The sequence below is a fragment of the Streptomyces herbicida genome, from assembly GCF_032656585.1.
Lineage (GTDB): Bacteria > Actinomycetota > Actinomycetes > Streptomycetales > Streptomycetaceae > Streptomyces > Streptomyces herbicida.
In genome coordinates this window covers 1-55,831 of sequence record NZ_JAUYWJ010000040.1, presented here as the reverse complement: position 1 = coordinate 55,831, position 55,831 = coordinate 1, and the positions used below count along the sequence as shown (strand labels likewise).

General features: G+C 70.3%; 52 protein-coding genes and 2 pseudogenes. 27 read left to right on the top strand and 27 right to left on the bottom strand.

Going from position 1 to position 55,831, the window contains the following annotated elements:
- Positions 1-524: 524 nt before the first annotated feature.
- Together Q8A52_RS45985 and Q8A52_RS45980 are read right to left on the bottom strand one after the other, a co-directional pair.
- Positions 525-1,196 (bottom strand): enoyl-CoA hydratase-related protein, encoded by a 672-nt coding sequence (locus Q8A52_RS45985; RefSeq protein ID WP_316764057.1) that lies wholly within the window; start codon positions 1,194-1,196, stop codon positions 525-527.
- Positions 1,197-1,298: 102 nt separating this feature from the next.
- Positions 1,299-1,910 (bottom strand): TetR/AcrR family transcriptional regulator, encoded by a 612-nt coding sequence (locus Q8A52_RS45980; protein ID WP_316764054.1) that lies wholly within the window; start codon positions 1,908-1,910, stop codon positions 1,299-1,301.
- A 239-nt stretch (positions 1,911-2,149) separates the two neighbouring features.
- On the opposite strand from Q8A52_RS45980, the gene Q8A52_RS45975 reads away from it, so the two are divergent.
- Both Q8A52_RS45975 and Q8A52_RS45970 read left to right on the top strand, forming a co-directional pair.
- Positions 2,150-2,389 (top strand): chaplin, encoded by a 240-nt coding sequence (locus Q8A52_RS45975; protein WP_316764051.1) that lies wholly within the window; start codon positions 2,150-2,152, stop codon positions 2,387-2,389.
- 290 nt (positions 2,390-2,679) lie between these two features.
- On the top strand, positions 2,680-5,346 hold the full coding sequence (locus tag Q8A52_RS45970; RefSeq protein WP_316764048.1) for a type 1 periplasmic-binding domain-containing protein: 2,667 nt from the start codon (positions 2,680-2,682) through the stop codon (positions 5,344-5,346).
- Between the two features lie 212 nt (positions 5,347-5,558).
- On the opposite strand, the gene Q8A52_RS45965 is transcribed toward Q8A52_RS45970, so the two are convergent.
- The 3 genes and pseudogenes from Q8A52_RS45965 to Q8A52_RS45955 form a co-directional block, all read right to left on the bottom strand.
- The gene (locus Q8A52_RS45965) at positions 5,559-6,443 is read right to left on the bottom strand and encodes a LysR family transcriptional regulator (protein WP_316764045.1); all 885 of its coding nucleotides are present in this window, start codon (positions 6,441-6,443) and stop codon (positions 5,559-5,561) included.
- Positions 6,444-6,614: 171 nt separating this feature from the next.
- Positions 6,615-7,411 (bottom strand): annotated as a pseudogene (locus Q8A52_RS45960) (NAD(P)/FAD-dependent oxidoreductase); the annotation flags it as partial.
- Positions 7,401-7,610, bottom strand: coding sequence for a ferredoxin (locus tag Q8A52_RS45955; protein ID WP_316764043.1), 210 nt, complete (start codon positions 7,608-7,610; stop codon positions 7,401-7,403). The gene Q8A52_RS45955 and the pseudogene Q8A52_RS45960, both read right to left, overlap by 11 nt.
- A gap of 201 nt (positions 7,611-7,811) precedes the next feature.
- Here Q8A52_RS45955 and Q8A52_RS45950 point away from each other — a divergent pair, with 201 nt between their 5' ends.
- Together Q8A52_RS45950 and Q8A52_RS45945 are read left to right on the top strand one after the other, a co-directional pair.
- Positions 7,812-8,399 (top strand): RNA polymerase sigma factor, encoded by a 588-nt coding sequence (locus Q8A52_RS45950; RefSeq protein WP_263205124.1) that lies wholly within the window; start codon positions 7,812-7,814, stop codon positions 8,397-8,399.
- Positions 8,389-9,147, top strand: a complete 759-nt coding sequence (locus Q8A52_RS45945) for a hypothetical protein (RefSeq protein WP_316764041.1) — start codon at positions 8,389-8,391, stop codon at positions 9,145-9,147. Before Q8A52_RS45950 ends, Q8A52_RS45945 begins: the two co-directional genes overlap by 11 nt.
- Before the next feature lie 88 nt (positions 9,148-9,235).
- On the opposite strand, the gene Q8A52_RS45940 is transcribed toward Q8A52_RS45945, so the two are convergent.
- The 4 genes from Q8A52_RS45940 to Q8A52_RS45925 all read right to left on the bottom strand — a co-directional run bounded on the left by Q8A52_RS45940 (position 9,236) and on the right by Q8A52_RS45925 (position 13,698).
- Positions 9,236-10,060 (bottom strand): serine/threonine-protein kinase, encoded by an 825-nt coding sequence (locus Q8A52_RS45940; protein ID WP_316764039.1) that lies wholly within the window; start codon positions 10,058-10,060, stop codon positions 9,236-9,238.
- Positions 10,057-11,931 (bottom strand): ABC transporter ATP-binding protein, encoded by a 1,875-nt coding sequence (locus Q8A52_RS45935; RefSeq protein WP_316764037.1) that lies wholly within the window; start codon positions 11,929-11,931, stop codon positions 10,057-10,059. Before Q8A52_RS45935 ends, Q8A52_RS45940 begins: the two co-directional genes overlap by 4 nt.
- Before the next feature lie 369 nt (positions 11,932-12,300).
- Complete coding sequence (locus Q8A52_RS45930) at positions 12,301-12,762, bottom strand: hypothetical protein (RefSeq protein ID WP_316764034.1); 462 nt, start codon at positions 12,760-12,762, stop codon at positions 12,301-12,303.
- Positions 12,763-12,864: 102 nt separating this feature from the next.
- Positions 12,865-13,698: a hypothetical protein gene (locus tag Q8A52_RS45925; RefSeq protein WP_316764031.1), complete on the bottom strand. Its 834-nt coding sequence runs from the start codon at positions 13,696-13,698 to the stop codon at positions 12,865-12,867.
- An 82-nt stretch (positions 13,699-13,780) separates the two neighbouring features.
- Here Q8A52_RS45925 and Q8A52_RS45920 point away from each other — a divergent pair, with 82 nt between their 5' ends.
- Positions 13,781-14,599: a hypothetical protein gene (locus Q8A52_RS45920; RefSeq protein WP_316764029.1), complete on the top strand. Its 819-nt coding sequence runs from the start codon at positions 13,781-13,783 to the stop codon at positions 14,597-14,599.
- 27 nt (positions 14,600-14,626) lie between these two features.
- Here the strand turns inward: Q8A52_RS45920 and Q8A52_RS45915 are convergent, their stop codons facing one another.
- Positions 14,627-15,451: a maleylpyruvate isomerase family mycothiol-dependent enzyme gene (locus Q8A52_RS45915; protein ID WP_316764026.1), complete on the bottom strand. Its 825-nt coding sequence runs from the start codon at positions 15,449-15,451 to the stop codon at positions 14,627-14,629.
- A gap of 203 nt (positions 15,452-15,654) precedes the next feature.
- Here Q8A52_RS45915 and Q8A52_RS45910 point away from each other — a divergent pair, with 203 nt between their 5' ends.
- The 3 genes from Q8A52_RS45910 to Q8A52_RS45900 all read left to right on the top strand — a co-directional run bounded on the left by Q8A52_RS45910 (position 15,655) and on the right by Q8A52_RS45900 (position 20,194).
- On the top strand, positions 15,655-17,133 hold the full coding sequence (locus tag Q8A52_RS45910) for a glutamate--cysteine ligase (protein WP_316764023.1): 1,479 nt from the start codon (positions 15,655-15,657) through the stop codon (positions 17,131-17,133).
- Between the two features lie 177 nt (positions 17,134-17,310).
- Positions 17,311-18,249: a CorA family divalent cation transporter gene (locus Q8A52_RS45905; RefSeq protein WP_316764021.1), complete on the top strand. Its 939-nt coding sequence runs from the start codon at positions 17,311-17,313 to the stop codon at positions 18,247-18,249.
- Between the two features lie 112 nt (positions 18,250-18,361).
- Positions 18,362-20,194: a glycoside hydrolase family 15 protein gene (locus tag Q8A52_RS45900; protein WP_316764019.1), complete on the top strand. Its 1,833-nt coding sequence runs from the start codon at positions 18,362-18,364 to the stop codon at positions 20,192-20,194.
- Here the strand turns inward: Q8A52_RS45900 and Q8A52_RS45895 are convergent.
- The 5 genes from Q8A52_RS45895 to Q8A52_RS45875 all read right to left on the bottom strand — a co-directional run bounded on the left by Q8A52_RS45895 (position 20,188) and on the right by Q8A52_RS45875 (position 26,481).
- Complete coding sequence (locus Q8A52_RS45895; RefSeq protein WP_316764016.1) at positions 20,188-21,948, bottom strand: cation:proton antiporter; 1,761 nt, start codon at positions 21,946-21,948, stop codon at positions 20,188-20,190. The genes Q8A52_RS45900 and Q8A52_RS45895 overlap by 7 nt on opposite strands.
- Before the next feature lie 47 nt (positions 21,949-21,995).
- Positions 21,996-23,039 carry a cytochrome d ubiquinol oxidase subunit II gene (locus Q8A52_RS45890; RefSeq protein WP_316764013.1) on the bottom strand — a complete coding sequence of 348 codons (1,044 nt, stop codon included), beginning with the start codon at positions 23,037-23,039 and terminating at the stop codon, positions 21,996-21,998.
- Positions 23,036-24,499, bottom strand: a complete 1,464-nt coding sequence (locus Q8A52_RS45885; RefSeq protein ID WP_316764083.1) for a cytochrome ubiquinol oxidase subunit I — start codon at positions 24,497-24,499, stop codon at positions 23,036-23,038. Before Q8A52_RS45885 ends, Q8A52_RS45890 begins: the two co-directional genes overlap by 4 nt.
- 42 nt (positions 24,500-24,541) lie before the next feature.
- Entirely contained in the window at positions 24,542-25,336 is a 795-nt protein-coding gene (locus Q8A52_RS45880; protein ID WP_408649376.1) for an SDR family oxidoreductase, read from the bottom strand.
- 230 nt (positions 25,337-25,566) lie between these two features.
- Complete coding sequence (locus Q8A52_RS45875) at positions 25,567-26,481, bottom strand: cyclase family protein (RefSeq protein WP_316764008.1); 915 nt, start codon at positions 26,479-26,481, stop codon at positions 25,567-25,569.
- A gap of 254 nt (positions 26,482-26,735) precedes the next feature.
- Here Q8A52_RS45875 and Q8A52_RS45870 point away from each other — a divergent pair, with 254 nt between their 5' ends.
- Positions 26,736-27,077, top strand: coding sequence for a hypothetical protein (locus tag Q8A52_RS45870; RefSeq protein ID WP_316764005.1), 342 nt, complete (start codon positions 26,736-26,738; stop codon positions 27,075-27,077).
- Positions 27,078-27,087: 10 nt separating this feature from the next.
- On the opposite strand, the gene Q8A52_RS45865 is transcribed toward Q8A52_RS45870, so the two are convergent.
- Positions 27,088-28,179, bottom strand: a complete 1,092-nt coding sequence (locus Q8A52_RS45865) for an acyltransferase family protein (protein ID WP_408649375.1) — start codon at positions 28,177-28,179, stop codon at positions 27,088-27,090.
- Positions 28,180-28,383: 204 nt separating this feature from the next.
- Between Q8A52_RS45865 and Q8A52_RS45860 the strand changes: the two genes are divergently transcribed.
- The 4 genes from Q8A52_RS45860 to Q8A52_RS45845 all read left to right on the top strand — a co-directional run bounded on the left by Q8A52_RS45860 (position 28,384) and on the right by Q8A52_RS45845 (position 32,714).
- Positions 28,384-28,875 (top strand): peptidylprolyl isomerase, encoded by a 492-nt coding sequence (locus Q8A52_RS45860; RefSeq protein WP_316764002.1) that lies wholly within the window; start codon positions 28,384-28,386, stop codon positions 28,873-28,875.
- Positions 28,876-29,173: 298 nt separating this feature from the next.
- Positions 29,174-29,629 carry an NlpC/P60 family protein gene (locus Q8A52_RS45855; RefSeq protein WP_316763999.1) on the top strand — a complete coding sequence of 152 codons (456 nt, stop codon included), beginning with the start codon at positions 29,174-29,176 and terminating at the stop codon, positions 29,627-29,629.
- A gap of 169 nt (positions 29,630-29,798) precedes the next feature.
- The gene (locus Q8A52_RS45850; RefSeq protein WP_408649374.1) at positions 29,799-31,019 is read left to right on the top strand and encodes an esterase/lipase family protein; all 1,221 of its coding nucleotides are present in this window, start codon (positions 29,799-29,801) and stop codon (positions 31,017-31,019) included.
- Between the two features lie 147 nt (positions 31,020-31,166).
- Positions 31,167-32,714, top strand: coding sequence for a N,N-dimethylformamidase beta subunit family domain-containing protein (locus Q8A52_RS45845; RefSeq protein ID WP_316763995.1), 1,548 nt, complete (start codon positions 31,167-31,169; stop codon positions 32,712-32,714).
- A 55-nt stretch (positions 32,715-32,769) separates the two neighbouring features.
- Here the strand turns inward: Q8A52_RS45845 and Q8A52_RS45840 are convergent, their stop codons facing one another.
- The gene (locus Q8A52_RS45840) at positions 32,770-33,777 is read right to left on the bottom strand and encodes an aminoglycoside phosphotransferase family protein (RefSeq protein ID WP_316763993.1); all 1,008 of its coding nucleotides are present in this window, start codon (positions 33,775-33,777) and stop codon (positions 32,770-32,772) included.
- Between the two features lie 481 nt (positions 33,778-34,258).
- Between Q8A52_RS45840 and Q8A52_RS45835 the strand changes: the two genes are divergently transcribed.
- The 5 genes from Q8A52_RS45835 to Q8A52_RS45815 all read left to right on the top strand — a co-directional run bounded on the left by Q8A52_RS45835 (position 34,259) and on the right by Q8A52_RS45815 (position 39,554).
- Positions 34,259-34,921, top strand: coding sequence for a BlaI/MecI/CopY family transcriptional regulator (locus Q8A52_RS45835; protein ID WP_316763991.1), 663 nt, complete (start codon positions 34,259-34,261; stop codon positions 34,919-34,921).
- 223 nt (positions 34,922-35,144) lie between these two features.
- On the top strand, positions 35,145-36,350 hold the full coding sequence (locus tag Q8A52_RS45830) for a glycosyltransferase family 39 protein (protein WP_316763988.1): 1,206 nt from the start codon (positions 35,145-35,147) through the stop codon (positions 36,348-36,350).
- Positions 36,351-36,801: 451 nt separating this feature from the next.
- Positions 36,802-37,617 carry a CAP domain-containing protein gene (locus tag Q8A52_RS45825; RefSeq protein ID WP_316763985.1) on the top strand — a complete coding sequence of 272 codons (816 nt, stop codon included), beginning with the start codon at positions 36,802-36,804 and terminating at the stop codon, positions 37,615-37,617.
- 147 nt (positions 37,618-37,764) lie between these two features.
- Positions 37,765-38,796 carry a permease gene (locus Q8A52_RS45820; RefSeq protein WP_316763982.1) on the top strand — a complete coding sequence of 344 codons (1,032 nt, stop codon included), beginning with the start codon at positions 37,765-37,767 and terminating at the stop codon, positions 38,794-38,796.
- Positions 38,793-39,554, top strand: coding sequence for a TIGR03943 family putative permease subunit (locus Q8A52_RS45815; protein ID WP_316763980.1), 762 nt, complete (start codon positions 38,793-38,795; stop codon positions 39,552-39,554). Before Q8A52_RS45820 ends, Q8A52_RS45815 begins: the two co-directional genes overlap by 4 nt.
- 46 nt (positions 39,555-39,600) lie before the next feature.
- On the opposite strand, the gene Q8A52_RS45810 is transcribed toward Q8A52_RS45815, so the two are convergent.
- Both Q8A52_RS45810 and Q8A52_RS45805 read right to left on the bottom strand, forming a co-directional pair.
- Positions 39,601-40,029, bottom strand: a complete 429-nt coding sequence (locus Q8A52_RS45810; RefSeq protein WP_316763978.1) for a hypothetical protein — start codon at positions 40,027-40,029, stop codon at positions 39,601-39,603.
- Between the two features lie 20 nt (positions 40,030-40,049).
- Positions 40,050-41,348 (bottom strand): DUF6745 domain-containing protein, encoded by a 1,299-nt coding sequence (locus Q8A52_RS45805; RefSeq protein ID WP_316763975.1) that lies wholly within the window; start codon positions 41,346-41,348, stop codon positions 40,050-40,052.
- Between the two features lie 224 nt (positions 41,349-41,572).
- On the opposite strand from Q8A52_RS45805, the gene Q8A52_RS45800 reads away from it, so the two are divergent.
- Positions 41,573-42,349, top strand: coding sequence for a polysaccharide deacetylase family protein (locus tag Q8A52_RS45800; protein WP_316763972.1), 777 nt, complete (start codon positions 41,573-41,575; stop codon positions 42,347-42,349).
- A 129-nt stretch (positions 42,350-42,478) separates the two neighbouring features.
- Here the strand turns inward: Q8A52_RS45800 and Q8A52_RS45795 are convergent, their stop codons facing one another.
- The 4 genes from Q8A52_RS45795 to Q8A52_RS45780 all read right to left on the bottom strand — a co-directional run bounded on the left by Q8A52_RS45795 (position 42,479) and on the right by Q8A52_RS45780 (position 45,872).
- Entirely contained in the window at positions 42,479-43,171 is a 693-nt protein-coding gene (locus tag Q8A52_RS45795; protein ID WP_316763969.1) for a formylglycine-generating enzyme family protein, read from the bottom strand.
- 132 nt (positions 43,172-43,303) lie between these two features.
- Positions 43,304-43,735: a tautomerase family protein gene (locus tag Q8A52_RS45790; RefSeq protein ID WP_316763965.1), complete on the bottom strand. Its 432-nt coding sequence runs from the start codon at positions 43,733-43,735 to the stop codon at positions 43,304-43,306.
- Positions 43,736-44,054: 319 nt separating this feature from the next.
- A complete protein-coding gene (locus Q8A52_RS45785) occupies positions 44,055-44,951 on the bottom strand; it encodes a serine hydrolase (protein WP_316763962.1) in 897 nt (298 codons plus the stop codon).
- Between the two features lie 162 nt (positions 44,952-45,113).
- Positions 45,114-45,872, bottom strand: coding sequence for a hypothetical protein (locus Q8A52_RS45780; protein WP_316763959.1), 759 nt, complete (start codon positions 45,870-45,872; stop codon positions 45,114-45,116).
- Positions 45,873-46,071: 199 nt separating this feature from the next.
- Here Q8A52_RS45780 and Q8A52_RS45775 point away from each other — a divergent pair, with 199 nt between their 5' ends.
- The 3 genes from Q8A52_RS45775 (at position 46,072) to Q8A52_RS45765 (ending at position 47,721) form a co-directional block, all read left to right on the top strand.
- Positions 46,072-46,767, top strand: a complete 696-nt coding sequence (locus Q8A52_RS45775; protein WP_316763956.1) for a GAP family protein — start codon at positions 46,072-46,074, stop codon at positions 46,765-46,767.
- A gap of 139 nt (positions 46,768-46,906) precedes the next feature.
- A complete protein-coding gene (locus tag Q8A52_RS45770) occupies positions 46,907-47,365 on the top strand; it encodes a DUF6325 family protein (RefSeq protein ID WP_316763953.1) in 459 nt (152 codons plus the stop codon).
- A gap of 65 nt (positions 47,366-47,430) precedes the next feature.
- The gene (locus tag Q8A52_RS45765; RefSeq protein ID WP_316763950.1) at positions 47,431-47,721 is read left to right on the top strand and encodes an SHOCT domain-containing protein; all 291 of its coding nucleotides are present in this window, start codon (positions 47,431-47,433) and stop codon (positions 47,719-47,721) included.
- A 2-nt stretch (positions 47,722-47,723) separates the two neighbouring features.
- Here Q8A52_RS45765 and Q8A52_RS45760 read toward each other — a convergent pair whose 3' ends face one another.
- Positions 47,724-49,409, bottom strand: coding sequence for an IclR family transcriptional regulator domain-containing protein (locus Q8A52_RS45760; protein ID WP_316763947.1), 1,686 nt, complete (start codon positions 49,407-49,409; stop codon positions 47,724-47,726).
- Positions 49,410-49,590: 181 nt separating this feature from the next.
- Between Q8A52_RS45760 and Q8A52_RS45755 the strand changes: the two genes are divergently transcribed.
- On the top strand, positions 49,591-50,331 hold the full coding sequence (locus Q8A52_RS45755; RefSeq protein ID WP_316763945.1) for an MIP/aquaporin family protein: 741 nt from the start codon (positions 49,591-49,593) through the stop codon (positions 50,329-50,331).
- Positions 50,332-50,362: 31 nt separating this feature from the next.
- Entirely contained in the window at positions 50,363-51,832 is a 1,470-nt protein-coding gene (locus tag Q8A52_RS45750) for an aldehyde dehydrogenase family protein (RefSeq protein WP_316763942.1), read from the top strand.
- Positions 51,833-51,895: 63 nt separating this feature from the next.
- Here Q8A52_RS45750 and Q8A52_RS45745 read toward each other — a convergent pair whose 3' ends face one another.
- Complete coding sequence (locus Q8A52_RS45745; protein WP_316764078.1) at positions 51,896-51,961, bottom strand: hypothetical protein; 66 nt, start codon at positions 51,959-51,961, stop codon at positions 51,896-51,898.
- Positions 51,962-52,017: 56 nt separating this feature from the next.
- On the opposite strand from Q8A52_RS45745, the pseudogene Q8A52_RS45740 reads away from it, so the two are divergent.
- A pseudogene (locus Q8A52_RS45740) lies at positions 52,018-52,229 on the top strand (Tat pathway signal sequence domain protein); the annotation flags it as partial.
- Between the two features lie 221 nt (positions 52,230-52,450).
- Positions 52,451-53,584, top strand: a complete 1,134-nt coding sequence (locus Q8A52_RS45735; protein WP_316763939.1) for an AI-2E family transporter — start codon at positions 52,451-52,453, stop codon at positions 53,582-53,584.
- 42 nt (positions 53,585-53,626) lie between these two features.
- Here the strand turns inward: Q8A52_RS45735 and Q8A52_RS45730 are convergent, their stop codons facing one another.
- Positions 53,627-54,118, bottom strand: a complete 492-nt coding sequence (locus Q8A52_RS45730) for a DUF6174 domain-containing protein (RefSeq protein ID WP_316763936.1) — start codon at positions 54,116-54,118, stop codon at positions 53,627-53,629.
- A gap of 184 nt (positions 54,119-54,302) precedes the next feature.
- On the opposite strand from Q8A52_RS45730, the gene Q8A52_RS45725 reads away from it, so the two are divergent.
- A complete protein-coding gene (locus tag Q8A52_RS45725) occupies positions 54,303-54,986 on the top strand; it encodes a hypothetical protein (protein WP_316763933.1) in 684 nt (227 codons plus the stop codon).
- A 37-nt stretch (positions 54,987-55,023) separates the two neighbouring features.
- Here the strand turns inward: Q8A52_RS45725 and Q8A52_RS45720 are convergent, their stop codons facing one another.
- Positions 55,024-55,698: a hypothetical protein gene (locus tag Q8A52_RS45720; RefSeq protein ID WP_316763930.1), complete on the bottom strand. Its 675-nt coding sequence runs from the start codon at positions 55,696-55,698 to the stop codon at positions 55,024-55,026.
- Positions 55,699-55,831 lie beyond the last annotated feature (133 nt).

The following is a 55,831-nucleotide window of genomic DNA, read 5'->3' as shown; positions in this document are numbered from 1 at the left end:
CGAGGCCCTGACCGCCCTGCGGGGTCGGTCGGGGCCGGAGATCAAACTGTCAGCGTCTGCGCCCGGTCAGGCGCAGAGCGGCGGCAGAACGACGTGCCAGTAGGTGTTCACCCGGTGATCTTACCTGCCGGTGCCGCCCCCCGGGGACGTCGAGGCGCTAGCCGGTCCTGCTCGGCCGGTCGAGGGAGCGGGAAACTCGCGTTGGCCGCGTCGGGGCGGTCGGCCGTGCTGGTCGTTGCCCTGCTCATCGCCGGGATCGGTGAAGGGCCGCAGCTCACCGCCTTGTTCGCGGTGCGCCACCGGGAGGCTCCCGAGTATCTGCGCCGACAGATCTTCACCACGCGGGCGCTTGAAGATCACCGGGTTCGCGGTGGGAGCGGCGCTTGCCGGGCCCATCGCAGCCCGGTCCCTTCCGGGCGCACCGGTGGCAACATGCGTAGCGGGCCCTGCGGCACTCACCTTCTTCGCATTCCCGTCGGCCACCTTCGCCAACTGCGCCGCGGCGACAGTGAGTTGGCCGGGTGTCAGCCGAGAGGGTTGCTCGTGTCGCGCAGGGCGGCGAGTACGGGGGCGTACATGCGGGCCTTGATGGTGCCGAGAGTGTCGCCCGCCTTGCCCGCCTGGGCCTGAGCCAGCTCCACGGCGGCCGTCCGCACGGCGTCCTCGGCGACGGCGTGGTCGACGATGCCGGCGGCCGCCGCGTCCTGGCCGCCGTAGCGGCGGCCCGTGACCATGGCCTCATGGGCGGTCTGCGGGGCCAGACGGGCCTGGATGAGCGCGGACATGCCCGGGGTGAAGGGGATGTTGATGTCGACCTCGGGCAGGCACCAGAACCCGCGGTCGGCACGCATCACACGGAAGTCGTTGGCCAGGGAGAGCATCGCCCCGGCGGCGAAGGTGTGCCCCTGCAGGGCGGCCACGGTGATCACCGGCAGCGACAGGAACCGGGCGAAGAGCCCGTGCACGGACACGACGTAGTCCTGGTACTGGTCGCCGTGGGCCATCAGCCAGTCCAGGTCCAGGCCGTTGGAGAAGAACTTGCCCGTGGCGGCGGTCACCAGGGAGCGCGGCCCCTCCGCCTTCTCCACCTCGGCCAAGGCGCCTTCGACGGAGGCGATCCAGTCCGGGTGGAAGCGGTTCTCGCCGTCTCCGAGGTCGAGGATGTAGACGCTGTCCTGGCGGTCGAGTGTGGGCATGGTGGCTCCTCGGGTCGGGCGGGATCGGGACGGTGGGTCAGGGGCGGGGCGGCGGGTCGGCGGGGTTCGGGGCGGCGAGCCGGCGGGGCTCGGGACGGCGGGTCATGGTCGCGGACCGTGGTCCGTGTCGGGCCGGTCCCGCAGGGCGTGGACCAGCAGGTCGTCGATCTCGGCGGCGGTCGCGTCCAGCGGAGCGGTGCTCCGCTCGGCCCGGCACATGATCACCGCGCCTTCGACGGCGGCGATGATGAACGCCGCCAGCCGCCTGCCGCGCTCTTCGCGCAGGCCGTGACGGACGAACAGGGCGGCCAGCGCTTCCTGCCAGCGGGCGAACACCTCAGCGGCGGCGCGGGCGAGCTGCGGTGCCTCGTCGTTGGTCTCCACGGCCACCGCCACGATCGGGCAGCCGGCCCTGAAGTCGCTCTCCACGAGCCGGTGGCGCCACAGTGCGAAGAAGGCGTCGATCGCCTTCAGCGGGTCCTCGGCCCGCGTGGCGGCGTCGATGACACCCGCGATGAAGTCACCGGCGAGCGCCACCGCCTCGTCGATCAACTGCGTACGCCCGCCCGGGAAGTGGTGATACACCGAGCCACGGGGGGCACCGCTGTGCGCGAGGACCCGGTCGATGCTGGTCGCGCCGGCGCCGTATTCGCGCAGCAAGGCAGCGGCACTGACGACCATCCGCTCCCGGCTGTCGCTCTTTCGCCCACTCACCTCGCAGACGCCGCCCTTCTGAAGTCCTTCAGTCCTTCGAGCGATTACCTGCCGGTAACTTATGCTGTATGGCATAGAACATGCAAGACCCAACCGGACCGCGCGGCGGCCCCTCACCCGCGGTCATCGACCGCACCGTGGGCCCGAGGCCGTTCCCTCCGTCCGGCCTAACAGCGCGTGCGCGCCCGGTGGACCACCGCATGTGATGGATACACCCCACCTCCGACAAGGGAGACCACATGCGCATCCGCACCGCTGCCGTGACCGCCGTCCTCACGGGCGCCCTCGCTCTCACGGGGACCACGGCCGCCTTCGCCGCCGACCCCAATCCCGTCGGCGTCGCCACCGACAGCCCGGGCGTACTCTCCGGGAACGTCATCCAGATTCCGATCGACGTTCCGGTCAACCTGTGCGGCAACACCGTCGACATCCTCGCGTTCCTGAACCCGACGGCCGGCAACACCTGCACCAACAACTAGCGCGGCCGGACAGGCCTCCCGCCGGACCAGGCTCGGGAGGCCGCAGGTCGACATCGAAGCCCCGGGCCCGCGACGGGCTCGGGGCCTCGTTCGTCCGCCGAAGTCGCCGCGCCGGGGTGGCTGGCATTTTCGGCCAGGGGCAAGCGGCTTCCTGAGTCACGGCGTCGCCGTCGTCCGATCCGGGAGCGATCCAAAGCGTTCATTGGATTTCATTGAAGGAAATAGCATGATTTTGCGCCCGCCCTCCATGGCATGTTGGCCTTCCTTCCTTCTCCCCATGGAGGCAAAGCGTGCGCAATGTTGTGCCCGACTCCGGGACGACGCCCATTCATCCCAAATGGTCGGACCGCCTGATACGACAGATCGACACCTTCGTGGCCCGAAGGTCCAGGGCGGCGAAAGTGCCGGCTCTGGTGCTGGTCAGACAGGACGGCGGCGACGTCCGGGCACCGGCCCATCTGGTCCGGGAGTATGAGCACCGGCTGACGCGGGGCCGGGGCAACTCCCTTTTCCAGGTCCCGCACGCCGTGGTGGACGACGCCGAGTTGAGCGGCGGGTCCATCGAGGCGATGGATCAGGTGGCACTGCGGTTGGAACTGACCATGCCCTCGGGGAGCCTGAAGCTGTCGGCTTTCCATACCTGCCGGGCCGTACTCGACCTGGAGCGTGGCGCGGGAGATGTGCGGGCCCGGCAGAAACCCATTCTCGACGGGCTGCATGCCGCACTGCTCGAGCGGCGCAGGGTCCTGGGTTTCGGCGCGAAGATCGCGGGATTCTTCGGACAGCATTTCCTGACCGGTTGGATCCAAGGACTGGTCGCGGCACTGATCGTCGGCATTCCCAAGGCCTTCTACCGGTTACGTCTACGGCACTGGGGACTGCGCTGGGTCGCCGACGAACTCCACGCCTCGTGCTTTCTGGACGCCGCGCTCGCCTTCTGCCGGGAGAGCGAGCTGGACCGGGAGGACCCGCGCGTACGCCGGATCCTGCTGCGCGCCCTGCTCAGCGATCTGCGCAGGGCCACCCGGCGCCGGACGCCCCTGAGTCATCGCTGGGCCCGCCGCCGGTGGGCCTTCGTGGTCCTGATTCCCGAGATCGACGACGTGAACGGACCGGGTCGCGCGTTTCTCGGCACATTCGAACAACTCGCTCGCGACGAAGCGTCCTCGCCGCTGCTCGTTCTGGCCGCGAGCGCAGGGGCGCCACCGGACTACGCCGTCCCCCTCGGCGCCGACCCGACCCGGCCGAACGGTATCGCGGACAAGATCTTCACCTGCCTCAACGAGGGCAGCGCCGAACCGGTACGCCTCGTCACGCTGCCCGCCGAGGACGACGACGCGGAACGCTCGGCGGAGAACGGGCTGAAGGCCCATCCCGGCGTCAGCGCCCGCAAGGACAGTGGCCTCGACTGGCTCCGCCCGAGCGCGCTGCCGTTCCTGGCGACGCTGACCGCCACCCTCGTGATCCTCCCGCACTACATCTGGCCGCCACCACCCCCACCGTCGTCCGCGCCGCCCGCGTGCGTGACGGTCACGACAGGTGAGCGCGTCGGCATCACCGACGGGAGCGAGTGCGACCTGGCGGTTCCGGGAGAGCGTGGGAAAGAGCTCAGGGAGCTGGAGCGGCAGGTCGCCGAGCAGAACGCGCTGATCAAGGACGGGCGGTATCGCACCCTGGTCTTCCTGGCACCACTGAGCCTCCAGGACGGGGTCTACGACGACCCGCCCATCGGGCTGCAGATCCTGCGCGGGGCGATCGCCCAGCAGCGCAAGCTGAACAGCGAGGACCGGCAGAACAAGATGCCGATCCGCCTGCTGATCGCCAACACCGGCCAGTACTTCCGCTATGGCTCGCACAACGCGTCGGCGCCGAACGCCCCGGACGTCAGCAAGATGATCATCGAGCGCCAGAAGGGGGACCACATCGCCGCCGTCGTCGGGCTCACCCAGAGCCGGCCCCAGTCCCTCAACGCGGCTCGCGAGCTCGACCAGGCGGGCATCCCGGTCATCGCCAACGGAGTGACCGGCAGCGCCATGGTCGGCCCCGACTCTCCGCAGCGCTACTTCCAGATCTCCGCGCCCAACACACGGGTGGCGCCGATCCTGGCCGACTTCATCCGTCACTCCCCCGTGGTCCGGTCCTTCACCGCCGGCACACCGCACGCCGTGGTCGTGTACGACCCGACCGACGCGTACTTCAGCACGGACCTGAAGAACCTGTTCGTCGATGCCTACCGCGCATACGGCACGGTCGACGAGGTCACCTACAGCGAAAAGCCGGGCGCCACCACACCGGCCACCATCGCGACCGATGTGTGCAACAAGGTCACGGCAACCCAGGGCATCGTCGTCTACCTCGGCCGTTCCGGAGTACTGCCGAGCCTCCTCAACGCCATGCAGAGTGCGGGCGGCGAGTGCCAGCCCCCGCAGGGCACCACGATCCCGCTGATCGCGGAGAGCGCCCCCATCGACTTCCAGATCGATCCGCGGAAGACGGCACAGGCGTACCCGTACATGACGATCTTCTACGAGACGGCGAACGCGCCCACGCAGGACTCCCGGGACCCCTACGCCCAGTTCGCCCGGAACTTCGCCAAGGTCTTCGGTGACCGAGGAGCCGACGCGGATGCCGCGGGCGGCTACGACACCGTGGGCATCGTCACCCAGGTCATCGAGAACGTGCTGCCCACGTCCCCCGACTCCGACGTCAAACCCAACGACATCTACCTCTGGTTGACCGCCCACGGTGTGTCCCAGTACCCGGGCGCGTCCGGAGTTCTCCAGCTGGACGGCCGGAACAAATATCCCCCCGACAAGGCGGTGTTCATCCGCGAGATCATGCAGCCCGACGGCACCACCGACACGCTGCTCAGCTGCGGGCTCCTGCCCAACCGCCAGAATCCCGCCCGGTGGGGCACCGAAGGCCGGACCTTCCCCTGCCTCCGGGACCACGGCTGACCCGCGCACCCGGTACCGGGTGCGCCGGTCCCCCGGCTGCTCCTCAGGACGCGTCCACGCCCGCTTGCGCGCTCAGCCCTGACCGCGGAAGGGTGTCCCGGCGCGCACGCCGACGCGAGCCGGTGCTGACGGCACATCAGTCCGGCAGTCCGGTGCCGCAGCGGCATCGTGAGCCGATTCTCAAGTCCGTTGCGAGCAGCCGGCATTCGCTGTCAGATGTCCGATGCGACGGCCAAGAAGTCCCGGACCAACGGCTCGTGCCCGGCGGCGCGGGACACCAGGGACAGTTCGACGATGTCCGCGCGGTCCACGAGGGGCCGGTATGCGACGGACAGTCCGGTGGAGCGTGCCGTGACGTTCGGTACGAGGGTGACGCCCAGGCCGCAGGCCACCATGGCCAGTTGGGTGAGGATGGAGTTGGCGAGATGGCGGACGTCGGGACCGAAGCCGGCCCTGCGGCAGGTGGCCGTCAACTGGTCGTGATAGTCGGGTGACGCCTCACGGCTCAGCCACACCCACGGCTCGTCGGCGAAGCGGGCGAGATCGACGGCGCTCGGGGCGTCGGGCGCAAGGGGATGGTCCGGCGGGAGGGCGATCACGAACTCGTCGTGCCGCCAGGGCTGGATGCGCAGACCGCGCACCGGGGTACTGGGCCGGATTACGGCGACGTCGATCTCGTGCCGGAGCAGGGCCTGCCGGCCCGAGCCCGTGTCCACCTCGGTGATCCGCAGGTCGACCCGCGGCCGGGCGTGCCCGAAGGCCGCGATGGTCGCTAGGAGGGGTTCGCTGAGCGCGGATGCGACCGCGCCGAGGCGCAGTGTGCCCACGAGGCCGGCCTCGACCTCGTCGGCGACCTCCTGCGCGTGTTGCGAGGCCGCGACGAGCTTGCGGCACTCTGTCGCGAACGCCCGGCCCGTCTCAGTGAGGGTGACCCTGCGTCCCGTGCGGTCGAACAGCCGCACACCCAGCTGGCGTTCCAGCTGGAGGATCGCCTGGCTCAGCGGTGGCTGGGACATACGGAGCTGTTCCGCGGCACGTCCGAAGTGGAGCGTCTCCGCGACGGCCAGGAAGTAGCGGGCCTGGCGCACCTCGATCATCAGTCGCTCCGCATATCACCTGAATACGGAATCAGACCTTCACTATATGACTCTGCCTCGTTCGACTGAAGGGCCCGACAGCTGAGGCAGCCTTGGCAGCCGTCCGTGGTCAGAATTGGACCGGCAGATGGCGGGGTCCGCGGAGCATCGCGTTCTGCCGATAGGGGGGCGGCAGGCGATCCCGCGCGGGCCCGCGGCCAGGCCGGACTCCGCCGGCCACTCGACGTTGCGGACCGCCCCCAGCGCCACGACGCACACGTCCGCGTCGACGCGGCTGCCGTCGGACAGGTCCGCGCCGGTAAACCGGCCGTTCCCGTCCCCGCGCGGCGCGGTGACCGTCACCCCGCAGCGCAGATCCACGCCGTGGTTGCGCTGCATGACGGCCGCAAGCTTCGACAGCGTCCCGCCGAGCGCGCCGACCAGAGGTGCGGGGCCGCGTTCGGCGACCGTGACCTCCACTCCTCGTTCCCGGCAGGCCGAGGCGATCTCCGAGCCGGTGAAGCCGCCGCCGATCACCAGTACCCGGGTCGGGCCGGCGTCGAGCCGCTCGGCCAGTCCCGCGGCGTCGTCTCGGGTGCACAGGGTGAACACCCCGTCCAGGGAGCCTCGTCCGGGTTGGGCCATGGACGTGCCCGGGTCCCGGTGGCGATCAGCAGCCGGTCGTACGGCACGGACTCGCCGTCGGCCAGCAGCACCCGTTTCCCGAGCGGGTCCAGGCCGGTGGCGGCCACGCCCAGCCGCCACTCGGCGTCCGGGTCCCGGCGCATCGGCAGCGCCGTGGTGTCCGCGGGGGCCTTGCCGAGCAGCACCTGCTTGGACAGCGGTGGCCGGTCGTAGGGCGGATGGGGCTCGTCCCCCACCACGGTCAGTGAGCCGGTGAAGCCTTCCTCGCGCAGCGTCTCCGCGGCCCTCAGCCCGGCCAGGGACGCGCCGACGACGATGCGGCTGTCCCGCAGATCACCGGGCAGCGGCGGCCACCTCCTCGCCGACGAGGACGGCCTGGACCGGGCAGGCCGCCACCGCCTGGTGCACACGCTCGAGCTGATCGTCCGGGACGGCCGGGGCGTACAGCAGCCCCTCTTCGCCGTGCAGCGCGAACACCTCCGGTGCGAGGAAGACGCACTGCGCATAGCCCTGGCAGCCCGTGGGATCCACAACGATCTGCATGGCCGGCAACTCCCTGAGTCGTACCGGCCCCCTCCCTTGCTACGCCGGTGTCGCACCACGCGCCCGTCAGGCCCCAGCTGCACCATGCGCCCCGCCTGTTACTACGGCTTCCGGCCCAGACCGAGAGAGAATCGGAATATGGTCTTCCGTTTCCGCAGCAGCGGAGCAATCTCCTGGCGCGGACGAGCCGTATATACGGATGTGTCGAGATTTCGGTTCCCCGTGGGCCGCCTCCCGGACGAGGCTCTGCTGTCCGGGCTGGCCACTGGAGATCCGGAGCTCGCCGTCACCTTCGTCCGGAGGTTCCAGCACACGGTCTTCGGTGTGGCCATCGCCGTCACCGGGGATCCGCAGCTCGCCGAGGACATCGCCCAGCAGACGTTCGAGCGCGCCTGGCGCCATGCACAGATCTACGACGCACGGCGCGGCTCGGTGCGGACCTGGCTCACGGCCATCGCCCACAACCTCGCCATCGACGCCGTTCGTTCGCGCCAGCCGGAGCCGGTGGCGCCCGAGGATCTCGAGTCGATCCTCGGCGTTGTCAGCGACACGCCGGAGCAGCACGCGCTGGCCGACGAGGCGTCCTCACGGCTGCGGGAAGCCGTGGCGGAGCTGCCGCCCGAACAGGGCCGCGCCCTGGTGATGGCGGGCATCTACGGCATGACCGCCCAGCAGATCGCCGACTCGGAGAAGATCCCGCTGGGCACCGCCAAAACGCGCATCAGGACGGCGATGGGCAAGCTGCGGTCCACGCTCGCGTCTCCGAAACGAGGCGACCATGTCAAATGATGTGAGCTGCGAGAAGCTCCGGGAACTCGGCCCCGAGCTGGCGCTGGGCGTGCTGCCCGGCCGGGAGCGGGCCGGGGCCGTCTCCCATCTGGACGGGTGCGCGGACTGTCGGGAGTACATCGAGCAGCTGACCCTCGTGGGTGACGGACTCATCGGTCTCCTGCCGGGAATCGAACCGCCGGTCGGATTCGAGACGCGAGTAGCCCAGTCCCTGACGCAGGTGACGCCGGTGCATGAGGGGCGCACGCACGCCCGCGAGGCCACCGTCCCGCGCAAGGGCCGCCGTGGACGGGCACGGCTGCGCATCGCCTCCGCGACGGCCGCGGCCGTCGTCGCGGTCGGGTTCAGCGGCTGGGCGGTCGGCTCGGCCATCGAGAACGTCGTGGCCGGCCCCTCCACCTCCGTCAAGCCGGTCACGGACATGCTGTCCGGCGATCTGATGTCGGCCGGCGCCAAGGGGAAGGAGGTCGGCGAGGTCTATGCCCATGCCGATCCCAAGGGCTGGGTCTACATGACCCTGGACCTCCCCCACGCCGGCGGCAGTTACAACGGCAAGGTCGTCTGCTTCCTGGAGCGCAAGGACGGCAGCATGGTTCCCGTCGGCGCCTTCAGCATTCGCGACGGCAGCGGCTCCTGGGGTGCCCCCGCACCCGTCGACCCTTCGGCGCTCTCCGGCGCCCGCGTGACCACGCCCGACGGCACCGTGCTCGCGACGGCGCCCCTGGCCCCGGCCGAGCCGGAAACGTAGGGGGTGCGACGGCCCGGCGCGGTTGCGCGGCCGACGGTCCGCTGTCAGCGTGCCATGGCATGCCTTCGGGCCCGGGCGGCGCGGGCCCCTAGCCGGGGAGCGTCGTGCCGAGGGCCCGGGCCAGCTCGGGGACCGTGAGCCGGGCCGCCGGCTGCACCCTCAGACAGCCGTCGATCGCCGCGGCGAGAGCGCGGGGCAAACGCCGCCGTGACGCGACGGGCGGCACCTCGCACGTCTCCTCGGAGGGCTCGCCGGTTCCGGCACGGACGAACTCCACGTCACCCGCGGCCACCTCGTACAGCGTGATGCCGATGCCCCACACGTCGGCCGGCGTCGACAGCTCTCCGCAGCGTTCCTGTTCCGGTGCGCGGTAGCGGCGCGTGCCCAGTCCGGCGGGAGCGGGGCCGGGCGGCCGCGCCACGCTGAGGTCGAACACCTTGGCGTGCCCGCGCTCCACCACGACGTTGGACGGCTTGAGGTCCAGATGCAGCAGACCCTGGGCGTGCAGATAGTGGACCGCGGAACACAGCTGCACGCCGAGGAGCGCCACGTCCACGGCGGACGGCCGGCGCCGCAACCGGTGGACGATGTACGCCAGCGTCTCCCCGGTCAGCGTCTCCAGGACGATGAGCGGGTCCGGCAGCGTGAAGGTCTCGTACGCCCGGACCAGATGCGGATGAGTGAAATCCCGCAGCCACCGGCCCTCACGCAGCAGACGGTCGTGCAACCCTGTCTCGCCCCGGCGGTCCGGCCTCAGCGTTTTGAGCACACAGCGGCAGGCCCGCTCCTCGCTCCAGCAGTCGTACACGTCCAGCCAGCTCGTACGTGTCACATGGCCCAGGACCTCGTAACCGGGAACCGGACGGGTGCCCGGCGCCATCGGCGGGGCGGGTTCCACCTCTGCACCACTCATGACAGCACCGTCCCGGACTGGGCAGAACCCGTCTGGGCGAGACGGCCGGCCGCGGGGCTCATCCGGTGCAGCCGGGCGTAGGTGCCGTCCCGGGCGAGCAGCTCGTCGTGGGTCCCCGACTCGACGACCCGTCCGCCGTCGAGCACCACGATCCGCGTGGCGTCCCGGACGGTGAGCAGGTCGTGGGAGATGACCACGGTCGTCCGTCCGGCCATGAGGCGGCGCAGCGGGTCCATGATCCTCAGGCCGGACCGTGCGTCGAGGGCGGTGGTCGGTTCGTCCAGGAGCAGGACGGGCGCGTCCCTGATCATCGCGCGTGCGATCGCCAGGCGCTGGCGCTGCCCGCCGGACAGGGTCCGGCCGCGCTGGCCGACCACGGTGTCATAGCCGTCCGGGAGCAGCTCGATGAACTCATGGGCGTCCGCGGCGCGCGCCGCCGCGACGATCTCGGCCTCGCTCGCCCCGGGACGGCCGTAGGCGATGTTGTCCCGCACCGAGCCGTGGAAGACGAACGTCTCCTGCAGGACCACGGCGACGCTCTCCCGTACGTCGGACAGGAGCAGGGTGCGCAGATCCTTCCCGTCGAGGCGCAGTGCGCCCCGGTCGGGGTCGTAGAACCGCAGCAGCAGCTTGGCGACCGTGGACTTGCCGGCCCCGCTGGCCCCGACCAGCGCCAGGACCTCTCCCGGAGCGACGTGCAGCGACACCTCCGACAGGGCCCGGCGTCCGGTCCCGGGGTAGCGGAAGGACACGCCGTCGAGCTCGATGTCGCCCCGCGCGCGGCCGATCCGCCGCGCGTCGGCGGCCTCGACGACCTGGGGCCGCTGGTCCAGCAGCTCGATGATCCGCTCCGCGGAGGCCGACGCGGCGTAGAAGGTGTTGCCCAGGCGGGACAGGCCGCGGATCGGGCTGTACAGCTTCCCGATCAGAGCGAGGAAGACCAGCAGCCCGCCGAGGGTGAGCTGTCCCTGGGCCAGCTTCCAGGTGCCGAGGCCCATGACGGCGAGTCCTCCGGCCACCTCGATGACCTCGACGAGCGAACCGTAGACGGCGTGGATCCGCGCCGAGGCCATCGTCGCGTGGAACCTGCCGAGGCTCTCCCGCTCGAAGCGGCGCTCCTCCCAGTCCTGCCGGTTGTACGCCTGCACCAGGGTCACATTGCCCAGCGACTCCTCGGCGACCGCGCTCAGCGAACCGCTGCGGCGTCTGCGCTCCCGGGACGCCTCCTTGATCAGCCGGGAGAAGTGCCGGGCGGCGCGCCAGAACAGCGGCACGATGAAGAGCGCGAGGAGTGTCAGGTCCCAGCGCAGGTAGAAGAGCAGACCGACGAAGACACCCAGCCGGACCAGGTAGTACAGGCCGTCCGCCACGCCCGAGAGCAGGAACGTCTCGACGGCGTCGACGTCACCCGTGACACGCGACAGCAGGTCCCCGAGCCGCCGCCGTTCGAAGAACCCGAGCGACAGCCCCTGGACGTGCCGGAAGACGTCGGCACGCACGGCCAGCAGGAACCGCTCGCCCACCCAGGTGGAGGTCACGTCGTCGGCGAACCTGAGAGCGCCGGAGGCGACGATGAGCCCCAGATAGGTGGGCGCGATCCATATGAAGGGCCGCAGATCGCGTGGTACGAGCACATCGTCCACGACGATCTTGAACAGCCAGAGTTCGGCGGCGTCGGCGAGGGGCCCGATCAGGCTGAAGAGAACAAGGGGCACCAGCCAGCGCCGACGGCCGCGGGTATAGGGCCAAAAACGCCGGAACACCTCGCGCGGCGGCAACGGCGGCGCGGCCGCGACGAGGGCGCTCGCGGCATCGTCATCCCCGCCCACCGCCAGCAGGCGCCGCACAACACGCCGAGGGACAGCCACCATGGCACGGCTCCGTCGCAAACCGGCGGCGGAACGGGCCGGCTCCCCCGGTCACCGGTCCGCTCAGCCTGCTTTCACCTGTGGTGATCGCCGTGGTCACCCTCGTGGCCCTCACGACCCCCGTGGTCACGGTTCCTGTCGCCGTGCCCGTGCCCCGATTCCGAGTCCCTCCTGTGGTCACCATGGCCGCTGCTGTCACCGTGGTCGCGGTGACTGGCCGGGAAGAGCTTGCTGAAGATCGCCATGCTGTTCCTCCTGTCGAAAGATCCCTCGTATCACATACGGCGTAGGACGGGAATTGGATGGCGTTGGCGGAAGAAAAGCCGCAAATTTCTCCCTCGGTAGACCCCATGAACACACCGGGTACTGGTGTCACCAGCGCTTCGATGCGCCGGGCTCCGCCGAAACCGGCTCGCGCTCCGCCCTGGAGGGCAGTCCGGGCGCGACACCGTGGGCGGCCCTGTCGCCGTACCAGGCAAGGAAGGCGAAGACGAAGAGCCCTTCGACGAGCAGGGACAAGGGGCCGTACGGAGGCTCCCAACCGGGTTCGTAGTAGCCGGACGGCAGGCCGACGGTGCGCGACAGCGCAAAGCCGACGATCATGCCGAGGCTGACGAGCGTCCCGGTCAGCCAAGCGATCAAGGGATGTTTCATCACGACCAGCGTCAACGCCACGGCGAGCATGATCGCGCTGCCCGCGGCGAACAGAACACCGATGTAGAACATCTCCTCGAGATGATCGGGGACAAGGAGCGTGTGCAACACCGTGTTGCCAACGGCGCAGCACACCCCCACTCCCCTCAGAGTGACTTCGGCACCATGGGTGGAGTACATCGCGACTCCAGGTGTTCAGAGATTTCCTCCTGTGAACCCATACGAGTACGAGCCCCAGTTGGATTGCCCCCTCCGAAACCTGCTACAAACTTTCTCCGCAGGTCAGCCGTCCGTGCCCTGCAGCAGGTCGGCATAGGCGCGCGCCTGCTCGGAGGCATTGCGGTGCCAGTCGGCCTGCATGCGGTGTTCCTCCGCCAAAGAGGGCTCGGCCGTGACGAGTTGGTCGTACACGTCGGCGATCTCCTGGTGCACCGCCGCGATGGCGAGCCGGTTGGCGCGCACCGCATCGGCGTGTCCCCGGTAGGCCGCGATCACCAACGGGTCCCCGCCCACGGGCGCGGCAGCGGGACCCTGCTCGTGCAGGGTGCCGTACTCGTCGTTCAACCGCGTTGTCCGCGCGTCCAGTTCGGTACGACGGCTGTGCAGGGCGGAGCCGCGGGCGCGCAGACTGGCCTCGTACGCATGGGAACCGGGGAAACGGACCGCGTCCAGGCCCGACGTGACCGCGCGCGGCCGGTCCGGCCGCAGCCTGGCATAGCGGGCGTCCGCCTCCGCCGCCACCTCGAGCGTCTTCAAGTCCGGCGGCAGCGCGCTGCGTCCCGTGGCCGCCCACGCGTGGACGTCGCCGTACCACTTCTCATGCGCGGACTGCCGCGTCATGCCCGCCGCTTCACCGATCTGGTACCACGTGGTGCCCCGCTCGCGCTCGGCCACCACGGCCTCGCGTATCACGTCCTCCACCCTGCGCTGGAGACGAAGTGCCGTACGGAGCAGGTCGCCCGGCGCCGGATCCTGCTCGACCGGCACGGCATCCAGCACGGCATCGGCGAGTTGACGAAGTGTCAGAGCGAGGGCGACACGGGACTCGTCCCGGGGAGAGAGCCGGTGGAGCTCGTCCGCGGCCGGAGTGGACGGAGTGCCTGCAACGTCGGTCATTGCGTCAGGCTATCCCTGACACCCGATCATGGGCTGCGAAAACGGATGTACCGGCGCCCACCCCTGGTTCTACGCTCAACGCGTGGATTCCGTCGCTCTGGCCTGTTTCGCGCTGCCCGTCACAGCCTTGCAGTACAGGCTGCTCAGGCTGCGCGGCCGCCGCGAGGACCGGTGGTACCGGACGGCGGCGAAACGCTGCGCCGCACTCGCCCGCGACCCCTATCACGCCGCCGCCGACCGCTGGTGGCCCGAGGACGACATCCAGGCCGCGGCCGCCCGACTGCTGCTCGACGGGCTGGCCACCGTCAACCATCGCGGCAACCTGGCTCTCACTGCGGCCGGCTCCGACCCCGCGCGCGGCGCCGGGCACCCGCTGCCCGACGCCCTGCTCGCCACCCTGCGCAGACGCACCGCCTCCGCGGCCCTCGGCAATCTGCTGCTCCACGACACGGCCCTCCGTGGCGCCCGCGAGGAGTTCCACGCCGCCTACCGCGCCCGGCTGATGCCCCAACTGCCGCGCCCGCCACGCGACCTCGGCTGCCTGGGCGCCATCGGGTTGCTGCTGCTCGTCGCGGAGATGTCGTTCACCACCGCCGCACTCTTCGACCGTTTCCCCCACGGACCGGCGAACTGGGCAGCGGCCGCCGCCACCGGCCTCGCCCTGCTCGCACAGATCCACTGGCTGGACCGGTTCAGCCCACAGCAGGACGCCGGCCGACCCGACCCGCTCGCCAACTGGCTGACCCTGATGGGCCCGCACCCTGCGCTCACCGAACTGGCCGCACGGGACCCGGAGTCCGCGGCCCGACTGCGAGTCAGCCGAATGCGCACCCGCCGCCGGCGAAACCGGGGGCGGACGCGTCGCCACAGGACTCCGGCCGAGGCCGGATCCCCGGTGTGAGCCGCAACCGCGGAGTTCCGGCGTGGGTCAGAAGGCCGTGTGGGCGAACCACACGTCGAGCACCGCGGTATCTCCCGACACCTCGAAGGCATCGTCCTGGTACGCCCGCCGCCCGTACAGCAGCAACAGAAGATCCGCTGCCGGCCCCCGCACCACCGACTGCGCCGCGGACGTCGCGGCGTCGGGGTCGGTGCCGGTGTCGGTCCGCGGCAGCAGGCGGAAGCCTTCGGGGTCCAGCCGTACGCGCCACTCCTCACCGGTGCCACCCGGGTGGTCCGAGCACTGGAAGGCGATCGTCTCGCCGCTGCCGTGCAGCTTCGTCACGGCCGGGGCGAAGAGGCCCGCGTGGGGCAGGTTGACGAGGAACTCGTCCACGCCGTCCGCCGCAAGTACGGGGTCGATGTCTGAGTCCCGGCCCACGGCGCGCTCCGCGTCGACCCGGTGCACCAGCGTTTCGAACAGCATCCGCCGGGCCCAGAACCGCGCATGCTGGTCCTCGCCCCAGGCCCACATCGCCGCCAGCGGATCCGTGTCCCGCAGCACCGCCGCCACGGCGGGCACGCCCGCCGCCACCCAGTCGGGATACTCCTGCGCACCTTCCGGCAGCCCCAGCTCCAGATCACGGCTGCGCGGAGGCTCCTGGACCAGCCGGGTCAGCAGCGCGCTGAACCACCGCTGGAGCGCGCCCACGTGCCGGGTGAGGTCGGCCAGGGTCCAGTCGGGGCAGGAGGGCACGGCGGTCTCGGGGTCCACGCCGCCGGCGATGCCGGCGAATCGCAGCGTCTCCCGCTCGATCGCCTCGCGATAGCTGTCGTACGGCAGAGGGTGCCCCGCCCCGTTCGTCGTCTCCATCTGCTGCCGCCATTCCTTCCCCAGCACGGATACCGTCGCGATCAGTGTGGAGGCTGGAGTGCACTCGAACGCAAATCCGGGGGCCATGCCCGCAGTGCCCGCACACCGTACCCGTCCCGCACGCGTCCCACGTGGTCAGGGGCGCCCGGTGGTGCGACGCTGGGGGATGAGAGGTGTCCGAGGAGGGGAACCCGGGAGGGCCGATGGGACGCGACGTCCCGGCGATGGTCTTCACCCGCGAGGACCGACGCCGGTACCGGATCAAGATGCACGAGTGCCTCGACGCGTTCGCGCAGATGCTGCGCGAGGAGCGGTTCGAGTCCGAGCGGCCCCAGGTGGGGCTGGAGATCGAGCTGAACCTGGTCGACGACCGGGCAGAGCCGGCGATGCGCAACAGCGATGTGCTCGAGGCGATCGCGGACCCCGCCTGGTCCACCGAGCTGGGCCGGTTCAACCTCGAGATCAACGTTCCGCCCCGCCGTCTGACGGCGGGCGGTCCCGACGCCTGGGAGGCGGAGATCCGCGACGCGCTGAATCACGCGGAGCAGCGGGCCAGGTCGGTCGACGCACATCTGATCATGGTCGGCATCCTTCCCACGCTGCGGGAGGAGGACATCGGCGAGGCCGCGCTGTCGGAGAACCCGCGCTATCGGCTGATCAACGACCAGGTCTTCGCGGCCCGGGGCGAGGATCTGCTCCTCGAGGTGGACGGTGTCGACCGGCTGCGGACCTACGCGGACACGATCAGTCCGGAGGCCGCCTGCACCAGCACCCAGTTCCACCTCCAGGTGTCCCCGGACGAGTTCGCGGCCTACTGGAACGCGGCACAGGCCATCGCCGGGGTCCAGGTCGCGCTGGCCGCCAATGCCCCGTTCCTGTTCGGCAAGGAGCTGTGGCACGAGACCCGTATCCCGTTGTTCGAGCAGGCGACCGACACACGCCCCCAGGAGATCAAGGTGCAGGGGGTACGGCCCCGGGTGTGGTTCGGCGAGCGGTGGATCAACAGCGTCTTCGACCTCTTCGAGGAGAACCTGCGCTACTTCCCGGCGCTGCTGCCTCTGTGCGACGAGCAGGACCCCGCGCAGACGCTGGACCGCGGCGACATCCCCGAACTGGCCGAACTGACCCTGCACAACGGCACGATCTACCGCTGGAACCGCCCGGTCTACGCGGTCTCCCACGACAAACCGCATGTCAGGGTGGAGAACCGGGTGCTGCCCGCCGGCCCGACCGTCGCCGACACCCTCGCCAACGGTGCCTTCTACTACGGGCTCACCCGCGCCCTGGTGGAGGAGGACCGGCCCGTGTGGTCACGGATGTCCTTCTCCGCAGCCGAGGAAAACCTGCACACGGCGGCGCGCAACGGCATCGAGGCACTGCTGTACTGGCCCGGGATGGGCGAGGTGCCGGTGCCCGAACTCGTCCTGCGGCGCCTGCTGCCGCTGGCGCACCGCGGGCTGGAGCACTCCGGCATGGACGCGGCCTGGCGGGAACCGCTGCTGGGCGTCATCGAGCAGCGATGTGTCACCGCCCGCAACGGAGCCGTCTGGCAGAAGGAGATGTTCCACCGCATCGACGAGTCCACCCACAGCGGCCGCCATGAGGCCCTGCGCCGGATGACGCAGCTGTACATCGACTACATGCACCTCAACGCCCCTGCGCACACATGGCCGGTCGACTGAGCCTCGCAGGCGTGCGCCCTCACTCGTCCGGGGCACCGGCCGGGGCGTCTGCCCGCGTCGGAATGCGCGGGCTTCGAAGCGTGCGCAGGCTGATACCGACGGGTCCTGTGACAACAGTGAGGGGCGATGATCGTATCGGTGGTTTCGATGCCGGAAGGGATCATCACTCGCACCGACGTGTCGGAGGCACGTGAGCGACTCACCATGTCCGACTTCCTGCTCGTCGACGTCGAACTGCCGGAAGAGGAGGTGACCGACGAACAGCCCGTCGCCCACCAGCTCGGCCTGGAGGCCGAGAACATCCGCTGGTTCGGCAGGGCCGGCGAACATGCGCGGGCCGAGTTCCTCGGGGACGTGGCAGGCCTCGTCGTGCCCGTCGTGGCAGGCGTACAGGTCAGGCATTTCCATGCCCTGGTGACCGACCGGCATCTGATCACGGTTCACCGGGGTCCGCCCGGCCCGCTGGACAACCTCGCCGTGCAGCTGAGGTTCGAAAGGCCCTCCGATGCCGTGGCCATGCTGTTCCTGCTGCTCCAGGACGCCCTGGAGACCTTTCGCCGAGCCGCTGTGTCGGACCTGCTGCTGGTGGAAGAACTCGAGGACGAGATGTTCGAGCGACGACGTCCCGACCAGGTCTATCGCCTGTCACAACTGCGACGGCACTCCGCCCTGTTGCATCATTCCCTGCTCCCCTACCTCCAGGTGACGGACGAGATCCTCACCCGGCGGATGCTGAGCGGCACCTTCCCGGCGGAGCGTCAGCGCCTGGCCCGTCAGTTCCAGCACGCGGGCAGGCTGGCTCTCGCCGACATCGAGTCCCTCCAGGACGCCAGCCGTCGCGCCTTCGCCAGCTACTCCTCCCTGGTCTCGGGCGAGCAGAACGGTGTGATCAACCGCCTGGCCATCGTCTCGACGATCTTCCTGCCCCTGTCCTTCCTGACGGGGTACTTCGGCATGAACTTCACCTACATGACCGACGAGTTGGAGAGCTCGGCCGTGTTCTGGCTGCTGGCCGTCGGCCTGCAGGTCGCTGTTGTGTTCGTGGCCCTCTACGTCCTGCACCGCACCAGAATCTGGCGCCGGCTCCGGGACGACGAGGGAGTGGAGGACCGGTGAGCCGGGCCTGTAGGCGCCTTCTCCGACGGGCTCGAAGCGCCCGCCCGGCTTAGCCTGAACGGGTGGGGGGGTCAGGCATCCGGGCACCGTCGCATGCCGGAAGGGACGCCGTATGGACGACTACCCGATGATCGAGAACCATGGCCTGATCGGGGATCTGCAGACCGCGGCGCTCGTGACCACCGACGGAACGATCGACTGGTTCTGCTGCCCGCGCATCGACTCACCCAGCGTGTTCGGTGCTCTGCTCGACAGGCGCAAGGGCGGGCACTGCACGGTACGTCCCGCGCACGCCACGTACGCCACCAAGCAGCTGTACCTGCCCGACACCGCGGTTCTGGTGACCCGGTTCATGACCGAGGCGGGCGCGGGCGAGGTCGTGGACTTCATGCCGGTGACGGGAACGACGGTCACGCCCCGCCACCGCCTGGTCCGCATGGTGCGTTGTGTGCGCGGCAGCATGAAGTTCGAGGTCGACATCGCTCCACGCTTCGACTACGGCCGCCGGCCCCACAAGGTCGAGCTCGCCGACTACGGGGCGGTCTTCGCGTCGGACGAGCTGGAGCTGACCGTCCACACGGTCCGCGAACCGGACGACGAGCGGCTGCCCACGACGGTCAGCGCGGAGAACGACCTGCATCTGTCCGTGACCCTGCAGGCGGGCCAGCAGCGCGGCTTCGTCATCGAGTCGGCCGCCGACGGCCCGCCCCGGCAGATCCGGGTGGCGGAGTTCCAGCAGCTCTTCGAGGACACCATCCGGTTCTGGCGGACATGGCTCAGCCAGTCGCGGTACACCGGACGGTGGCGGGAGATGCTGGAGCGCTCGGCGGTGACGCTGAAACTGATGACCTACGCGCCGAGCGGCGGACTGGTCGCCGCGCCCACCGCAGCACTGCCGGAGCAGTTGGGCGGCGAACGCAACTGGGACTACCGGTTCACCTGGATCCGGGACGCCGCCTTCTCCGTCTACGCCCTGCTGGGCATGGGGTTCGTCGATGAGGCCAGGGCATTCATCGACTGGCTCGCCGACCGGGCCCAGGACAAGGCGGGTGGCGACACCGGACCGCTGAACATCATGTACCGGGTCGACGGCTCGGCCGACCTCGACGAGGAGATCCTGGACCACTGGGAGGGCTACGAAGGGTCCGCCCCGGTGCGCATCGGCAACGGCGCGGCGACCCAGCTGCAACTGGACATCTACGGGGAGGCGCTGGACAGCATCTCCTTCGCGCACCGGCACGGCTTCCACCTCGGGCACCGGGGCTGGAACTCCATGCGCACCGTCCTCGACTGGCTCGCCGACAACTGGGACCAGACCGAGGAGGGTGTGTGGGAGACGCGCGGCGGCCGTCAGGACTTCACCTACGGGCGGGTGATGTCCTGGGTCGCGTTCGACCGCGCACTGCGGCTCGCGCAGGAGAACGGCAGACCGGCGGCGACCGATCGCTGGAGCATCGCCCGGGACCAGATCTACGACCAGGTCTGGACGAAGGGCTGGAACAAGGAGCGTGCGGCCTTCGTCCAGCACTACGGGAGCGAAGTCCTCGACTCCTCGCTCCTGCGCATGCCGACGGTCGGCTTCGTCACCCCCGGGGACCCGGCGTGGGCCACGACCATGGACGCGATGGAGAAGGAACTGGTCAGCGACAGCCTGGTCTACCGGTACAACCCGGAGGCCTCGCCCGACGGACTGCGGGGCTCCGAGGGCACGTTCTCGCTGTGCACGTTCCTGTACGTCGACGCGCTGGCGCGTGCGGGGCGCCTGGACCGGGCCCGCCTGGTCCTGGAAAAGATGCTCGGGTATGCCAACCATCTGGGCCTGTACTCCGAGGAGATCGACCCGACCGGGCGGCAACTGGGGAACTTCCCCCAGGCCTTCACGCACTTGGCGCTCGTCGACGCGGCCATCACCCTCGACAGCGCCCTCAACGCCCGGCGTCAGTGAGGTACCGGCCCGAGGAGGACCAGGGTGTCGCCTGCCCCCGGCGTGACGGGCCGTGCCTCGGTGGCCGGCTCCAGCCGCCCGTCGGGACGTACCACGAAGAGTGTGTCGTGGCCCGGCACCGGCATGTCCGACGCGGGCCGCACCAGGAAACGGGCGCCCTGCGCAAAGCGTTCGGTCAGGGTGTGCCGGGCGAGGTGGCGGCCGAAGAGGAGGTCGCCCCCGGCGTAGGGGGCGACCACGGCGCCGCTGTCGGGTGGCGGCGCGATCCGCAGCACCGGGCCGTCGACCCCGTCCTGCACCACCAGTGAGGCGAGCACGTTGAAGTCGTCGTCGTCCGTGAGCAGGAACGCCGCCGTCACACCTTCCAGCCGGGCGCCGGGGCTCGTCGCCGTGGCCAGCAGCTCCCCCTCGGCCGGCTCGATCCCGGCTTCCCTGATCTGCTCCCGCTCCTGGGCGGGCCCGGCCCACATGAGGACGTCGAGCCCGGCCGCCCGCAGCGCACGGGCGAGGTCGATCACCCAGGGAGCGCCGCCGACCAGCAGGGGCCGGGCCCGTGCGGACCGTACGACGCCCAGCCGGGCGGCCACCGGCTTGGCCGTCAGCGCGTACACCAGGACGGTCCCGACGATCACCAGGAATGTGACCGGCAGGATCTTGTCGGCGCCGTCCAGCCCCGCGTCGACGAGGGCGGTGGAGAACGTGGCGGCCGTGGAGGCGGCCACGATGCCCCGCGGAGCCATCCAGCCGACGAAGCCGCGCTCCCCCGCCGCCAGGCCGCTCCGGGCGGTGGAGAGGACGGAGACCGGCGGTCTCACCAGCAGGACGAGTACGGCGACGAGCCCGAGGGCGGGGAGCAGCACGGGGACGACCGATTTCGGGGTCACCGTGGCCGAGATGGACACGAACAACAGTCCGATGATCAGTTGTACGAGCGTCTCGAAGAACGGCCGCCGCGCCGGCATGTCGAAGCCCGGCAGGTTGGCCACGGTCATTCCGGTGACGACCGCGGCGATGAGCCCCGTGTCGTCGAGGACCATGTCGCAGCCCGCGGCCACCGCGACCACGGTGGCCAGCTGAGCGAGCGTGCCCAGGGTCTCCCCGAGCCGGAGCACGCGGAGCGTGAACCACAGCAGCGCGCTCCCCACAAGGCCGCCCACAAGCCCGACGACAATCCCGCCGAAGAACACGGCGAACCGGAATCCATGCCCGGTCCGGAACCCTCCGGCGAGGATGGAGTGGAAGACGACGGCGCCCAGGATGCCGCCGATCGGGTCGATGAGCGAGCCCTCCCAGATCAGCACCCGGCGCACGGTGTCCGAGGGCCGCACATGGTCGAGCAGCGGTCCGACGACCGTCGGCCCGGACACGACGAGGATCACCCCGACCATGCAGGCCACGGCGAACGGCACACCGAGCAGAGCGGGCCCCAGGGCCATGACCGCCCCCCAGGTCAGAAGCACCCCCAGCACGATCAGCCGGACGACGACGCTTCTGGTCGCGCCCTGGAGGTGGCGCAGGTCGAGGCCCAGCCCCGCGTCATAGAGGATCAGCGCCACCGACAGTGACACCAAAGGGGCGAAGTCCGGGCCGACCAGCTTGTCGGGGTCGACGACGTCGGTCAGCGCTCCCGCCGCGAATCCGGCGGGCAGCAGCACAATGACGGCGGGGATCCGCAGCCGGCTCGCCAGGATCTGCGAACCCACCGCGAGCGCGACGGTCAGCCCGATGCCCAGCAGGATCTCGTTCTGGGTCACCGCCTCACCGCCTGCCGCCCGCTCCCGCGCGCGGCAGGCCCCCTGCGTCAGGCGTCGTCACCCGCACGGCCGCGCAGATCGGCGTCGGTGAGGGGTTCGAGGGCGCCATGGGTGTCCAGCCAGTACAGATAGGCCACGGCGGGGAACACCAGCACCACGGCCACGGCGGTGACCAGCATCAGCCAGCGCAGTGTGGTCGTGGCTCCCGCGCCGTCGGCGACGGTCAGCGAGACCGGGATGAGATACGGCCGCTGCGCCACGCCCCACGCGAAGACCCCCGCCGCCACCGCGACGACGGCCGTGCTGCGGGACCAGCGGGCCTCGGCCGTACCCAGCAGCAACCAGCCCGTGGCGAGTGCGGCCACGGCCGCCAGGATGACCAGGACGAGCCCGACGCCGTGCGTCAGGCCGTGCCACACATGGGGCGCGTCGCCGTGGGTGACGAACAGCATGACCACCGTCAGTACGGCGACGGCAGCGAGGGCGAAGACCGCCCGCCGCCGGAAGTGGCCGTCGAGGTCCGGTGCGCCGAAGCGGCGGGCATCCCCGGCCAGGAACACCGCGCCGAGGAACGCGGTCATGGCGATGGCCAGCAACCCGAACAGGAGGGAGGTGGGGTTGGCCCAGTTGGCCACCGACGCCGCGGTACCCGGAGAGACCCGGCCGGAGGCGATCCCGCCCACGGCGGCACCCAGGAAGAACGGCGTGAGGAGCGAGGCGATCGCGAACACGGCCCCGTACAGGCGCCGCCCGGCCAGCCGGCGGGCCGGCTTGCGCAGGGCGAAGCCCGCGCCGCGCAACACGGTGCCGACGGCGGCGAGCGCCAGGGGCAGCCACATCGCGACGAACACGGTACGGAAGAAGACCGGGAACCCGGTCCACATGATGACGAGGACGAAGATCAGCCAGACGTTGTTGACCTCCCACACGGGCGCCATGGCGTGGTCGATCAGCCACCGGGGGCGCTTGCCTCGTTCGACTCCGCCCGCGGTCAGGTCCCAGAAGCCGGCCCCGTAGTCGGTGCCGCCGGCGCAGGCGTAGGCGGCGATCGCGAGCAGCAGGACCAGGGCGACGACACCGGCGGCGGTCATGACCGGTCCTCCCCGCCGGCGGAGGGTCCGGGACCCGGTGCGGGGCCGCTGCCCGCGAGGGCGGAGCGGGGTCCGTAGGGATTGTCCGTCTCCGGTGCGCCCCGCCCCGCCGTGTCCGAAGCGTCGGCGAGCCGCCAGCGGGTGCGCATCTTCAGCAGTACGACGAGGAAGGAGCCGAACACGAACACATAGACGAGGATGACCAGGCCGAACATCGTCCACAGAGCGGGGGCACGCGTCGCGGTGACCGCATCGGCGACCCGCATGTACTGGTAGACGATCCACGGCTGGCGGCCCACCTCGGTGGTGATCCAGCCGCACTCCACAGCGACGACGGAGGCCACGCCCGCGCACGCCGCTGCGCGGTAGAACCAGACGGAGGCGGGCAGTCGGCGGCGGCGCAGCCACACCAGGCCGTACCAGAGCGCGAGCAGGATCAGCAGGGAGCCGATGCCGACCATGGTGTCGAACGCGAAGTGCGTGATGGTGGCCTGGGTGGCGGTGGGCCGGGCATCGGCCGGCACCGAGGTCAGACCGGTCACCTGCGTGTCCGGGCGGAAGCCGGCGAGGATGGAGTCGAGCTGGGGGATCTTGATGCCGCCGGAGACGGAGCCGTCGGGGTGCAGTCGGCCGTACAGGTACTCCGGCACATGGGTGTCGGTCTTCCAGACGATCTCCATCGCAGCGAACTTCACCGGCTGCTTGTGGAAGACCTGCCGGGCGATGGAGTCGCCCAGCATGAACTGGATCGGTGTGAGCACCGCGGCGAGGGTGAAGGGCACGGTGAATCCGAGCCGGTGGTACCGGTCGCGGCGCCCGCGCAGCCAGCCCGAGGCATAGACACCTGCCACGACATAGCCCGCGGTCAGCAGCATGGCGACCACGAAGTGCCAGTACTCCGGTCCGAACATCGGTGTGAAGACGGCCTTGCGGACGTCCACGCCGGTGGGGTTGCCCGCGGAGTCGAGGACAAAGCCCCGCGGCGTGTTCATCCAGGAGTTGGCCGCCAGAATGCCGAAGGCACCGAGCAGGGCGGCGGCCGGCAGGGGCAGTGCGAGCAGGAAGTGGGTACGGGCGGGCAGCCTGCGCCAGCCGTAGAGGTAGATGGCGATGAGGACGGCCTCCAGGAAGAAGGCCCAGGCCTCGATGCCGAATCCGAGGCCGAAGACATCACCCCACTGGCCCATCATGCCCGGCCACAGCAGTCCGAACTCGAAGGACAGCACGGTCCCGGTGACGATACCGATGGCGAACTGCACGGCCATGACCGCCGACCAGCGCCGGGCCAGCAGCAGCGCGGTGGGGTCGTTACGGCGCAGGCCGTAGCCGTGCATGATGAGGGTGATGAGCGGCAGCGCCACGCCCAGGGGCACCAGGATGATGTGCGCGGCGAGCGTGAACGCCATCTGCGATCTGGCCGGCAGCATCTGGGGTGGTGGGTCCGCCAGCAGGTGAATCATGGTGTGCACAGGTGCCCCCCGGGGCCGACAAGGGTGTGAGGGTCAGCCGCCGGTGGCGAAGCCCGGGAAGAGGGTCATGCCGCCGTCCACGTAAAGCGTGGCTCCCACGACGTAGTCCATGAGGTCGGAGGCAAGGCCTACGACGGCGTAGGCGATGTCGTCGGGCTCACCGACACGGTCGTAGGGGATGAGTTGCAGGAGGTCGCGTTCGGCCTCCGGAGTCTCCCAGGCCTGGCGGTTGATCGGTGTCTTGATGGCTCCGGGCGCGACCGCGTTGACGCGGATCTTCTTCGGCGCGAGTTCCTGGGCCAGGGTCTGCATCATCATCAGCACGCCGCCCTTGGAACTGGCGTAGTTGACGTGCCCGGCCCACGGAATGATCTGGTGCACCGAGCTCATGCAGATGATCTTGCCCGCCGAACGCGACACCTCGGGGACCACACCGCGGCGCAGGAACTCCTTGGTCGCCTCGCGGGCACACAGGAACTGCCCGGTGAGATTGACGTCCAGCACCTTCCGCCACTGAGCGAGAGTCATCTCCGTGATCGGGGCGTCCCGTTGCAGCCCGGCGTTGGCGACGAGGATGTCGATCGTGCCGAACTCCTCGACCATCCGGTCCATCATCGAGACGACCTGGTCCTCCTGCGACACGTCCGCCTCGTAGGCCGCCGCGTTCACGCCCATCGCCTTGATCTCGTCGACGACCTGCTCGGCATCCTCGCGGCCGGCCACGTAATTGACGACGACATCGCAGCCGGCCCGGCCCAGGCCGATGGCGGTCGCCTTGCCGATGCCCGAGTTGGCACCTGTGACCAGCGCCTTCTGACCCTTGAGCAGGTGGGCGGGAATCACGCTCCGCAACGTGCCCTCGGTGGAACTCACGATCGACAGCCTCCTCCGCTGCGTGACCCCGGGCCGGCCGGCCACCGCCCGCAGGTCGAAGGACACGGAATCACCGCCGCAGCCGAGCGGCACGCGTGACGCATCGGTCTTACGCCGCCCGGCTGATCATCTTCGTCCACCCGGACGCTGCCGCGCGTCGGCGCTCGGCCGCGCGCCGGTCCGGGTCACAGCACGGCGATCGGATTGACCGGAGAACCCGTGGCCCCCGGTAGCCGCAAGGGTGCGATCGCACAGAGGAAGGACCAACGGCCGGCGCTCTCGCAGGCCGGGGCCAACTCCTCGAACTGGAGGTAGTCCATCAGGTAGATCCCCAGCGCGTGGATCGCCAGCACATGCACGGGGAAACCGATCCCGTCGACCGCGCTGGGGGCGGTGTCGTTGTTCCCGTCCCCGCCCAGCACCGCGACCTCCCGCTCGGCCAGGAACCGCACGGCCGTCGGATGGAGACCCGCGCGTGCCTCGGCCACGTTCCACGCCCCCAGCTCCAGCCGCCTGAGCCGGTGACCGACCCGGACGAAGAGCAGATCTCCCGGCCCGACATGGACACCCTGTGCCTCCTCGGCGGCGGCCAGGTCCTCCCGTGTCACATGGTCGCCCGGTTCCAGCCAGCGGGCTCCGCGCAGCCTGGGAACGTCCAGGAGCACACCCCGCCCGACGATGCCGTTGCGGACGAGGTCCACGGACAGTGCGTCGGCTCCGTCCGGAGTCAGGCTGCGCGCCGAGACCCCGCCGAAGAGCTCACCGTCGACGATCACATGGCACAGCGCGTCCAGATGGCTGTCCACGTCACCATGAACGTTCATCGCCAGCCGGTCGCGGGCGAAGTGCAGGCCGGGCGCATCGAGGTCGCCGGCGGCCGGCCCGGTCATACGGTGGTCGGCGGGCTCGGGGCTGTCCGGTCCCCGGTGTGTCTCGATGGGGGCGGCGAGCGACACCGTGCGCCCCGAACGGACCTCGCTCGCGGCCGCCCGCACGCGCTCGGGCGTCAGATGGCGCAGGGATCCGCCGGGCGGGCCGCTGACGAGCCGTGTGTCGGCGCTCAGCCGCTCGTACAGCGCCCGGAACGCCGCTTCACTCATGTGCGGAGCGGACGGGGCCCCGGAGGCGGCACAGGGAGGCATGCTGCCCTCCTCGCTGTCGGATGGCGGCCGGTCCGCCCATTTCACCCCGGCCCATTGCAGCACGCTGCCTGCGGGGTCGCAGCCCGGGATTCCCTGCGTTTCTCACAGGAAACTGCGTACGGTCCGCATCATGGATCTCACCGGCCCGATCATCGTCGCGGGTCCCTGGTGGGCTTCGCGGTGGGACTCACCGGCATGGGCGGCGGCGCCCCATGACACCGGTCACGGTCATGGTGTTCGGGGTGAACCAGCAACGCGTCAAGTACGTCGTCGGTGCGGCGCTCGTGCTCGCCGTCGCCGTCGCCGTCGCCGTCGCCGGGATGCTCATCCGCCGCCGGCTGGACCGCCGCCGCGGACGCCCACGTACCGTCCGGCCCGTCGTCCCCCTGCTGATCGGCCTGGTGGGCGGTGTCGTCGTGGGGATGACATCGGTCGGCTCGGGCTCCCCGATCATCACTACGGCGCTCGGCGCGGTCCCCACCGTAGGCGGCCGGGCTTCCGCACCCACGAAGAGCCGGGCCGAGGAACCGAAGATCGAGCAAGCCGCCGCGTGAACAAGGGCCGTCAGCGGACCGCCACACTGGGGGCGCGGGCCGCTCCCGTGGCCTCGTGCCTGAACGCCTGCTTCAGCTCCGGCTCCATCGTGAACCGGAACACGCGCCGCACGGGCGGGGTGCACAGGACGGTCACGACCGCCGCGGCCACGGCGGTGACCGTGACCTCACCCAGCGGCCGGTGCACCCACGCCGGGCCGTACCAGCCCCAGAACTTCGATCCCTGGGCGAGGAACCCGTGCAGCAGGTACCCGCAGAGTGTTCCCGCGCCCAGCACGGTGAACCACGTGCGGCGCCCCGGCACCCACGCGAAGAAGCAGGACACCAGAGCCACCGAACAGCCGAAGGTGGCCATTGTCATGACGGGCCCGTACCAGTCGGGGGCCGCGAGTTCCGCCGCGCTGTCCCGGTGGTAGAACCAGGCCTGGGTCATCCGCGGCACCAGCCAGTACGCCACGGCGAGCGCGCATGCGAAGACGGGTACGGCCAGGATGCGCACCGACCGGCGGCGGACGAGACGGAAGTGCTCGGGCCTCAGGCACAGGCCCAGGACGAAGTACGGCAGGAACTGCAGGACCCGCTGCAGGTCGAGGTCCTTGCCGATGGACGGCGCGAGGGTGCCCAGCATGGCGAGGACGAGCGCGAGCGGCAGCGGCCACCGCACGAGCTTCCAGATCGGTGTGGTCAGGCGCCAGATGAACAGCGCGGCCAGGAACCACGTCAGATACAAGGGGTCCAGCAGGCTGATCTCGCGGTCCGGGACGCCGTCGGTCCACCGGGTGAAGTAGGTGTACGCCGTCTCGAAGAGCACGTACGGAACGGCAACGCCCGTGATCAGGCGCTTGATCCGGGCGGGGCTCGCGTCGAAGCCGCGCGAGAAGTAACCGGAGATGACGATGAACGCCGGCATGTGAAAGGCGTAGACGAACATGTAGAGCGCGCTGACGGTCCGGCTGCCGTCACGCAGCGGCTCCCAGGCGTGCCCCATCGCCACCAGCACGATCGCGAGGTATTTCGCATTGTCGAAGAACGCGTCGCGCGTGGGTCCGGGTGACGCGACCCTTGCCTCCTCGGCACTGCGCGACGACAGCGCCTCGTTCACGAGTCCTTCCTGGCGGTACCCGGACAGACCAGAACACCTCATTACAAAGTTGCCGACGGCGGTGGCGAAGCTCGCGGTGGCGAGGCTCTTCAGGCGCCACTCACCCGCACGACGCCGCGTAAACATCGGCCGCCGCGACCGTGACCCGGGCCACACGCCGAGCCTGTGCGGACGCGCTCCAGGCTTGGCGATATGTTGATCTCCATGAGCGACAACGTGTACTTCGACATCACCATCGACGACCAGCCGGCGGGCCGGATCGTGTTCAACCTTTTCGACGACGTGGTGCCCCGGACCACCAAGAACTTCCGGGAGCTGGCCACGGGGCAGAACGGCTTCGGCTATGCCGGTTCCGGGTTCCACCGGATCATCCCCGAGTTCATGCTGCAGGGCGGTGACTTCACCAAGGGCAACGGCACCGGTGGCAAGAGCATCTACGGTGAGAAGTTCGCGGACGAGAACTTCACCCTCAAGCACGACCGTCCGTACCTGCTGAGCATGGCGAACGCGGGCCCGAACAGCAACGGCTCGCAGTTCTTCATCACCACGATCGTGACGAGCTGGCTGGACGGCAAGCACGTGGTCTTCGGCGAGGTCGTCGAGGGCAAGGAAATCGTCGACCAGATCGAGAAGCTCGGCAGCCAGAGCGGCAAGCCCAAGGCTTCGGTCAAGATCGCAGCCAGCGGCACGGTCTGATCGCCCTCTGTGACGGGCGGCGCCATTCGCGGCGCCGCCCGTCGCGGAGGAGGGCCTCCACACCTTCAGCCTTGGACGCCGTCAGGGTGAAGGCCGTACTCCGCCGGCCGGCCGAGCAGTTCCCGGCGTGAGGTCCTCGTCGGTGATCAGGCCCTGGACTGCGCCCGGCCGGGAGACCGGGAACTTCTGAGTGAGCTTGACTGCGCTGCGGCCGTAAGCGGATTCCTTCGACCCCGCCCGTCTTGTCCCTCACGGGGCCGGCATCTCAACAGGGCCGGCCGGACAGCATGATGTGTCGATGGACCCACTGCTCGACCAACTTCCGGCCCCCTTCTGGACCGTGCCCTACCGCGGCTCCCGCTATCCGGGTGCGCCTTCGGTGGCAGCTCGTCCCGGTCTGGCGTTGGGCGCGAACTGCCAACTGTTCGCGTACGAGGTGCTCCGGCACTTCGGCTTCGCTCCCCCGCCTCTGCGATCGAGCGAACTGTGGGCCGATACGCAGGCCACGGTTCGGGTGTCGGTTGCCCAGCCGCTGGACCTGCTGCTGTTCAACGCCACCGACAACGCCTACGGCGCCCACGTAGGGCTCTGGGTCGACGAGGGACGGGTGCTGCACCTGTGTGCGGAGGCAGGCCGCCCGGCAGTCTGGGAGACGACGGAGTTCGCCGCGCGGCGGCGCTACCAGGTGCTGATCGGCGTCAAACGGGTGATGGCGAGGGCGCCGACGTGCCCCACGTCGACCGACCTGGCGTAGGAGACGTGCGTCTCCGTCCCCGCTGCCTCCATTCGAATGAGGATCCGAGCGGCGCATGGCTGCGTCTGTGGCCGATGTGCTGATGATGTCCGGTCTTCGCGCCTTCCGCAGTCTTCCAGCCCATTCCGACGGGCTGCTGTGCCATGCGCGAATTCGGAAGGAGATGGCTGTGTCCGACCAACAGGACGAGAAGGCGGAGCAGAGCGTCGGAGCGTTCACGCTCGCCGATCCGCTGAGCTCCGCGCCGCCGGTCCCGCTGCCGTATCCGGTCCCGGAGCCGGACGAGGAGTGGCCGCTGCCGCACGGCTTCGCCCATGTCTTCTACGGCGAGCGCAACCGCGCCGTCACACGACCGGTGATCATGGCCGACGGGTTCAACCTCGGCAGGAGCGACCTGAAGTGGCTGTACGCCGGCCTCGACCGTGACTATCCCTTCCTGAGCGAACTCCGCCGCCGCGGCCGTGACGTCATCCTGGTGGGCTTCGAAGAGCGCACCGCCTCGATCATGACCAACGCCGAGACCGCGATCGCCGCCATCCTGCGGACCCAGGCGGAGCAACTGGGCGACTCGGGCCTGACGGTGGGCGGCTTCAGCATGGGCGGCATCATCACCCGCTTCGCGCTCGCCAAGCTGGAAATGCAGCGGATGGATCACCGCACCCGGCTGTACTTCTCGTACGACAGCCCGCACCGCGGCGGCGTCGTGCCGATCGGCCTCCAGGCGTTCTCGCACTTCATCCCGGTCCCGAACGACTTCGCCCGGCAGATGAACAGCCCGGCCGCCCGGCAGATGCTCTGGCGCCACTACGACCCGATGACCGGCCGGATCGGGATCGCGCCGGAGCGCACGGAGTTCCTCAGGAAGCTGGAGGAGCTCGGCGGCTGGCCGCGCATCCCCCGCATCCTCGCGCTCGCCAACGGCCGCGGCGACGGCACGGGTCTCGCGATCCCGCCGGGCGAGACCGCGCTCAAGGTCGAGAAGATCTACCCCGGCACCACCTTCTACAGCCAGGCGCAGGGCAAGGACGTCGTCGTCGCCGAGCTGAAGCGGCGGTTCCCCCCGGCCGAGAAGCCGGTGAAGACGAGCGGTTTCCCCGAGCTGGACGGGGCCCCCGGCGGCACCCTCCGCTCCTACGGGATCCTCGCCGACATGCTGAAGAGGTTCGGCGCCCAGGTCGACCTGCGCCATGAGGAGGTCTGCTTCGTGCCCTCCGTCAGCGCGGTCGCGATCCGCGACATCGACCAGCAGAAGGACCTGTACGCGGACATCGACGGCCTGGACCCATCGGAGAGCGAGGTCGACGACTTCATCTGCTCCTCGACCACGACGGCGCACACCGCCATCACCGAGGAACTGTGCGGGTGGCTGCTGGACCGGCTGCCCGACTGAACCCCCGCGCGGGCCGGTCGGACCTGCCGTCCGGCCCGCCCCGGGAAACGCTCCGTCTCACGGAAGGACCTCCAACTGCGCCCCCGGTTGCGGGGGTGCAGAGCTGTCGCAACGCTGGGAGCGGCGGTTAGGTGGTGAGGAGGCGGTGTGGCTCCAGCACAGAACCCGGCACCCGGCGCCGAGCCCGGCATATCGCGCCGACGGCTCCTGTGCCTGTGCGCGGGCGTGGGCCTCGGTGCGGCCGCCTGCGACCATGTGTCCCCCCGCCGCCCGTCCAGCGACCGCAGTCACCTGCCGGAGGTGGAGCGCGACGCCCCGGGTAGCCCCGATTGGCGCATCGCGTCCCTGGGTCCGCCGGACTCGATAGCGGCGTACACCGACCGGGTGAGTGTGACACCGGGGCAGGAGTTCGGGCTGTTCGTGTCGACGACGGCAGCCTCGTTCCGGGTGTCGGCGTTCCGCGTGGGCTGGTACGGCGGTGCCCTGGCCCGGCGGGTGTGGACCTCTCCCTCGATACGCGGCCGCGTCCAGCAAGCTCCGCAGATCGCGCCCGAGACCCGTACGGTCTACGCGAACTGGCAGCGCACCTTGGCCCTCGACACCACGAGTTGGCCGGAGGGCGCGTACCTGCTCCGGCTGGAGGCGGCCACCGGGCACCAGCGCCATGTGCCTTTGATCGTGCGCTCGGTACGGGGATCGGGGCGCACGGTACTGCTGCACGCCCCGGCCACCTGGCAGGCCTACAACCGATGGGGCGGCTCGAGCCTGTACGCCGGTACGACAGGGGCGTACGAGACCCGGTCCCTGGCGGTGAGCTTCGACCGGCCCTACGACCTGGACGGGGCCGAGAAGTTCCGCGTGTACGAGTGGGCCGCAGTGGTGCTGGCGGAGCGGCTGGGCATTCCCCTCGCCTACAGCACCGGCCTCGACATCCATGCCGACCCGGCGGTGCTGGCCGGCGCCGCCGCCATCGTATGTCTCGGGCACGACGAGTACTGGACACCCCAGCAACGCGCACATGTCACACAGGCCCGTGACGCGGGCACCAATGTCGCGTTTCTCGGTGCCAACACATGTTTCCGGAGGATCCGCATTGAGCCCGGCCCTGGCGCGGACGACCGCAGCGTGGTGTGTTACAAGTCCGCCTACCACGCCGACCCCTGCTATCCCGCACAGCCGGCCCTCGTCACCACCGACTTCCGTACCGCGCCCGCACCGGATCCCGAGTCCTCCCTCACCGGAGTGCTCTACGAGGGCTACCCGGTGGATGCGCCCTACGTCGTCAACTCCGCCGGCCACTGGCTCCACGAGGGCACCGGAGTGCGCGCCGGTGACGCCTTTCCGCACCTGGTGGGCGTCGAGTACGACCGGGTCATACCCGGCGCAGGCACTCCTCAGCTCTTGGAGATCACCGCGCACTCTCCGCTGGTGTGCGCGGGTCGCCCGAGCCACAGCGACTCGGCGTACTACACCGTCCCCAGCGGAGCGGGTGTGTTCGCGTCCGGCACCATGCGCTGGGTGGAAGCGCTGGTGGCAGGTACCGGCGAACTCGGCCGCGACCACGGCATGGACGCCCGCACCCGCGCCTTCGTCACCCGCACGACGGAGAATCTCCTGCGCGCCTTCGCCGAGGGGCCTGCCGCCCGGCACCGTCCGGCGCCCAGTCCCAACGCTCATGATCTGTACGCGATTTGACCACGGTCGAGGACGGACACCTATGTGTGCCTGCCTCGTCCCGGTGGTCGACCTGCTACATCGGTGGGTCGTTGGACAGCTCCAGCAGCCAGCGGACGCTTTCCATGGCTCCAAGGGTATCGGCTGCGTCGGACGCGGCAGGGAACAGGCGACCCCAGGAGCAGGCACGGCCGAGTGCACCGAGTCGCCAGGCGAGGCTCACCGCACGGCGTAGTTCCGCGGTCGTTCGGCCGGTGCCCGTCCACGGCTCCAGATAGGCGTCTCGCAGTCGCGGCAGTACGTCGTGCCCATATCTTTCGCGGGCCGTCCGGGCAGGGACCAGCAGGCTGCAGAAGGGATGGGAGACGGCGGCGTCGCCCCAGTCGAAGAAGGTGAAGCGGCCCGGTTGTGGGTGGAACAGCTGGCCGTCGTGCAGGTCCGAGTGGTCGAGGGAGTCCTCGATGCCGAGGGCCGCCAGCTCCGTGCACCAGTCCACCAGGCGCGGCCTGAGGTCATCGAGTCTTCTGCGGTCATCCGGTTGCAGGGTCGCGTTCTCGGCGACCAGTTCGTCGAAGACGTCGGGCAGGACGGTGGTGCGCGCGTTGGGGACGCCCAGTTGTTCGATCTCCTCGACGTAGGGGGTCAGGGCGTGCTGCATGTCCGCGTACTGGCCGAGTAACGCTTCCCATGTGCTGGGCTCGACCGGCTCGCGCGCGAGGACGCTTCTGAAGAGCTCACCTCCGTCGGGCAGCAGCGACCAACCGCGGTCGGGGTCGACGGCGAGCGGTTCCAATACATGCTCCGGCACCCATCTCGCCAGCGCCGCGCTGAGGGCACCTTCGAAGGCGCTGGCCGGCGGGTTCGCCTTGAACCAGACGGCGTCACGTCCTTGGACGGATACCCGCACCAGGACGGACCAGGGCCGCAGCCGTACCCTCCGGTCGCCGGTCACGCGCAGGCCGCGTGCGGCGAGCTCGCCCTCCACCCAGCCGAGGGCCGCGTCCCGCCAGGACTTCTCTTCCCAGGGGGTCACCGCGTCCTCGTACTGACCCCGGTCCACGACCACTGATGACTCACCTTGCATCGCACCATCCCAGCATCGCACCCGACGCGTGACCACCGCTTTTCTCCCCAGCAACCGACGCGGTGGGAGCACAGCCGTGGTGTTGCTCAACGAGCATGAGATGTTGGAGCAACTCTTCGACCACGCAGCAATTGTTCCCACTGATTCGTTCGGGGCCTGTGGCGTCTGAATTGGTCGGCATGGGAGCCGGACAGGGGCTTTCGGTGCGATTCGCCGACAACTACCTTTCAAACAAGTTGAGTTGACAACATGGTCGCAGAGGCAACGCATACGGCGATGGCATGTTCAGTGCTGTGCCCCCAATTGAGCCAGGAAGGATCACGGGAGCAACAACTTGCTCCTTACCATCTCTCAAGGCAGGGTGTCTGACCACAGATGCGGCTCGGCACCCGGGAGCACCAGCCGAGGCAGTGCCTTCACGTCCGGCGGCCGCCGCGGTATGTCCCGGTACACAACCGGGAACCGAGGAAGGGTGAACAGCATGTCCGAGAGTACGGTCCCCGTCACCGAGTTGGCGTCCCAGTACATTGCCCAGGTCACCGGTGACCTTGAACGCAACATGAAGGAGCAGGAGCGCATCGGCACGGAAATCGCCGCGCTCCAGGAACAGTTGGCAGTCCTGCAGCACGACCACACGGTGCTGGCGAACATGCACCAGGCGCTCGGTGTCGAGGCCGCCGCTCCGGCAGTGACCGACACGACGCCCGACAGCGCCGTTGTGCCTTCTCCCCGGCAGAAGACCTCTGCCGAGTCCGCACCGAGCAAGTCGGCGCGGACACGTAAGTCCTCCGCCTCGGCGGGCCGCACATCACCCCGGAAGCAGGTTGCCAAGAAGAAGCCGGCCGCCAAGGCGGCCTCGCCCGCACAGTCGGCCCAGCCGACCCTGGTCGAGCTGGTCCGCCGCCACCTCTCCGAGCAGAGCGAACCCCGCTCCGCCGCGGAAGTCACCACCGCACTGGATCAGGCCCATCCCGAACGGAGCATCAAGACCACCGTCGTGCGGACGACGCTCGAGGGCCTCGTGGCCAAGAACCACGCTCAGCGCACCAAGCAGGGCACGTCGGTCTTCTACACCGCGAGCGAAGCAGCGGAGAAGAGTCCGGCTGCGGAGGCCGAGAAGCCTTCCGAGTCCGTCGCCGGCTGAGCCGACGACGGTCGCCCGGGCCACGGCCCGGGTGACGACCGGGACAGGGGCGGCCGATGCAGGGCCGGACGCACCGGGGAGGGGCGAGCGTACGGCCGTACGCTCGCCCCTCCCCACCTGCGCACCGGGTGTCCGATCCGGGTATCCCTGCATTCCGGTACGAGTAGGGCGAGAAGCGCGATTCCCGATTGCACCTTTGGCGGCATATGCCCAAGGTCAGAGGGTGAGCACGTCTTCCGTTCCCCGGTCCGGTCCGGCCGCCCAGGACGGGCCCGGCCGCCGCCCCGCGGCCCGGCGCCCATGGCACGACACACCCGACGGCCTGCTCCGGGCCCTCGTGCTGTTCGTGGCCGTCCGCCTCGCGGGGGTCGCGGTGATGGTCGCGATGAACCACCTGACTCATCGCCCGCTGGTGAAGAGCCTGGCTCACTCCTGGGACTCGGACTGGTACCTGCACATCGCCACGCATGGCTACGGAACCCGTATCTGGATCATGCCGTCGGGTGCCGTGCAGACCGACTGGGCCTTCTTTCCGCTGTACCCCGGACTCATCAGGGCCGTGCTGACGGCCCTGCCGCTCACACCGGGACAGGCCGCGCTGCTGGTCGCCTGGACCGCCGCGGTCGTGGCCGCGTGGGGCATCTACGTGATCGGCCACCATCTCTACGGGCGTGGGGTCGCCACCGCGCTCGTCGCCCTGTGGGCCACGCTGCCGCACTCGGTCGTGCTGGGCGTCGCATACACCGAGTCCGTCTTCTCCGCCCTCGCCGCCTGGTCGCTGTACTGCGTACTGAAGGGCCGCTGGCTGTGGGCCGGGGCACTCGCCGCCCTCGCGGGCCTGTCCCGCCCCAGTGGCTTCGCGGTCGCCGCGGCCGTGACCGCCGCGGGGTTGCATGAAGCGATCAGGCAGCGCGGCCGCGTCCATCCGGGTGTGTGGGTCGCCATGGTCCTGGGTCCCCTGGGCTGGATCGGCTATGTGCTGTGGGTGGGCGAACAGACCGGCGACCTCTTGCGGGGTTACTTCAATGTGCAGGACGCGTGGACCTCGCGCTTCGACTTCGGAGTCGAATCCCTTCGATTCCTCAGGGCGCTGTTCCTCCACGGCGGGCGCTTCGTCTACCCCACGGCCCTGGTGATCGTCGTCATCAGTGTTCTGCTGTTCTGCCTGCTGTGCCTGGACCGCGCTCCGCTGCCGCTGGTGGTCTTCGCCGGCGTCCTCATCCTGCTCGTACTGGGTGCCTCGGGTTCGTTCTCGTCGAAGCCACGCTTCCTGCTCCCGGCGTTCCCGTTGCTCATCCCCTGCGCGCGTGCGCTGGTACGGGCATGGCGTGCGCGACCTGCACAGGCCCTGCTGGTAGGGGGCACGCTGACCGCGGTGTCCCTGCTGTACGGGGCTTACCTGACGACCGTCGCACACGCTCCGCTGTGAGGCGGGACGCGATTGGCCGGAGGCCGGTTCATCGCACCATTTGCCGCGGTTCCGTGACATCCATCACAGGTTGTCCGGGAACTAGGCGGGCCGGATAGTAGACGGCGCTCCGGCGACATATGGGATTTGTCCGTCTTGGTGCAGGCGGACACCATGTCTGGATTCGCGGCATTCCGCCCGCGCGGCACTTTGGCCCGTTCCACAGGCACAGAGGGTTTCTGACGGGGCGTCATGGATTCGCGATGGCGGCGGGACCCGCTCCAGCACGCCCCCACCCCCAGGACAAGGACCGCCCGACGCTACGAGCCGGCCTAGTACCGGGGCCCTTTGCGCTCCATGTGAACGGCTCCTAAGAATGACGATCCGCAGGGCATCGCCGCAGATCAGTGGCGGGTTCTGTACAGAGCCAGCCGCACAAGGAGCGCTCGGCGATTACCGGGTGAGGTCACACATGGGTAAGCATCGCAAAAGCACTCAATACCGGCGAATAGTTGTCGCTGCCGTTGCCATGGGCGCCGTGGGCGTGCCGTCCGTCGCCATGGCCTGCACCGACTGGAACGACGGCGGGAGACCCCACCGTCACGGCCATCGGGAGACCGAGGCCAAGGGTTGGTGGCACAACGCCGACTGGGGTCGCCCCTGGAACGGCCACCAGGACCAGAACGGCCAGACCACACCGGCACCCGCCAAGACGCCGAGCGCCTCCGCCGGCCCCACGAAGACCGCCCCGCCGAAGCCGAAGGCCACCGTGCCCTCGCACACGGCGAGGACCACGGCTCCCAAGCCCAAGGCCACCACCGCTCCCAGCGCCCCCAAGGCCACCACCTCCGCCCCCGCGGCCCCTGCGGCTCCCGCCACGCCGAGCACCCCGAAGGCCACCGCCACCGCGTCCGGGGTCGTCGCTCGCGTCGTGCAGCTCGTGAACGCCGAGCGTGCCAAGGTGGGCTGTTCGGCGCTGACGCTCAACGCGACCCTCTCCAAGGCCGCGCAGGCACACAGCGACGACATGGCCGCCCACCAGAACATGTCGCACACCGGGTCCGACGGCTCCTCCCCCGGCGATCGGATCACCCGTGCCGGCTACGCGTGGAGCGCCTACGGCGAGAACGTCGCGTACGGCTACTCGACCCCCGAGCAGGTGATGGCCGGCTGGATGGCCAGCCCCGGCCACAAGGCCAACATCCTCAACTGCTCGTTCAAGGAGATCGGTGTCGGTCTCGCACAGCCCAACAGCTTCTGGACCCAGGACTTCGGAACGGCGCGATAAGCGCCCTTCCCGGCCCTGGTCGGATTCCTGAGGGCACCACCGGCTGTGCCGCATGCTCCCTCGAGCGCGGCGAGTGCAGGGGTGGTGCGATGCAGGGCACCCGGCTTCCACTATGTTCGGTCTGATCATCCGACATACGGAGCCGGCGTGCAGACAACAGACGAACTGGCGGAGGAGGCGGCCGCCGCAGGCCGCTCCGAAGCCGAGGAAGCGCCAGCGGGTGAATTGCCCCGCTTTTGGCCACTCCTGTTGGTGGCGGCGGCCGTCCTTCCCGGCGCGGCGCTCGTCCTCCTCGGCCAGTCGATCAGCAAACCGGCCCTCCAGGCATGGCAGACCGTGTGTCTGTCCGTCACCGTCCAGGCATTGCCCTTCCTGCTCCTCGGGACGGCCCTGTCCGGAGCCATCAATGCCTTCGTCCCCGCGCGGGTGTTCCACCGCATACTGCCCAAGCGGCCCGTGCTCGCCGTCCCCGTCGCCGGAGCCGCCGGGGTCGTCCTGCCCGGCTGCGAATGCGCATCGGTGCCCGTCGCCAACAGTCTGATCGGCCGGGGAGTCACCCCGGCCGCCGCCTTCGCGTTCCTGCTCTCCGCGCCCGCGATCAACCCCGTCGTGCTGACCGCCACGGCCATCGCCTTCCCCGGCCGTCCCGCCATGGTGCTGGCCCGGCTGCTGGCCTCGCTCACCACTGCCACCGTGATGGGCTGGCTGTGGCTCTGGCTCGGCCGCGCCGAGTGGCTCAGGCCCGCCGTACGGCACACCGGGCACCACCCCGGGCACAGCCGCTGGACCGAGTTCCGGCGCGCATTCCAGCACGACTTCCTGCATGCGGGTGGCTTCCTGGTCATCGGGGCCATGGCGGCGGCCACCTTCAACGTGGCCGTGCCGCCCTCGGTGCTCGACACATTCTCCGCGTCGCCCTGGCTGTCGGTGCTGTTCCTGGCCGCGCTCGCCATCCTGCTCGCGGTGTGCTCCGAGGCCGACGCGTTCGTCGCCTCCTCCCTCACCGGTTTCTCGCCGCTCGCCCGGCTGACGTTCATGGTGGTGGGCCCGATGGTCGACCTGAAGCTGATCGCCCTGCAGGCGGGCACCTTCGGCCGCGCCTTCGCGGTCCGTTTCTCCGCCGCGACCACCGCCGTCGCCATCCTGTGCAGCGCACTGATCGGAGGCATCCTGCTGTGAAGCGGCCCATCCAGGCGCTCCTGCTCGTCCTCAGCGGTCTCGGCCTGCTGCACGTCTCGCTCTTCACCGACCTGTGCCTGAGGTACGTCAAGGAAGGCATGCGACCGATGCTGGTCGCGTCGGGCGCGGTGCTGCTGATACTCGGCGTCGCGGAGGCGTGGGCGCAGCGTCGGCCGGGCCGAAGCGACGAACACGCACCCCACCGCGACCACGCTGACGACGGCAGCAGTCACGGACACGACCACTCCGCCGTGCCCCGCGTCGCCTGGCTGATGCTGCTGCCCGCGCTGAGCCTGCTCTTCTACGCCCCGCCGGCCCTCGGTGCCTACACCGCCGCCCGCCAGGCCCCCAAGGCCGTACCGGAACGGGCGCACTTCGACCCGCTGCCCAAGGCCTCACCCCTCCCGATGACCCTCACGGACTTCACCACCCGCGTGCAGCAGGACCGCAAGCAGGCCATCAAGGGCCGCAGCATCCTGATGACCGGCTTCGTGACCCCCGAAAAGCAGGCCGGCAGCTGGTACCTGACCCGGATCATCCTCACCTGCTGTGCGGCGGACGCGCAGTCCATCAAGGTACGGATCTACGGGCGCCCTGCCCTGTCCCCCAACACATGGGTGAGCGTCACCGGAACATGGCACCGGGGCGGGACGCTGGGCACGAAGTCGGCTCCGGTCGCCCTCGACGCCCGTACCGTCAAGAAGATCACCCGACCGTCGAACGGCTACACGGACAATCTTCCTTTCCCCGCCCCCTGAGGGAGCGGAGCGATCGGCGCCCTGCGCCGCAGCCCGGTCCGACGTGTCAGTCGACGACCAGGCGTGCGTCGTCGGCCTGCTCCACCTGGCGGCGTACGAGGTAGGTCCCGGGGGCGTGGCCCATGGCTCCGTGTTCCGGGTGCAGGACGTAGGCCGTGGCGCCCTCGTGCACGGTGAAGCAGCCGACGTCCGCGCCGCCGTTCTCGAGCGGCGCCCAGGTGACCTCTCCGTCGGCCACGAGCAGGTGGGTGTGGCCACCGTTGCCGGCGGACACCAGCGGTATCCCTGCCGCGGGGACCGGCGCGCCGGTCTTCGGCGGCTCGTACCCGATGAGGCCGACCGGGATCAGCCCGATGTCGCCCTGGCGCTGGAGGCCGGCGGAGACATGGATGGCCGTCTGCCGGTCGAGATGGTCCAGGACGGCGACCCCCGCGAGGGCGGTGACCTGTCCGAGGGTGGGCTGCGGTGCGGGCATGGGCGTTCTCCGATTCGGGTTCAGGTGGCGCGGGTGAGGGTGAGGTACTGGTCGCGCGTGAGGCCGAGCAGGCCGGCCGCCGCTGTGGTGGGGTCGGGAGTTTCGGCAGGCACGGTCAGCCCGTACTGGCGGCGGGTGCCGTCGCGTTCGACCGAGGCGTTCGTGCACAGCAGGACCCGGACGGGGACGTTGTAGATCGCGGCGGGCAGGTCGTAGAGGGTGAGCCACTGCCCGGTATTGCCCGGGTCCGGCTCGCTGCGGCCGACCTGTCGCAGGCCTGCCGCGGCGATGAACTCGGGCCACCCCATGCGTTCGATCGCGCAGCGCCGCACCTCGACATTGCGCTCCTGCAGAATCCGATCGGTGTCCCAGCGGCCCTCGATCAGGGAGGCGGGCACCGTCGTTCCGTGCCAGGCATGCACGGTCCAGCCGTCGGGCCACGCCGCCGCAGGTCCGTCGGCGCAGTGCGGGCGGCCTCCCGCGTCGCGGCGGAACACATCGGGGCGGGGGGTGAGGACCGCGTAGTCGCGAAAGGCCCACCAGTAGCCGGCGTTCCGGGCCACCTGCCGCTCCCCCTGAACGACGTCCATGCCTGTCACGCCGATGTGCTCCATGGCATGGGCCCAGGCGTACTGCGACACGCTGGAGGCGGACCAGGGCGTACCCCGCCTCCAGCGCATGGGCAGCCTTGGCCTGGTCTTCCCGGGCACCGGGGAGACGCCTGCCTGTGCGGCCACCTGGCCGACCAGCTCCGCGTGCGCCCGGGCCACCACCTCGAAGTCGAACCTGGCCGAGCGGATGTAGCCGTCGCTGTCCACTTCGTCCGACAGGACACCGACGTACTGTGCATATTCCTGGTCCCTGAGGTGGCCATGGGTCAGAGTCCGCCAGCCCGTCAGCCTGGGCAGGGGGTCGCACACCAGCGCCCTTACACGGCCGTCCAGCTCATCGCTCACCTGCGCGGCGATCCGGGAGTAGATCTCGTGCTGGAGGAACCATCCTCTGCCGGTTCCCAACTGCCCCGACATCCGCGGGCGGAGCATGGCGCGGACGCGGGCGGCTCGGCGTCCCGTGACCGAGGCGATGATCCCGGGAAGCATGGCCTGCCCGATCCGGCCTGCCCAGGGAGAGCCGAGCCACACGATGAACCGTGGGGGCGGCAGTCCGAGCGCCCGGTAGGCAGTGCGGACCCCGTCCTCCGCCGCCGCACGATCGACCGGACCGGTCGCCGCTTCGAGCGCCGCCCAGTCCTCCCCCATCTCACGGAGGGCCGACTCCTGCGCCTCCGTCAACTCCGTGATCAGCCGACCGGACTCCATGGTCCTCCTGTCCCCCGCAACAGGCCTTGGCCTCCCCGTCGCAGCCTAACTCGCGGCCACAGTCACGTCGGTCATTCGCCTTGCCGGCCAAGCGAGTTCCGGCGGTCTGTCGCGGAACGTCCGCGGGATTGTCCGTGATTCGTAACAGAGGGATCCCTTCGTCGGCTTCCTCCGTCCTGACAGGTGATCGGGATCCCATCAACACGGCAAGGAACGAGGCGGACATGGCGCGGCATGGCGGGCGGGGATGGCACGGCCGGGTGCTCGGGGCTGCAGTCGGAGTGACCGCGCTGGCCGCAGCCACTTCGGTATGGACCGCGCAGGCCGGTCCCGTCGGCGGGCACGCGGGAGCGAACGCCTCGGCGAACCCCTCTTCGCAGGGCCGCGCGGCGGCGCCGGTGTCGGTGGAGATCGCCCATGCCTCGGACCGCGGTGCCCAGGGCGTCAACATCACCATCGACGACGGTCCGGACCCCGTCTGGACACCGCAGGTGCTGCAGGTGCTGAAGGAAAACGGCGTGAAGGCCACGTTCTGCATGGTGGGCACCCAGGCCCAGGCCCACCCGGACCTGGTCAAGGCAGTGGTGGCGGCCGGGCACCGGCTGTGCGACCACACGGTGTCCCACGACACCACCATGGACAGAAAGTCCGACTCCTACCAGTCGCAGGAGATCACGGACGCCGAGCGCATGATCACCAAGGCGTCCGGCGGCGTCCGGCCGCTCTACTACCGCGCCCCGGGCGGTGCCTTCACCCCGTACAGCCGGAAACTCGCGGCCTCCCACGGCATGCGCCCGCTCGGCTGGAACGTGGACTCGAAGGACTTCGAGCGCCCCGGCACGGCCGCCATCATCTCCACCGTCAAGAGCGAGATATCCAACGGCCCGACCGTCCTCTTCCACGACGCGGGCGGGGACCGCTCCCAGACCGTCGCGGCCCTGCGTGAGGTACTGCCGTGGCTGAAGCAGCAGGGTTACTCCTTCGGCTTCCCGGTCCGTTGAGCACTTGATCGATTGCTGTGCGGGCCACCCTCGGGATCGAGACCACGGACGCGGCCCGCTGAAACCCCTCGGCTGCCGCGCCCGGCTTTCCACTCGGACTGCCGGGCGTGGCGGCGAGCCGTGCCCGTGTCAGGACCGCGCGTCACTCTCCGGCAGCCTGGAACGTGCCACGCGGAACCCGACGTCGTCCACCCGGAACGTGGGGTGGCTGCGGCGCCTCACGGAGGCTCTGCAGCTCCAGTGCTCGTCGAACCAGCCACCGCCGCGCAGTACCCGGTAACTGCCGTAGACCTCGGCGTCATAGATGTCCCAGCACCACTCCCAGACGTCACCGAGCATGTCGTAAAGGCCCCATGGATTGGGGCGCTTGCCGCCCACCTCGTGGATCCGCTCGTGCGAGTTGCCGCGGTACCAGGCGACTTCGTCGAGGGGTCCATAACGCGGGCCCGCCGTACCGGCCCGGCAGGCGTGCTCCCACTCGGCCTCGGTCGGCAGCCGGTACCCGTCGGCCGACGCGTCCCACTCGATGTCCTCGCCGTCGGACGGCAAGCGGAACGCCGGCGTGAGCCCTTCCCGCCGGGACAGGGCGTTGCAGAATCGCACCGCGTCCCACCAGGAGACACCCTCGACGGGCAGCCGGTCCCCCTGGGAGGCACTCGCCCGATGACCGGTGATCCGCGCGTACAGCTCCTGAGTGACGGGGTACGCGGCGATCTCGTATGCCGGGACGTCGACCGCCCAACTGCGTTGCGTCCGCCGGTCCGACAGCATGACCTGCCCCGGCGGAACGGCGATCATCTCGTGCTCTGCAGTCGCGTTCATGGAGAGACGATCTTACGGCGCAGGCCCAGCCCATCAGTTCGTCGAGCAACATGGATCGCCTCCTGCTCGGACTGGAGCCCGGGGTCGGGCGCCTCGCGCCACTCGACTCTGTGCCGTCCGGCATAGGTCAGTTCACGCACCGTTCCGGTGGCCCTTCGCGAGGGCGACCAGGTCAGCCCGGCGGACGACGGATCCGCCCGCGCCCCACGTGCCGTCGGCCTGCTCGTGCACCAGTACCCACACGCGCAGTGCCTCGTCCGGGCCGAGCCCGGCGGCGTTCAGCACGGTGTGGGTCACCTCCTCGACCAGGCCTGCCCTGCGTCGCTCGGACAGGGCCCCTTGCGGCACCGTGACGTCCACGAGGAACCGCGGCGCGTCGTCCTCCGCGGTGACCTGCGCGCCCTCGGGCAGCTCGACGAAGTAACTCCATGCCTGGGCCCTGAAGAAGGCCGTATCGGGCGCGCCCTCCCAGCGGAGCAGCACCGCGGCGAGGTCCCGCTGGACACTCCGGCGGCCTTGTTCGGTCAGGGAACCGGCCGGGCCGGTGAGCCGGATCATGGGCATGGCGATACCTCGCTTCGGGTGACGGCCGACGCGGCTTATGACGGTCGCTATAAACGAGTGTCACCGTAGACTATGACGAGTGTTATAGCCAGCGGGCGGGGATCGGCGCGGGCGTCTCCTGGCCGGCGCGCCCGCGTCCTCGCGCAAGGTGGGGACACGGCGCTTGCCGAGTACCTCGCACGGTGTCGCGTTCCGGGCGACTACCGCCGGACGGGACGCGCTCAGCGGCTTGCGGTCGACGCGGTCGACGCGGGTCTGTGCCGCCGTTCGCCCGGGAGGACGAGCAGCACCCGCTGCTCCCGGCCGGGACTCGCGTCGCTCAGTGGGCGGCCGTCGAGGAGACGGCGGCCCGGGCCGCGCGTTCCACGAGCGCGACGCCGTCCTTCATCGACTTGCTGCCGTCCGAGAGGACGGCGACGAGGTAGTGGTGGCCGCCCGCCGTGATCCGTCCGACGCTGTTCACGTCCCACAGTTCGGTCTTGTTGCGCTGCAGCCAGCCGTTCTTCAACGCCCATCCGGAGCCGGCGGCCGCCGAGACGCCCCATGACTGCTCGTCGATGACGCGGCTCATCAGCGTGCGGATGTATGTCCTGGACGCCTCGTCGAGCGGGGTGGAACTCGTGTGTGCGGCCGTGCCGGTGTCGTACACCGCACGCAGCAGCCGTATCTGGTCCCTCACCGTGGTCCGGGTGAGCCCCCACTTGGCGTCCGGGCCGCCCTTCGTCTCGGTCAGACCCAGTCGCTTGTTGGCCGCCTCCAGGCCCTTGGCCCGGCCGATGGTCCGCCACAGGTCGTTCGCCGCGTCGTTGTCACTGCGTTCGATCATCACCTCGGCCTCGGAGCGCTCCTTCTCGGTCAGGCCGCGCTTGACGTCCTGCCCCTGGAGCAGTGCCGTGGCAAGGATGTCGACCTTCACGATGCTCGCGGTGTCGTACGGGGTGTCCTCGCCGTACAGCGTGGCTTCCCGGCCGGTCCCGTCCAGGTCGAGCACCGCCGCACTCACCCGCTCCTTCCCCTGGGGCTTCACCCGTGCGAGAAAGTCGGCCGTTGCGGCGTCGGGCCGCGTCGCCGCCGTCGCCGCAGCCGCGGGTGCCGGGTGGAGCGCCCCGGCCGAGAGGAGCGTCGCCACGCAGGCCGTGAGCACGCCGGCACTGACCGCGGTGCGCCTGCCGCGGGGGCTCCGGGCGTGCGACAGGAGGGACTGTCGATGCTGCATGGTGAGGGGCCTCGGCAGTTCATGTGGGAGGGACACAGGACTGCGAAGCTAAACAAAACGCCCCTGTCGCGACGTGACCGCCGCCACGGCAAGTACCGATTCCTGCCCAATTGTGCGAAGAGTCACAGCTGTCCCAGTGGCTGGGGTCACAGAGGCTGCCGCTCAGGCCGACGGCGCGTCGTACTCGCGTGAGATCACCTCGACGCGACCGGTGGCCCGGTCGAACCGCACGGTGTCCAGCCCCATCGACTCCAGCTCGGCGATCGACTCGGCGTGGGTGGCGGCGTTGATCGCGAGCATGCCCACCTTGGGGTCGTCCTCGCCCAGCACCACGTCCTCGGCGAGCAGGGTCTCCGTCATTCGCTGCGCGGAAGGCGACGGCAGGGGCTCGTCCACGGCGATGTGCAGCATCAGGTGCTCGGCGCCGGTCTCGAGCCACCGCGCGTGCGACACCCAGACCGTGCGCACCGCGGGAAACTCACGCACCCGTCGGGTCAGAGCGTCCCGGAGGGCCACCGCGACCGGGTGGGTCGACCAGGAGAGCTTGAGTCGCTCACCCTCGGCTTGCTGACCGCGCCGGCCGAGGGTCCGGTACAGCAGGGGCACCGGTACGCGGGCCCAGCCCTGCGTGGAATGCACGGCCAGGGCTTCGACCCCGGTCTGCTCGGCGATGTCCAGCAGCCGCAGGGCGTCGCAGTGGATCGCGGCGGCGGCCTCCGGCAGCCATTCGGCACAACACGCTTCGCTGACATACCCGGGTATGGCCGGGGTGCCGCCCTCGCTCCGGAGGAACAGCACCGAGCCGTTCTCCCGCACGGGGACGAAGACACCGTGGTCGACCAGGGCGGCGAGCAGTGCGTCCGGCTCCCTGCCGGCGGCGTTGCGGTCGAGGATGTCGGCGAGCGCCGCGTTGACAGGCATGCCCCAAGCATAGGGCGGGGGCTCCAACTGCTCGCCGCGGCCCGGTCGTTGACACTCCGGGCCGGCAGGGCCCGGCATCTCTTGATCTTGACCGTCGGGTTCTCGGCCGCGGTGTTCGTGATGAGACGCCGTACCGCCACGAGATGTGATCCCCGCGGTCCCTGCCTACTCTCGTGATGTCCGACACCGTGGGGTAGCCATGGTTCTCGATCTGATTCTCATCGCCCTGGCCATCACGCTCGACCCTCTGCCGCTCATGGCCTTCGTCCTGGTCGTGGCATCGGAGCGGGGCGTGTGGAAGGGCCTGGCCTTCATCCTGAGCTGGCTGGCGTGTCTGGTCGTCGTGATCGCGATCGTCCTGGCGCTGACCGGCGGGCAGCCCCCGCCGCCCAGATCCCCGCCCTCGACGGCCGTGCTCGCGGCCAAGCTGGCCATCGGTGTGTCGCTCGTCCTGTACGGCGAACGCCGGCGCCGGCGGTTCGTGGCCTCCCGGGCACAGGCCAACGGGACCTCGGCGAAGCCGGACCACGGGCCGAACGGCACATCGGGGTCGCAGCTGACCTCCCAGATGGACCGCACCACAGCGTGGGCCGCCGCCGGACTCGCCGTGCTTCTGCAGCCCTGGGGCATGGTCGCCGCCGCGGCGGCGACGGTCGTGGAAGCGGACCTGTCCCACCTCTCGTCCTGGCTCGCGCTGTCCCTCTTCTGTGTGCTCGCCACGGCAAGCCTGCTGGCCACCGAGCTGTACGTGGTGTTCGCCCCGACCGCGGCGAAGGCCCGGCTGCTGAGACTGCGCTCATGGATGCAGGATCACCAGGAGCAGGCCATCGTGACCCTGTGCCTGGTGCTGGGTCTCTGGCTCATGGGAAAGAGCATTTACGAGCTCACCGGTTGACGGCGCACCCGGGTGCCGACGCGGTGCCATCCGGACATGCGGGGCCCTTGGCCGCGTGGTGGAATGGGCGCTGGGGGCTGACGACCGCGGGCGGTCAGTCGACCGGTCCCGACTCCCATTCCGCTCCCGAGGAGTGGCCATGAATGATGTCGAAGAAATGGGCCCCGTCGACTACTTGGTCATCGAGTTCCCCGGCAACCGCATGACGGGCGAGGCGTTTCCGCTGTTGGTCGACCTCGTCGAGAGGGGCATCGTCCGGATCCTCGACCTGACCTTCGTCCGCAAGGACAGCGACGGGTCGGTCACCGGGCTTGAGCTGCAGGATCTCGGTGACGAGGTCGATCTGTCCGTCTTCGCGGGCGCGTCCTCCGGGCTGCTGGACCAAGGTGACATCGAGGAGGCGGGCAACGCGCTGGAGCCCGGCAACTCCGCCGCGGTCCTCGTGTACGAGAACCTGTGGGCCGCGCCGCTGGCCCGCGCGCTCAGGCGGGGCGGGGCGCAGCTCGTGGCCGGCGGCCGTATCCCCATCCAGGCCCTGCTGGCCTCGCTGGACGCGGTCGAGGGCACGACACCACCCGGCGGCTCGGCAGCAGCCTGACGGGCGCATCCGTGCGGGCCGGCACCGTACCGGCCCTGGGCACACAGCAGGGGAGATGAGAGACCATGCCCGGACTCCTCAGGGGTGTCGCGCGCACCGCAGTCGTCGCCGGAACCGCCACCGCGGTGTCCAACCGGGTGTCCCGGCGGCAGGCAGGGCGCTGGGCACAGCAGGACTACGAGCAGCAGCAAGCGGCCCCGCAGCAGGCGGTCGCACCGCCGACGCCGGCGCCGCCGTCCACCGAGGACGACATGACCCGCAAGATCGACCAGCTCAAGCAGCTGGGTGAGCTGAAGGCCCAGGGAGTGCTGACGGACGCGGAGTTCGAGGCGCAGAAGCAGCAGCTCCTCAGCTGACGCTACTCGACGCGTACCTCGGCGAACGCGAAGACCGCCGCGAGGTCGGCCTCGATCGCGTGGGCGGTGGCGTGCAGGTGGGGCAGCAGGCGCTCGCGCGACTGTTCCGGAGTGTCCGGCCCGGCGTGCACGGCGACGTTGACGGCTGCCACCACGGTGCCCCGCGGGTCGCGCAGCGGGACCGCCATGGACCGCAGCCCCACCTCCAGCTCCTGCTCGACCATGGCATGCCCGTCCTCCCGGGTCCGCCGGAGGATCCCGGCGAGATCCACGGGCGAGGTGCGGGTGAGGGGGGTCAGCGGGCGTGGCGGCAGGGTGGAGAGCAGCCGTTCCTGTTCGCGGGGCGGCAGATCGGCGAGCAGGACACGGCCCATCGAGGTGGCGTAGGCGGGCAGCCGGGTCCCCGGCTGGATGCCGGCGCTGGTGACCTGGCGGGTGGCAGAGCGGGCGAGGTAGCGCACCTCGGCTCCGTCCAGGACGGCGACGGACGCGGACTCGTGGACGCGGGTGGCGAGTTCGGCCAGATGCGGGCGGGCGATGTCGGTCAGGCTGAGCCCGGACAGGCGGGCGTGGCCGAGGCCCAGGGTGCGGGCGGCGGGCAGGTACCGGCGTCCGCGCTGCTCGGCATAGCCGAGATGACGTAGCGTCAGCAGATTGCGTCGGGTACTCGGGTACGACAGGCCCGTGGCCTGCGCCGCCTCGTTGAGGGTGAGGCCGCCGCGCCGGGCGCCGAGTGCCGTGAGCACGGCGAGCCCGCGGGCCAGGGCCTGCAGGAACAGGGGTCCCAGCTCCGCCTTGGCGTCCGTGTACGGGGAGGGCACGGAGGGCTCGGCCGGGTCGGTGGCACCGGCCAGCGCGTCGCCCATGTCCCGCGCGGACGCGGTCAGCCGCTCCAGGAAGTTCTCGCGCAGCCCGTCCGCGCTCGAGCGGCTGGTGTGGGCGAGGACGCTCAGTGCGTACCGGGGTACGCCGTCCCGGTCGGACACGGGCACGGCCAGGGCGACCAGCCCCGGGGCGGCGATCTGGTCGTCGAGGGCCCAGCCCTGCTCCGACGCCTCGGCGATCCAGGCGGCGAAGGCCCGCTCCGTCCCCGCCGGGTCGGCGACGGCCGCCGGGCGGGGCGGGAGGGCCGGGTAGCCGGCGTCGACCGGATCGGCAATACGGCGCTCTCGCCAAGCGGAGTGCTGCTCGGGAGTCCAGTCATGGGCGAGTACGGCGCCTGCCGCGCAGCGGTCGGCGGGCAGCAGGTCGCCCACCCGGAAGCCGAGGGGGATCACCCGGCCGGGCGGGATCGCGCGGGCCACGATGCGCATGTCGCAGCCGTCCGCGGCGATCAGGGACACGGACTCGTCCACGGCGCCGGCCAACCGGTCCAAGTGCGGCTGGACGGCCTCGGGGAGACCGGCGGCCTGCAGGTAGGCGTTGCCGAACTCCATCAGACGGGGGGCGGCCACCAGGTCACGGCCCTCCGACCGCAGATAGCCGAGGTGGACCAGCGTCGCGTCGAGCCGGTCGACGGCGGAGCGGGCCAGGGCGGTGGTCTTGGCGAGGTCGGCCGGGCGTACGGGCTCGGCGCTCTCCGCGACGGCTTCCAGCACGGCCAGGCCGCGGGTGAGCGGACCGGCCGCCTCGGCGGCGAGGCCCGTCTCCGCATCGTCGCCGGTCCCGGCTGTTGCCCGTGCTGCCATTCCCGGCCCTGCTCCCGTCGTCGCGGCCCAACTCCTTGCCAGGAGAACGCTACCGACCGTTGACAGCGCCGCACCGGCACCGCAGACTCAGGCTTCACGTTGAACGAACGAACGTTCATTGAGCGAAAAATTCAGGCGGCCTGCGGAACGCGGCCCGCCCTGCCCGAGCCCGAGGACAACCATGAGTTCTTCCGCCCACAGCCGTGCGGAGCTCGCGCGCCACACCGGCTACGAGTTCGCCTCGACCACCGTGCTCTTCTTCTGCGTCGTCAGCCTGGTGCGCCTGCTCGCCCTGCCCGACTCACCCCTGACCATCACCGACCCGCACCTGCTGCTCGCCACGGCCGGGGCCGTGGTGGCCCTGCTCCTCGGCGCGCTGATGTACGCGCCGACCGGCCGCGCCTCCGGCGGCCACTTCAACCCCGGGGTCACCCTCTTTCTGTGGGCCGACGGCCTCTTCCCGGGCCGCGCCGTCCTGCCGTACATGACGGCCCAGCTCGCCGGATCCGTGTCCGGCGCCGCGCTGGCCCGGCTGGTCTGGGGCGTTGCCGTGAGCCGTATCGGGTACGCGGTGGTGTCGCCCGCCCCCGGGACCGGCGCGGTGTCCTTGTTCCTCATCGAGGCCGCGGCACTGGCCGGCGTGCTCGCGGCCGTGGCCGTGGTCATGTCCTTCCCCCGGCTGCACGGGCTGATCCCCGGTGTCATCGCCGTCGGCGTGGGCGCCGTCATCGCCTCCCTCGGCACGGTCACCGGCGCAAGCATCAACCCGGCCCGCGACTTCGGCCCGGCACTTCTCTCCGGCCAGTACGCCCACTTCTGGACGTACATGCTCGCGCCGCTCGTCGCCGGCCTCGTCGTGGGCCTGGCCCACCGCGCACTGCGCACCCGCCGCACGTCCACCGCCGCAGCGCCCGCCGTCTGACCACCACCCCGAACACAATCTGGAGCAGCCCGTGTCCGCCACCCGAGGCCTGATCATCAACGGCGCAGAGGTCCCCGCCTCTTCCGCCCGCACCACCGCCGACATCAACCCCTGGACGGGCGGTGTCCACACCGAGGTCGCCGCCGGTGGTGTCGAGGACGTCCGCCGCGCCGTGGACGCGGCCGACGCCGCGTTCGCCCAATGGGCCGCCACCAAGCCCGCGGCCCGCCGGCAGATCTTCCTCAAGGCCGCCCGGATCATGGCCGACCGGACCGACGAGATCGTCCGGATCATGGCCGAGGAGGTGGGCGGGACCGCGGCCTGGGCCGCTTTCAACGCCCGTCTCGCCGCCGACATCCTGCTCGAAGCGGCCGCCGCGGTCAGCCGGCCGACCGGGCAGCTGCTCGCCACGAACGCCGACGGAGTGATCTCCGCCCAGACCCGCGTGCCCAAGGGCGTCGTCGCCGCCGTCTCACCGTGGAACGCACCGGTCATCCTGGGCGTGCGGGCCGTCGCGCTGCCGATCGCGGTCGGCAACACCGTGGTGATGAAGCCCAGCGAGGACGCCCCCGTCGCGTGCGGGCTGCTCATCGCCGACGTGCTGCACGAGGCGGGCCTCCCCGCCGGAGTGCTGAACGTCGTCACGAACGACCGCGCCGACGCCGCCGAGGTGGTGACCGCCCTCATCGCCGACGAGCGCGTACGGATGGTCAACTTCACCGGATCGACCGAGGTGGGCCGCGCCATCGGTGTCGAGGCAGCCCGGAATCTCAAGCCCGCGGTCCTCGAACTCGGCGGCAAGAACGCCCTGCTGGTCCTCCAGGACGCGGACGTCGACTACGCCGTGGACGCCGCCGTCTTCGGCTCCTTCATGAACGCGGGCCAGATCTGCATGTGCCTGGACCGGGTCATCGTCCACCGGACCCTCGCCGAGGAATTCACCGCCAAGTTCGCCGCCAGGGTCGCCGCGCTGCCGTATGGCGACCCGGCCGATCCCGCCACCGCGGTCGGCCCGGTGGTCAGCTCCCGGGCGGCACGGCGGGTCCAGGCACTCGTCGAGGACGCCGTGGACCGGGGCGCGACCCTGGTGACGGGCACCGGGCGGCCCGAGGGCCCGGACACCCTCATCCGCCCGGTGGTACTCACCGGCGTCACCCAGGACATGAAGGTCTATTACGACGAGATCTTCGGCCCCGCCACCGTCGTGCACGTCGTCGACAGCGCAGACGAGGCCGTCTGCCTCGCCAACGACACTCCCTACGGGCTGACGGCCGGTGTCATCACCGAGGACCTGGCCGCGGGCCTGGCCGTGGCCGCACGCCTGCGGACCGGCATAGTCCATGTCAACGACCAGTCGATCGCCGACGAGCCCCAGGCTCCCTTCGGCGGTGTGAAGAGCTCGGGCTACGGCCGCTTCGGCGGCCAGGCCGGCGTCGAGGCGTTCACCGACACCCGGTGGGTCACCGCCCAGGCCCGCGGCCACGCGCACTTCCCGATCTGAGCGCGGCCGCCGCCACGGGCCGCGGGAAGCGACCCGGGGCGACGGCCTCTGCAGGCGGACGGCTCAGGGGGTGAGCTGCCACTGCTCGATGCAGCCGACGTCGAGCCGGTCGCGGTCCTGGACACGCAGGATCCAGGTCCCGGAGACGGGCCGGGCGGAGGCGTCCGCGGTGAAAGTCCGGTCGTTTCAGCTCCGCCAGTCTCCTGGCCGACGAGGACGCACCGATCGCGCCGAGCCGGCCCAAGCCCGATCGAAACGGTGTGTGATTCGAGGGGACGGCTCACCCAGCAGCCCTGTCGACACCGGTTTCGGCTTCGGCTACTACCCGTACCGGCACACCGGGGCCACCGCCTGGTGCCTACTGGCAGCGAGCCGCACCAACCCCCTGCGGGCCTGATACCGCCCGCTCGCCGAGGCACCTCGGCACCCCTGCGCCGGACGGGCACCCGTTCTCCTCGGCGACGGACCGGCCCGGGCGCGTTGCACCCCGTCCCCCGCCCGGCGCGCTTACCTTGCTCTAGACATGACCGACAGTCAAACGGCGAGGTGGCGTAGGACGTGGTGGCCGGTACGGGCGGTCGATCGGCCGGGCGGGGGCGAGGGAGCCGGGCGGGTGGCGTGGTGCTGGGCAGCCGTCCGGCGCACTCCGTACGGCTCCCGCCGCGCACGCGTTACGGCCCGGAGGACGCCGCGCCCCCGATCGGCTCGGTGGCCGAGCGGACCGTACCGTGGCTGCGCGTCGCCGCGGCGTACGCCTGGCGCATCCTTCTCGTCGCCATCGTCGTCTACGGCGTCTTCACCATCCTCGGCCGCTTCCAGCTCATCGCCGTGGCCCTGTTCCTCGCCTTTGTCATCACATCGGTGCTGCGCCCCCTCGCCGACCTGCTGAACCGCATGTTCCCGAGATCGCTGAGCGTTGCCGTCGCCATCGTCGGCAGCCTGCTGATCCTGATGACCCTGCTCGCTCTCGTGGGCAACGCGGTGGCGGGCGAGTCCGCGAAGCTGGCGGGTGAGTTCCGCGGCGGTATCCACCGGATCGAACTGTGGCTCCAGCAACCGCCGTTCCGGCTCAGTCCCGGCAAGCTCGAGGATCTGCAGCGCCAGGTGGTGAACTACCTCAACACGCACCGGGCGAATCTGCTCAGCAGCGCCGTCACCGGTCTCGGCAGAATCGTCGAGCTGATCACCGGAGCGGTGCTGGCCCTCTTCGCCTCGGTCTTCTTCATCCACTCGGGCGAGCGCCTGTGGGGCTGGATGCGCGACCAGCTCCTGCCCAGCGGCGCCCGCCCGGTGTGGGACCGGACCGGGCGGGCGGCCTGGCGGACATTCGCCGGGTACACACGCGGCATCATCATCGTGGCCGCCACCAACGCCGTACTCGTCGGAGTCGCGCTGTTCGTGCTGCGGGTACCGCTCGCGCTGCCGCTGACCCTCCTGGAGTTCTTCGCCGCGTTCGTGCCGCTGGTGGGCTCGCCGATCGCGCTCAGTGTGGCCACGGTGGTCGCCCTCGCCGGGCGCGGACCGCTCACCGCGGCCGCCGTGCTCGTGCTCATCGTGGTCATCGGCCAGCTCGAGGGACATGTGCTGCACCCGCTGGTGATGAGCTGGGCGGTCAGTCTGCACCCGCTCGTGGTCGCGATGTCGGTCATCGCGGGCAGCATCGTCGCGGGTGTGATCGGCGCCGTCGTCGCCGTCCCGTTCATCTCGGTCCTCTGGGCGGTGCTGCGCGCGCTGCGGACCGCCCCGGCGTAGCCGCTCGGGCAGCGACCGCCCGAGCCGGTTGCAGCCGGCCTGTCACGAGGACGTGCCGGGCTCGTATGCACTGATGACGTACCGGGCTTCGTCGTCGACGGCATTGTCGTCCCAGTCCAGCGTGATGCGCAGCGGATGTCCGTCGGCCGCGTACTCCGCCTCCGCCGTGTCCGCGTCGTCGCGCCGCGCCTGCTCGAGTTCCTTCAGCAGTCCGCCGATGGTGGGGACGGCGCCGGGCGACCGACGCACCACGTCGCGGCTCTCCTCGTCGAGGCCGACCGCCTTCGCCGCCTTCCCGTTGCGCACGGTCACCCGGAAGGTGCCGATGAGGGCCCTTTCGCCCTCGGTCGAGTTCAGCGTGTACGTGTATCCGGCCGGCTCCTGCCAGGCCGTACCGCGCTGGATGGACGGCTTCGTCTCCGCCGCCCGGGTGGACGTGCCCGCTCCCGCACAGGCGGCGGTCGCGCACAGGAGACCTCCGATCAGGGCGACGCGCGGCAGCGAGGAACGAGGAATGACACGTACGGCTGTCATGTGTGGCCTTTCATGAGCTCTTTGTCCCTGGACGCCGACGGCCCGCCGAACGTTCGTGGCAGGCCCGCATGTCACGGGGCCGCAACGAAAGAGAACCGGTGAAACTGCAGCTGGCCGTAGATCGTCCCTCCTCCCGAATCGCATCGCCCGCACAGGGGCTGTCACCACCCGAGGGGGACCCACCATGGCACCGACCACGAAGACCGGCCGTCGCAGACCCACCGCGCTCCGCCCGACCGCGGCCGGCATGTGCGCCGCGGCCGTACTGGCGCTGACGCTCAGCGGCTGCTCCGGTCACGACGGCGGAAGCGCGACTCCGAGCGCGGAGCCCTCGAGCGCCGCGGCGGACGCGAGCGGCGGCGCCACCGCGGCAAGTGCCAAGCCCGCGGCCAAGCCCGCGGCCAAGTCCTCGGCCGGTACGGGCGGCGGGAGCACAGCCACCGGGGCCACACCGGCCGCCTCCGCCTCCTCGGCCACGGGGACGCCCGCCGCCGCGGGCTCCGGGGGCAAGGACGACGGCTGCGACCACAAGATGCCCATCTCCCCCGACGAGATCGCGGTCTACCGCTACACCCCCGAAGGCGGCTCCCTGAGCCTGATCGTCAAGCACGGCAACTGGGGCTGCCCCACGGCCGATTCCGACGGCGCGCCCTTCGTGACCGTCGGCAAGGAGACGTACCTGCCCATGGACCAGGCCGCCTACGTCACCGCCACCAACCCCATCGTGGAGAGCTCGGAGAACCAGCGCATCGGCGTCCAGGAGCTCCTCGACTGGCTCGAGGCGCACCCGAACAGCGGCCTGGTCTTCAAGTACCACCTCGGTGGCAACGGGGCCATCGACAGCCTCGAAGAGGTCTTCACCCCCTGAGTCCGCTTCGATCCGCCTCTATCCCCCTCGATCCGGCTCACAGCAAGAAGGGCAGGTTGACGATCAGGGCGATGTAGGCGATGCCCGCGATCACGACGAGCAGGGTGAACAGGACGACGTGAACGTGGTGCCACGGCGGGCGGATTCCGGGGAACCGCTTCTTCAGCAGGGGCCATTTCACGAATCCGTGGTCCCGGAAGGGGAACCGCAGTTGGCGCCACAGTTCCCTGAGTGCCTCCGCGTCCCAGAGCCGGGGGTCGATCATCAGCGGCCGTCCGGTCGTGGACGTGATGACGATACGGCTCTGGTGTGGACCGTCGACGGGTGCCCTGACCGTGTGCAGACCGGTCAGGGAGGACACGGGGGCCTGCAGGACCTTGCGGTTCCAGCGGTTCCGCACCGTCAGGACACCGTCCTCGAGGAGGATTCCGGCATTGGCCCAGCGCAGGGCGCACAGCGCGCCGACCCACAGGAGTGGCAGGAGCACTGCCAGGACCCCGACGACCAGGCCCGTCGTACCTGATCCGGCCGAGGTGCCGCGCCCTTTGGCCATCATGAGGCCGATGCGCAGTGCCCCGATGGCGATCAGGGGCGAGCCCTTGATCAGCGGGGCCTTGACGGTCCCGTTGTCCGGTCTGACGGAAACCCAGGGATCCTCCGCCTCGCCCGTCGAGTCGGTGAGGGGAGCGTCGCCCGGCGGCCGGGTCGTCATGCGGATGTCCTACCTTTCTAGGCGTGGGTCTGATCTGGTCATTCGTAAGATCGGAAGGCCCAGGGGCTCTGGGTATGGCTGTCATGCGGGCGCCGTTGGCAAGGCTCAAAGGACTTGGCCGCCCGGAGTCCCG

Excerpts from the sequence above, each read along its gene's own strand:
- Q8A52_RS45985 (WP_316764057.1), bottom strand. The coding sequence starts at position 1,196 with ATGCCCACACTCGACCGCCAGGACAGCGTCTACATCCTCGACCTCGGA.
- Q8A52_RS45975 (WP_316764051.1), top strand. The coding sequence starts at position 2,150 with ATGCGCATCCGCACCGCTGCCGTGACCGCCGTCCTCACGGGCGCCCTC.
- Q8A52_RS45965 (WP_316764045.1), bottom strand. The coding sequence starts at position 6,443 with ATGATCGAGGTGCGCCAGGCCCGCTACTTCCTGGCCGTCGCGGAGACG.
- Q8A52_RS45955 (WP_316764043.1), bottom strand. The coding sequence starts at position 7,610 with ATGCAGATCGTTGTGGATCCCACGGGCTGCCAGGGCTATGCGCAGTGC.
- Q8A52_RS45945 (WP_316764041.1), top strand. The coding sequence starts at position 8,389 with ATGTCAAATGATGTGAGCTGCGAGAAGCTCCGGGAACTCGGCCCCGAG.
- Q8A52_RS45940 (WP_316764039.1), bottom strand. The coding sequence starts at position 10,060 with ATGAGTGGTGCAGAGGTGGAACCCGCCCCGCCGATGGCGCCGGGCACC.
- Q8A52_RS45935 (WP_316764037.1), bottom strand. The coding sequence starts at position 11,931 with ATGGTGGCTGTCCCTCGGCGTGTTGTGCGGCGCCTGCTGGCGGTGGGC.
- Q8A52_RS45930 (WP_316764034.1), bottom strand. The coding sequence starts at position 12,762 with ATGTACTCCACCCATGGTGCCGAAGTCACTCTGAGGGGAGTGGGGGTG.
- Q8A52_RS45925 (WP_316764031.1), bottom strand. The coding sequence starts at position 13,698 with ATGACCGACGTTGCAGGCACTCCGTCCACTCCGGCCGCGGACGAGCTC.
- Q8A52_RS45915 (WP_316764026.1), bottom strand. The coding sequence starts at position 15,451 with ATGGAGACGACGAACGGGGCGGGGCACCCTCTGCCGTACGACAGCTAT.
- Q8A52_RS45910 (WP_316764023.1), top strand. The coding sequence starts at position 15,655 with ATGGGACGCGACGTCCCGGCGATGGTCTTCACCCGCGAGGACCGACGC.
- Q8A52_RS45900 (WP_316764019.1), top strand. The coding sequence starts at position 18,362 with ATGGACGACTACCCGATGATCGAGAACCATGGCCTGATCGGGGATCTG.
- Q8A52_RS45890 (WP_316764013.1), bottom strand. The coding sequence starts at position 23,039 with ATGACCGCCGCCGGTGTCGTCGCCCTGGTCCTGCTGCTCGCGATCGCC.
- Q8A52_RS45885 (WP_316764083.1), bottom strand. The coding sequence starts at position 24,499 with ATGATTCACCTGCTGGCGGACCCACCACCCCAGATGCTGCCGGCCAGA.
- Q8A52_RS45875 (WP_316764008.1), bottom strand. The coding sequence starts at position 26,481 with ATGAGTGAAGCGGCGTTCCGGGCGCTGTACGAGCGGCTGAGCGCCGAC.
- Q8A52_RS45870 (WP_316764005.1), top strand. The coding sequence starts at position 26,736 with ATGACACCGGTCACGGTCATGGTGTTCGGGGTGAACCAGCAACGCGTC.
- Q8A52_RS45860 (WP_316764002.1), top strand. The coding sequence starts at position 28,384 with ATGAGCGACAACGTGTACTTCGACATCACCATCGACGACCAGCCGGCG.
- Q8A52_RS45855 (WP_316763999.1), top strand. The coding sequence starts at position 29,174 with ATGGACCCACTGCTCGACCAACTTCCGGCCCCCTTCTGGACCGTGCCC.
- Q8A52_RS45840 (WP_316763993.1), bottom strand. The coding sequence starts at position 33,777 with ATGCAAGGTGAGTCATCAGTGGTCGTGGACCGGGGTCAGTACGAGGAC.
- Q8A52_RS45835 (WP_316763991.1), top strand. The coding sequence starts at position 34,259 with ATGTCCGAGAGTACGGTCCCCGTCACCGAGTTGGCGTCCCAGTACATT.
- Q8A52_RS45825 (WP_316763985.1), top strand. The coding sequence starts at position 36,802 with ATGGGTAAGCATCGCAAAAGCACTCAATACCGGCGAATAGTTGTCGCT.
- Q8A52_RS45810 (WP_316763978.1), bottom strand. The coding sequence starts at position 40,029 with ATGCCCGCACCGCAGCCCACCCTCGGACAGGTCACCGCCCTCGCGGGG.
- Q8A52_RS45805 (WP_316763975.1), bottom strand. The coding sequence starts at position 41,348 with ATGGAGTCCGGTCGGCTGATCACGGAGTTGACGGAGGCGCAGGAGTCG.
- Q8A52_RS45800 (WP_316763972.1), top strand. The coding sequence starts at position 41,573 with ATGGCGCGGCATGGCGGGCGGGGATGGCACGGCCGGGTGCTCGGGGCT.
- Q8A52_RS45795 (WP_316763969.1), bottom strand. The coding sequence starts at position 43,171 with ATGAACGCGACTGCAGAGCACGAGATGATCGCCGTTCCGCCGGGGCAG.
- Q8A52_RS45790 (WP_316763965.1), bottom strand. The coding sequence starts at position 43,735 with ATGCCCATGATCCGGCTCACCGGCCCGGCCGGTTCCCTGACCGAACAA.
- Q8A52_RS45785 (WP_316763962.1), bottom strand. The coding sequence starts at position 44,951 with ATGCAGCATCGACAGTCCCTCCTGTCGCACGCCCGGAGCCCCCGCGGC.
- Q8A52_RS45780 (WP_316763959.1), bottom strand. The coding sequence starts at position 45,872 with ATGCCTGTCAACGCGGCGCTCGCCGACATCCTCGACCGCAACGCCGCC.
- Q8A52_RS45775 (WP_316763956.1), top strand. The coding sequence starts at position 46,072 with ATGGTTCTCGATCTGATTCTCATCGCCCTGGCCATCACGCTCGACCCT.
- Q8A52_RS45770 (WP_316763953.1), top strand. The coding sequence starts at position 46,907 with ATGAATGATGTCGAAGAAATGGGCCCCGTCGACTACTTGGTCATCGAG.
- Q8A52_RS45765 (WP_316763950.1), top strand. The coding sequence starts at position 47,431 with ATGCCCGGACTCCTCAGGGGTGTCGCGCGCACCGCAGTCGTCGCCGGA.
- Q8A52_RS45760 (WP_316763947.1), bottom strand. The coding sequence starts at position 49,409 with ATGGCAGCACGGGCAACAGCCGGGACCGGCGACGATGCGGAGACGGGC.
- Q8A52_RS45755 (WP_316763945.1), top strand. The coding sequence starts at position 49,591 with ATGAGTTCTTCCGCCCACAGCCGTGCGGAGCTCGCGCGCCACACCGGC.
- Q8A52_RS45730 (WP_316763936.1), bottom strand. The coding sequence starts at position 54,118 with ATGACAGCCGTACGTGTCATTCCTCGTTCCTCGCTGCCGCGCGTCGCC.
- Q8A52_RS45725 (WP_316763933.1), top strand. The coding sequence starts at position 54,303 with ATGGCACCGACCACGAAGACCGGCCGTCGCAGACCCACCGCGCTCCGC.
- Q8A52_RS45720 (WP_316763930.1), bottom strand. The coding sequence starts at position 55,698 with ATGACGACCCGGCCGCCGGGCGACGCTCCCCTCACCGACTCGACGGGC.